Genomic DNA, 57,671 nt, shown 5'->3' with positions numbered 1-57,671 from the left:
TAGTAACGTCGGGAATACCCCATGGAGCTCATAGGCTTTCTTTAACAAGTCCCATACTGGCGAAGATACCTCAGCGCCGTGTGTATCAACGAGTAAATCTTCGGCTTCCACATAATGGCCTGCGATATGGCCATATGCAATACGCTCGCTTGGCATAGCCGCTAAGAATTGTTCAGCATCGTAGCCATGGTTAATAGCGTTGACATAGAGGTTATTGACATCGAGTAGCAAATCGCAATCGGCCTCAGCTAATACCCCAAGGGTAAATTCTAACTCCGACATCTGTTGTCCAGGAGCCGCATAGTAAGACACATTTTCTACAGCAATTCGACGTTCTAGATGTTCTTGGACTGCTCGGATCCGCTTAGATGTATGATGGATTGCTTCTTCCGTAAAAGGGATTGGCATCAGATCGTACATATGCCCCTCTCCCGAACAATAACTCAGATGCTCACTATACGTAGCGATATTATGCTGTCTAAAAAATGTTTTTAGTTGTGATAGAAATTCACGATCAAGCGGTGCAGGTGAACCTAGCGACAACGACAAACCATGACAAATAAAGGTATGCTGTTGCGTCAATGCTTGAAACTGCTTTGCAAGCTTGCCGCCAAATTTTAGCCAGTTTTCTGGTGCAACCTCATAAAAGTCTACTTGCTTTGGCGGCGCATTGAGCACGTCGTCGACCATTTCACGGCGTAAGCCAAGTCCTATGTTGCCTAATTGCACTGCCATATTTCTCTCACTTTAGACATTATTTTGAAGTAATTAGAAGCCCATATAAAAGAGGTTTTGCTGTATGCATAGCCTCGCTTTGGAATTACCCAATAGCGCTTTTTACCTTAACATAACTAGCTGCGCTATTGGGTCGAACATAATAGTGTTCTTAATTAGTGGTTACCACCGCATTTACCTTCGCCGCACTTGCCTTCTTTCTTGCCTTTAGCATCGCCACCACATTTACCTTCGCCGCACTTACCTTCTTTTTTGCCTTTGGCGTCGCCACCGCATTTGCCTTCGCCGCACTTACCTTCTTTTTTGCCTTTGGCGTCGCCACCGCATTTGCCTTCGCCGCACTTACCTTCTTTTTTACCTTTAGCGTCGCCACCACATTTGCCTTCGCCGCACTTACCTTCTTTCTTACCTTTGGCGTCGCCACCACATTTGCCTTCACCGCACTTACCCTCTTTTTTGCCTTTGGCGTCGCCACCGCATTTGCCTTCGCCGCACTTACCTTCTTTTTTACTTTTAGCATCGCCACCGCATTTGCCTTCGCCGCACTTACCTTCTTTTTTACTTTTAGCATCGCCACCGCATTTGCCTTCGCCGCACTTACCTTCACCAGCGTCTAGTTGATAACCAGCGGTCATTGTTTCAAAACTAAATGGATTCGCACTTGCGTCCGTCGCGGATAACCCCGCAGTACCTGCAACAACAGCGCTTAAAGTAAGGGCAATAGAGTTCTTTTTAACGGTATTCATAATGTTTGCTCTCTCAGAAATAGTAGATTCAATAAGTAGACCCAAACGTCTAAATATTTATTTCGCTAAACGTTTAAAAATTTTAGCTGTAATGCCAATTCGCTAAGTTTTGGTTTACATCCAGTTATAGTCCATCTGTTGTCTTTTTGCTATTTGCGGATAACTAGGGGCTGCTGATGACTTGCAGCAAACAATTAGCTAAAATGTCGCGCTTTTCGATGAGTCATCAGTGACTCATTTTATTTTTGTTGTATCTGAAGGTTAACACATGAAGCTTGTTCTGGCGCCGATGGAAGGTGTAGTTGATTTTAAAATGCGCGAATTACTCACAGATCTCGGCGGCTTTGATCTTTGTGTCACTGAATTTATTCGCGTCGTTGATCTCACCTTTCCACGTAGGGTATTTACTAGATACTGTCCTGAACTATTAAATGGTGGTTATACCAGAGCCGGAACACCGGTTAGAGTACAGCTTCTAGGTCAGGTTCCCCATGCGCTTGCTGCAAATGCACGAAAGGCCGTAAAGCTTGGCTCTCATGGTGTTGATTTGAACTTTGGTTGTCCTGCAAAAACCGTGAATAAAAGCCGTGGTGGTGCGGTTTTACTGAAAGAGCCTGAGCAAATTTATCAAATCATTAAAGCGGTTAGAGATGCGGTACCAGAAGAACATCAAGTAAGCGCCAAAATACGCCTTGGCTTTGACGATGATGCCAATAGCACTGAAATTGTCGATGCGGTCCAGCAAGGTGGTGCGTCAAGTTTGGCAATACATGCGCGTACCAAACGAGATGGCTACAAACCGCCAGCGTACTGGGAAAAGATCCCCCCTTTATTATCAAGGTTAACCATTCCTGTCGTTGCTAACGGTGAAATTTGGCAAGTTGAAGATGCACTACTCTGCCAAACACGTAGCCAATGCGAAGATTTGATGCTTGGTCGCGGTGCGCTAGCCACCCCCGATTTGGCAGCAAAAATCAAAGCGCATGTTAGCGGAACTCATTATACTCCGCTTACATGGGAAAACGTGGTCTACCATATCCTCCACTCTTCCATGCATCAAGATGAGAATATGAGTGAAAAGTACTTTTCGGCTAGAACAAAACAATGGCTCAGTTATCTGAAACGTCAGTATGACGGCGCACATGTTCTTTTTGATGAAATCAAAACGCTTAAAAGCAAAGATGACGTCATGAAGGTGTTGCAGAAATATGCAATGTCTCCAGACATTGATTCAAATCATAACAGTGAAGTTTGACTGAAATGATAATGGGGTGTCGGATAGGAGAGCGCCCATGAATGAAAACACACAACACTACGAACAAAGCTTACAAGCAGAACTTGCCACACTTAGAAGCGACTTCTTGGGAGAGTTAAAAGCTTCACCCAATGAGTTTACTCATAATCTTGCCAATACCTTAGAGCTTAACCCACCTAATAAGTGGCTTGATATTGTGATGGAGAAGATAAATCCTGAGCAATTTCCACTCTATGATAGATTGATGAAAGTCGAAGCGGCATTATGCCAAATGGAAATCGGTCAGTTCGGGTATTGCTGTGATTGCGAGCAGACAATAGAACTTGAGTTGCTAGAACACGATCCAGCAACCCAACGCTGTCGCAGTTGTAAGACTAAGGCTTTAAAAAGTGGGGATATGCAGCAAAAATAGTCGCTGGGAAATAGACAAGATTAGCAATCAATTGTTGTGCTTGTTGTTCATTCAGCGCTAGTTTTGAGTTCAGCGCAACAAATGCTTGCTTTTGTGACCACCCTTGATAATGAATTCCCAAATCCACCGCCATCAAAGTCACGATTAGCGCTTTATGTTGCTCTATTGCCTTTGTACATTTTGCTACGGTCGAAGGCACATTAATAAACCCATCTCGCCAGTTGAGCCCTGCAATTCTTTGGCAGTTAGCCGGCAATAATTCCAGAATATAAGGTTGTTGAGTATCAGGCATTACCTTGAGCACATTCGCTTTGCTATTTTGATCATCAAACTTTGATAACGTCACCAAAACTTTAGTAGGTGAATCTTGAATAGCCCCATAAAAATTGAGCTTTGATTGATACCATTCTTTTCCGTTGGGTAGTTGATGGAGTCCAAGCATAGCTCTTGGTTTATAATTACTCAGATAAGCTAACAAGGCCGAACGTGATGGTACGTCAATATCCGAACTTTCAAGTTGGAGCATTAAAGTATCTCGCTCTAACCGGTTCAAGCGAATATTACTTTCATCGGCCTCTTTTAGTTTTACTTCTACAAACGCAAGCCACTTTCCAAGTTCATTTCTACTTACTTTATTTTTAACATTTTCCAGCACTGATATGTAAGCAGGCCAAGGCAAGTAGCGTTCAGGATATCTTTCCTGAATTCTTAAATAATCTAACTCTTTATGAGCCATAACATCTGGTTCATTCAACTCACTAGATAATAAGGCATGCCTTAGTTGTAAGTAACCTTCTGTGAACGGTAATACACTAATTTCATCGTCCGAGGGCTTGCTTAAACCATTATTAAGAGAAAGTAGTGAAGTTCTGAGCTCTTGGTAACTTACAGTTTGCTTCTGTTCAGTACAGCCAAAAAGGAATATAAGCGTAGCCAAAGTAAAACAGATCAGTAAATGCTTTTTCATAGTTCCACATTAAAATTTAGAATCAAAAAAGCCCCTTTCGGGGCTTTTTTACTAGAGACTTACGCCTCTACGCTGTGCTTTATCTTTGATAAAACCAGACCAACTTTTAGCAAATTTGCTAGTGCGAGGATCTTCCTGCGCTTTCAAAATTGCAGAGTAAGCTTGCTTAAACTTATCCTGATAGAAATAAGCTTCAGCCAAGTCTGTATAGGTATTGCCTTTTTTCTCAGTACCGAGCTCTAACGCCTTGTTTAGTCTCACAATAGCTGCACTAAACTGCTGATCCTGAAGTAAAAGACTACCTGCTTTACCATAAAGTTCTGCGTCATTGTCAAACTTCGCAGCTTCTTCGTAATATTTAGCAGCATCGCTGATATGTTTAGCTTGGTGATAGTAACTTGCAAGCGCTGTTACGTTCTGCTTTGTTCGTTCAATTTTACCATCTTTGATCGCTTTTTCGAACGTTTGAGCTGCACGCCAAGGATCTTCTGTTAAAGAGTATAAGCTTCCAAGAATCTTATAATCATTCTCTTTTTCAAAATAACCTTTTTTATACGCCACCTTCATTACAGTCATACCTTTGCTGTAATCTTCGGTTTGCAAATAAAAACCACCCAGTTGTGTCCAAGCTTTCGGGTCTTCAGGGAAAACACGTACTAACTCTTCACCAACCTCTACAGCCTTTTTGAACTGTTTTAATTCAAAGTACGCCGCAACTTTCATCAGGTAGTATTGCTTATTAGGCTCTTCTACACCCGCAATCGCTTTATCAGCTGGAGCAATAACATTCGTATATTGCTTTAACTCATAATAAGCTTGAGCGATACGACCATATACTTTGGCGTCATTTTCACCAGTAAAGTCCATCCACGCTTCATAAGCCTTAATGCCTTCTGCGTACTTTTCAGTACCAAGCAAAAGGTCACCTAACAGCTTCATCAAATCGCCTTGCTCTTTGAAGTTAAGCGCGTCAGGCGCAATGGCTAGACGTGAGTATTTAATCGCTTCGGCGTAGTTTTCCTTTTGAGCATAAAGCTGGCCGAGGTAACGGTTGACTGTCGCTTTATCGAAATCATCTGAAGGATCAAGTTCGCGAAGCATTGCAATTGCTTCATCGACCTTTTCTTCATTATAGAGTTCGAACGCTTTAGCAACTTTTTTACCTACACGCTCACCCATGATCTTAGTTTTTGCCGCTTTGCGCTTCTCTATTTCTTCATAGTTAGGCGCTGCAGAAACTGAGCTTGAGTAAATACCACCAGTTAACGCTATCAAGAGAGCAAGAGCTGTAAATTTAGGTAAACTTTTCATGTCCTGCCTCCTTAATCTTGGTTTAACTTAAAGTCAAGCTGAACTGTGATGCCAGGTTGCTTTTGTGGCTTACCGTCAACAACCTTAGGACGGTATTTCCACTTGCGTAGCGCACGTTTTGCTTCACGGTCAAAGATGCGCTTCGGTTCAGCGTCGATAACTTCAATATCGTCAACTCCACCAAGCTCATTGATTGTGAATGATAAACGTACCCAACCTTCTTTGCCATCACGAGCAGCTTGAGGTGGATATTTTGGCTCGATTCGAACGATTGGTGTTGCATCACCGTCACGACCAAACTCACCAGGTCCAGATAAACCACCTGCGGTTCCACCTAGATCAATACTAGGCATATTAAAGCCGATATTTCCTGCGGTCGGATCAGCCGTGTCAGGCTGAGGCGGCTGCGGTTTAGGCGGCTGCTTTGGCGGTGGCGGCGGCGGAGGCGGGACGCGCTTCCGCTGCTGCACCTTTGATTCAGGCGGATTCGACATAATCTCGACTACGATTTGTTCCTTTTGTACGTCTGCCCTATCTGCTCCTCCGGAGATAAGATATGACATGAAAAAGAACAAGCCGAGAGTTACTGCCCCACCTGCTAGAAGTGAAAACAGAAGTCGAATCATTACTGATCTCCAGCTATTGAAATCTTCAAGTTGTCGCCAGTCGCTTTAATTTGGTCCATAACCTTAACAACTACGCCGTGTTTCGCACCTTTGTCGGCTTGAATAATAATCACGTCAGTAGGCTGTTCAGCCATTAGACTTTCAAGGTTTGCACTTACACGCTCAACATCAACCTGGCGCTTATCCATCCAAATCTCACCGTTTTCACGGATTGCGATAAAGATGTTCGCGTTTTTGGTTTTTTGTGCTTGTGCCGCTTTTGGCTTGTTAACCTCAATACCAGCTTCTTTAACAAAAGAAGTGGTTACGATGAAGAAGATAAGCATAATGAATACGATGTCTAGCATCGGCGTCATATCTACTGCTGCATCTTCCTCTTCACGAAAACGTTGTTTACGTGCCATAGTTCAATCTCTCTCTAGTGATGAGGCAAGCTATCAACTAGCTTCTCTTTAGCCATTTTCGCACGTGCTTCTAGACGCGTGCTAAAGAAAACACCTGATAGTGCCGCAACCATTCCAGCCATTGTTGGTACCGTAGCCATTGAAATGCCTGAAGCCATTAATCGCGCGTTACCCGTACCTTGAGTAGCCATTGTTTCAAATACGGTGATCATACCTGTCACTGTACCTAAAAGACCGATTAATGGACACATTGCAACCAATGTTTTGATAATCAACATGCGCTCATCTAATTTTTCAGACACTTCAGAAATCCAAGCATCGCGGATTCTGTGTGCGTACCAAGACGTAGTATCTTGCCGGGCGTCCCACTTAGCGACGATTTCCTTATGCATTTTAGGAAATTCGCCGAGTAGGAACCAATAGCGCTCAATCATTAAAACCCACATTAGAAAGAGTGCCATTGCGACCACGTACAATACATCGCCGCCTGTAGCAACAAAATCCCTGATAGATTCCCATATCTCCATCAGGACTAACATTAGGCTTTCTCCTTCTCCGCGTGAGTAGCAACAATACCTGCGCTTTGCTCATCTAGGATGTGTAGAACCGCTTTACTACGACCATGTACAACAGCATGAAGTAGAATCAGAGGTAGAGCTGCAATAAGACCTAGTGCCGTTGTTACTAGCGCTAGAGAGATGTTACCTGCCATGATCTTCGGATCACCAGTACCATGTAGTGTGATTGATTCGAATGTCATGATCATACCAACAACCGTACCTAATAGACCTAGTAGTGGCGCGATGGCCGCTAGGATCTTGATGATGTTTACGCCCATCTCGATACGCGGAGTTTCACGTAGGATAGCTTCATCAAGCTTAAGCTCTAGGTTTTCAACGTCTTGGTCTTTGTTGTCGTGATAAACTTTCAAGATACGACCAAGTGGGTTGTTAGTGTTAGGGTTATTTGCATTTTTGATTTGCGCTTTGATTTTACCACTAACAATGAATAGGTCTAGCATACGAACGATTGCAATCAATGCACCTAAGATAAGTAGTGCTGTAATGATGTAACCAACCGTGTCACCTTGGTGCCAGCGCTCTTCCATCGTTGCACGTTGAGTATTAAGTCGTAATAATGAACCACGAGTTGGGTCAACCGCAAACATAACAAACTTATCAGCAGATGCACCGATTAGACGCTCAACACCACCTAGTTCACCGCTTGGCTGCTTACCAAGAGGAACAATTTGCTTGTTCTCAGGATCGTAAATAACGTAGCCGTCTTTAGTGACTAGGTTGAAGTTACCAACACGTGTTACTTCTTTAACGTTTACGTCACCGTTTAGCTCAGCAACTTCAGCTTCAAACTTAGTTACTTTAGCTGATTCAGTCATTTCAGTTTGGAAAGCAATCCAAAGGTCTTCAAGTTCACGAGTAGTTGGCAGCTCTTTCGCTTCAGCTAGTGAACGAAGAACTTCAGCACGTCCTGGCTTTTCAGCACTTACAAGTGAAGCTTCGATTGAACCGATGGCATCAGCAGCTGAACGACGTACAACACCGAACATTTCACCGAGTGTACCTTTGGCATTTTCAAGCTCAACTTCTTTTTCAGCAAGTGTGATTTCATTTTGCTTGAATTGTTCATTTAAACGCTCACCACGTGCTTTCTCAGCAGCCAATTCACGCTTCGCTTTGTTCAACAATGCTTGTTTGTCAGCACGGTCGTTTAAAAACTCTTGCTCACGTTGTTTGTTGATTTTGCCTTCAGAGATACGGTTTTGTTTAACCTGTTCTAGGATTTTGTCTAAGGCTTCAGTGTTTGCGTGTGCATTTAGCGCGGCACCAGCAGAAACTGTTAACGCTGCAGCAACTGCAAAACCTTTAAATAGTTTCTTCATCATTAATTACTCCGCGCCAAAGATAGGTAGGTTTACAAGTTCAGGAGCCGCTTGCTTACGTGCAATACGGATCATGCTCTTAACTGGCTTAAGATATTCTTCGCCAAGTTGATCCCACTGCTTAGTGTTGTTGTTCCAAACCCAAGCATGTTTTTGGTCGAACGACTGAGCTACGTATGCGATACGGCCAAGGCGTGCGAAGTCAACATTGATGTTTTTGCCGTTTTGTTCAAGAGAACCTTGGCTCGCAATCATTGTTGCACTGTAGTCAGTTTCAATCGTGTAAGCTTCAAGCACTTGACGGAACTTCTCGGAAGTAGTTACAGATGAGTTAGTCATGATGCTGCGAAGTTTCTCAACGCGATCTAGACGTGTTTCTTGATTAAACGGAACGTCCGCTTTGATGAATTGCTCAAGCGTATCGATCATGCGATACATCAAAGGCACAACGTCCTGTTTTGTCTTGTCAATAGTACCAATTTGACGCTCAAGAGACTCAATACTTGCATTTTGATCCGCTACAAGACGTGCAACGTGATCGTTATACACTTTAAGCAGTTCTGCTTCTTCAACTAGACCACGGTATTCCGCGATCATTTCTTGAGACTGACCGTAAAGGTTATCAATCTTTTCTTGAGACTTTTTAGCAGCCGTTTGAGTTTGTTGACCTACTTTTTGTATGTCATTCAAAGGATCTGCAATCACATTGCTGCTTGCAAAAGCTGTCGCGCCTAAAAGCGCCGTAGCTACAAGGCTCTTTCTGATTTTAACAGACATAGTTCCCAACCAATTAAGTAATGTTACTTTTATAATTTTCGCGCTCTCACCAACGTAAGAGCAACCCTGATATCATTTGACAGATATCAACTGTCCAATAATGCTAAATGCAACACGATGTGTCAACTTCACTGTGAAAACATTTTTTGTCTATAAATAAGTAATAATTATATACAAAACAAAAAATTAACATCAAAAACACAGCAAAATATACACAACCCTCGCAAAACCAACCTTTTGCATACGCTGTTTACAATATTTTACATCGGATTTATTCCAATAAATTGAATAGATATTCCAAATAGAACTTATGAATAATCTATAAAAACAGTAGCATAGTCAAAATTACTCATTGCACAGAACGCAAATTATTTCATCTTCTGCGAACTAACGCAAAATTTGTTTATCTGTCCCAAATCGCTTGATCTATTTTTTCCTGTAGAATTTGAACGAATTCAGCGACGTGTAGACCATCCATTAAGGCGTGGTGGACTTCGATACAAAATGGCATCGTACCATCTGCTTTATTGTATTTTCCGAACACAAATTTTGGGATACCGAAGTCATCTCTACTGTGCCTTGCATGACCAAAACTGGAAAAAGATAGCCATGGAAGTATAGATACATGAACGCAATTTGGCACCTGACTTTCCGTTAAAAATTGCTCGCTGACAAGCGGCCCATTTAATTGCTCAGTTTTACTATGCAAATTGGCACTAATAAAGCGCTTGAAATCGGTTTCAGGGGCAAGCCTTACAAATCTGAAGGTTTCATCCTCCCGCAGAAAAACACTGCTAATTTCTACCACATCATATTCGACTACTGTCCCCGCTTCGATTCGGTAACGAATGGGCGCATAGCTTTGCAAAGCCAACTGCAGTGCATACAGGCAGCTAAGAGAAAACGGCACTGTATTACGCTTACTCATTTCATAAACTCTTTCCATTTGTAAGCTGACGGTGACTGTAAAATATGGCTGGGTAAAATCATTGAAGAAGGAAAAATGTTCTTGGCGAGGCCAAGTATCAAGAGATAGTTTCTTTTTCATACAAAAAAAGGGGCTCATGCCCCTCTCTGGTAATTAAACGGCGTTTTCATTATAGACCGTTTTCAATAATCTCTTGAGCTAATTTATCAGCAATAATATGCGTTGAAACTTTCTCATCTTCAGAACGCTTAAAGATTTCAGTTAGCGTGTCGTAGATGCCTTCTACGTGTTTAGTCGCTGCAGCCTCATCATAACCTTCAGGTTTTGTTTCATAGTAAACATTGATGATTCCACCAGCGTTGATCACGTAATCTGGCGCATAAAGAACACCTTTTTCACGAATGATCTCACCATGACGAGACTCTGCAAGCTGGTTGTTTGCACATCCTGCAATAATTGTGGCTTTGATACGAGGAATAGTATCGTCATTTACCGTAGCACCTAGTGCACACGGCGCATATACATCAACATCTAGATCATAGATTTCATCAATACCAACAGCAGTAGCATTGAAATCATTGACCACTCTTTGTACTGACTCTTCGTTGATATCAGTAACAAATAGCTCTGCACCCGCTTCATGGAGGTGCTTACATAAAGTGTAAGCAACTGCACCCAGGCCCTGCACGGCAACTTTGATACCAGCCAAGTCTTGGTGACCATACTTGTGTTGGTAAGCTGCTTTAATTCCAAGGAATGTGCCTAACGCAGTAAATGGAGAAGGGTTACCGCTTTTACCTTCGAGGCCCATTACGTAGTTAGTTTCTTTATGCATTACCATTACATCACCGGTTGTGATGTTTACATCTTCAGCTGAATAGTAACTGCCACCTAGACGGTCTAGGTGTTTACCAAATGCTCTGAATAGCGCTTCTGACTTGATAGTCTTAGCATCGCCAATAATGACAGATTTGCCACCACCAAATGGTAAACGTGCAACCGCATTCTTATATGTCATCCCTTTAGACAGACGCAGTACATCATATACAGCGTCTTCATCAGAGGCATAATTCCATAGACGACAGCCACCTACAGCTGGACCTAGCTTAGTGTTATGTACCGCGATAATAGCTTTAAGGCCTGATGCTTCGTCTGAACAGAATACGACTTGTTCATGGTTATCAAATTCAACTTGGTTAAATACAGCCACTTTCTTCTTCTCCAAAAATTATCTATCCCATACGGGTAAGCTCTTAGGTGTGACTTTGCGTTCAATACCACACTAAGGGCAAATAGCGCTGAAATTGGCAAGACTCTATCACTAACTCTAGCACCATTCCACAAATTGAGATGATATAAACCCAATTTAAAGCAAATACAAATATTTAATTCAAAAGAAAAGAAAAGAAAGGAAAAACAAACCAAAAGTAAAAGCCTTAAAGGAATTTTAATTTAACTTATTGAGCTTTTCTGAAGTTACTGTTTACGTAAACGGAAGGCCAATAAGCATTGTAAACATATCAGTACAAAAAAGGAGGCTGCTAGCCTCCTCAATAATGCTTCGGATCGTCACTTTAACACCGAAGACAAATATTTAAGTGGAAAGTAACTATATGCTCTCCACTAACGCAAAACTGATCAACTAAGTTTGCTATCTAACTCTTCAATTCGTGCTTTCCAAATTGCAGGGCCTTGGGTATGCGCATTCTCACCATTGCTATCGACGGCAACCGTCACCGGCATGTCTTCTACTTCAAATTCATAAATAGCTTCCATACCTAAGTCTTCAAACGCCACAACACGAGATTTCTTAATTGCCTTAGCCACTAAGTACGCTGCGCCACCTACAGCCATAAGGTATACGGCTTTATTCTGTTTGATTGACTCGACAGTTGCTGGACCGCGCTCGGCTTTACCGATCATGCCGATAAGACCCGTTTTCTCTAACATTAGATCAGTAAACTTATCCATACGTGTAGATGTGGTAGGACCTGCAGGTCCCACGACTTCATCGCCAACAGCATCCACAGGACCCACGTAATAGATGAACTTATTAGTGAAATCGACACCTTCTGGCAAGCCTTGACCAGAATTCATCATTTCTTGCAGACGTTTATGCGCTGCATCTCGACCAGTTAAGATCTTGCCAGAAAGCAGGACAGTTTCACCCATTTTCCATTCCTGAATATCTGCTTTGGTCAAAGTATCTAAATTGACACGACGCGTATCTTCACCTACTTCCCAAGTCACTTCTGGCCAATCTTCGAGCTTTGGTGCTTTTAGATCTGCAGGACCTGAACCATCTAGTGTGAAATGTACGTGGCGTGTAGCGGCACAGTTAGGGATCATTACCACTGGCTTAGACGCTGCGTGTGTTGGTGCTGTTTTGATTTTAACGTCAACAACGGTTGTTAAACCACCAAGGCCTTGTGCGCCAATGCCTAGCTTATTTGCACGTTCAAAAATTTCTAGACGCAGTTTTTCTTCTGCAGTTTCGGCACCGCGTTCCATCAGCTCATGGATATCAACCGGATCCATTAAGGATTCTTTTGCCAGTACAGCCGCTTTCTCTGCTGTACCACCGATACCTATACCTAGCATGCCCGGAGGACACCAACCAGCTCCCATTGTCGGTAATGTTTTTTCTACCCACTCTGCAACATCATCTGATGGATTTAGCATCACCATTTTAGTTTTGTTTTCAGAGCCGCCCCCCTTCGCTGCAATCATCACTTCAACTTCAGCACCAGGTACTAAGTCAATGTGTACTACCGAAGGCGTATTGTCTTTGGTGTTTTTACGGCTACCTGCTGGATCGGCAACGATTGATGCACGTAGCGGATTATCTGGGTTCATATAGGCACGACGAGTTCCCTCATCTACCATTTGTTGTACCGTCAAGTCAGTTTTATCCCACTTAACGTCCATACCGACTTTAACAAAACAGGTTACTATCCCAGTGTCTTGACACAGCGGACGCTTACCTTCTGCTGACATGCGTGAGTTAATTAAGATCTGTGCAATTGCATCTTTCGCGGCCTTACTTTCTTCTTTTTCGTAGGCTTTTTCTAATGCTTGGACAAAATCAAGTGGGTGGTAAAATGAGATATATTGAAGCGCATCTTCAATGCTATCAATAAAGTCTTGCTGACGGATTGTACTCATGACGGTTCCTCAATTTTCGACGGTATTTTTTGGTATTGAAACTTTCGCTGGCAATTGTTGTTATTCAGCGTCAGAAAGTCAATTTCAATACCTTAAACTATGGAATAGCAGGTAACTATGATAACCTCCCCGCCCGTTTGGGGCTAGCTTTGCAGGTCAAGTAAATGATAAACGAGCAAATAAACTGTATAAAATTAGACATTAGGCACAATGCACTAGAATTATTTGAACACTTTGCAAACGAATCTCAGGCTATCCTGTTAGATTCAAGCGATTCTGATCACATCAATAGCCGCTACGATATCATTGCGATTGCACCAATTAATTTACTTGAAGCTAAAGACGGAAATGTATTTTTAGACGGCGAACTGCAGAGTAATTCTATTTTCACTGTGATGAAAGGTAAGCTTGCCCAGTTTAGTAATTACAGTGCTCCTTATGATTTACCTTTTAACGGCGGTTGGCTTGGTTATTTTGGCTATGATCTCGGCCGTTATGTTGAACACATACCACATTGTGCGGAACATGATATTAAGCTACCCGACGCCTGTGTTGGTTTGTATCCAGACGCGCTAATTTATGACAAAGTACACAAAACTTGGTTTTATGTGTCGCAACCTGATACACAAAGGCTAGAAATGTATTTGCAGCGGCTCAAAGACGCCTCAGCGTTCGAGCCATTTAGACTGACGTCACAATGGCAGTCAAACATGACTAGAGCACAATACGAGCAAAACTTTGAGCGCATTCAATCTTATTTGTTAAGTGGCGACTGCTATCAAATAAACCTAGCACAGCGATTCACTGCTAACTTTGAAGGCACTCCGTGGCTCGCGTATAAAAAGCTTCGAAACCACAACCAAGCGCCTTTCTCAGCATTTTTTAACTTAGGCAATAGTGCTATTGTTTCTTTGTCACCAGAGCGCTTCATCCAAGTTAAAAACAATATTGTAGAAACTAAACCGATTAAAGGCACCCTGCCAAGGTTACCAAATACTGACGCCGATAAAGCGCAAGCTGAAAAACTGAGAAACAGCAGCAAAGACCGAGCCGAGAATGTCATGATAGTAGACCTACTACGTAACGACTTGGGTAAAGTGGCCAAGCCGGGTTCTGTCGCGGTTCCATCACTCTTCGCTATCGAGAGCTTCCCTGCTGTTCACCATCTAGTCAGTACGGTAACGTCCAAACTGGCAGAAGGAAAATGTGCTGTTGATCAACTCGAAGCCGCCTTCCCCGGTGGCTCCATAACAGGTGCACCTAAGATCCGCGCCATGGAGATCATCGAAGAGCTCGAGCCTCACAGACGCAGCGTTTATTGCGGCTCAATTGGTTACCTCAGCGCCTGTGGCAACATGGATACCTCTATCACTATCAGAACCCTAGTTTGTCATCAAAATAAGATACATTGCTGGGCAGGTGGTGGCATAGTCAAAGACTCTCAAGTACAGTTAGAGTTTGAAGAGACTTACCACAAAGTGAATAAAATTCTCCCGGTATTAAATGAAGATTGATCAGGTAATATCGCAATTTATGTTGGCGCCCATCATGACGCAAACACCAACCACATTGCATACTCTAAAGCAAAGTGCGGTGCTTATTCCTATTGTTGATGTAAACGCTCGAGCCCACCTGTTGTTTTGCAAACGCAGCAGCGAATTACCGAGCCACCCGAGTCAAATTTGCTTTCCTGGCGGCAAAGTCGAACAACAAGATAGTAATATCATCAACACAGCACTGCGCGAGACCGAAGAAGAGATAGGTCTGACAATCTCTGAGTCTCAAGTACTGGGCATATTACCGTTTATGCAAACGCTCACCGGCTACCAAATCACCCCCGTTGTTGCTTCTGTACAACAAGATGCGACTTGGGTGAATCAAAGCGACGAAGTGCAACACACCTTTACGGTGCCATTAAATCAATTAAGCGCTGCCGAGAATTGGCGAACCTTCCATTTTACCAATAAAGGCAAACCCGTTTCACTCGACGGATTTATGACACCACATGGCTTACTGTGGGGCGCAACGGCAAAAATCGTCAAACAGTTCACCGCCCTATTTTAGCCCTTAACTGGTAAGACCTTTTTTAAAATCCACCTCCACCTTGCAGATTAGAGACCTTTCTATCATGCTTACTGCAAAACTGGCATATACTTTTGCCGATTATGGGTTACTTCCCTAAGTAGACACGTTATGATGGCGTCCGTTTTAAAGGCAATGTGAGTAAAATTTATGATCAGTGCATTCGATATGTTTAGTATCGGTATTGGACCTTCTTCCTCTCATACAGTGGGACCAATGCGTGCTTCTAGGTTATTCGTACAAGACCTTCAGGCACAAGGCATCGTTGATGATATCACTTCGGTGAAAGTGGAACTGTTCGGTTCTTTAGGCCAAACAGGTATTGGCCACGGCTCTGGCAAAGCTGTTATTTTGGGACTTGCGGGTTACGATCCTGAGACCATAGACGCAGATCTAGTACCAGAGATCTTAGAAACCATAGAAAATGAACAGGTTATCTATCTCGACAAGCAACATAAAGTAAAATTTCCTAAGCAAGGCGCGATTGTTTTTCACCGTCGAAAAACGCTGCCTAAGCACTCCAATGCAATGGAAATCAAAGCGTATAAAGGCGAAGAGCTTGCTCATAGCCAAATTTACTATTCGATTGGTGGTGGCTTTATCGTTACCGATCAGAATTTTGAAGCTGAAAAGCAAGCTGCGCTAGATATCAGAACAGAAAACCCGGCACCTTACCCATTCAATTCAGCCGCCGAACTACTGGAAATGTGTAAAGAGTCTGGTCTCAGTGTGTCTTCGTTAATGATGGCCAACGAGAAAACGCTACGTAAAGAATCTGAAATCAAAGAAACGCTATTCCACATCTGGCAAGTAATGAAAGCTTGTATTGAACGTGGTATGAAAACCGAAGGTATTTTACCAGGCGGTTTAAAGGTTCGTCGTCGTGCACCTAGCCTGTATTTAAAACTCAGTGTAGAAACGCACCAAGATCCACTGCGCGCAATGGATTGGGTGGATTTGTTTGCACTTGCAGTTAATGAAGAAAATGCAGCGGGCGGCCGCGTAGTAACTGCACCAACCAATGGTGCAGCCGGTATTCTTCCAGCGGTGTTAATGTACTATCACACTTTTATCAAAGAAGTGGATATAGAGATTGCCACACGTTATCTACTTACCGCAGCGGCGATTGGGATCTTATATAAGAAGAATGCCTCTATATCTGGCGCTGAAGTTGGATGCCAAGGTGAAGTAGGTGTTGCGTGTTCAATGGCTGCTGGCGCTCTTACCGAAATAATGGGTGGTAACGTAGTACACGTTGAGAACGCCGCTGAGATTGGTATGGAGCATAATCTAGGCCTAACCTGCGATCCTGTCGGTGGGCTTGTGCAAGTTCCGTGTATTGAGCGCAATGCAATGGGTTCTATTAAAGCCATTAATGCTTCTCGTCTTGCTTTGCGCGGTACGGGCGATCAAAAAGTATCACTAGATAAAGTGATTAAAACGATGCTTGATACCGGTAACGATATGAAAACTAAATACAAGGAAACCGCGCGCGGTGGATTGGCGGTAAACATTATTGAGTGCTAGTTGACAATTGTCAGTTCACTTTACAGATGACTTAATGGCATCATGGTGGTAAATCATGATGCCATTTTTTATCGTCACTACAATGAATTCGTCATGATATTACTTATCAACAAAAAGGAGTAAATTGGCTATGTCAGGCACTACAATGGTTTTTTTGATTGTACTTATTAGTGTTGGTGGAGGAATAATTAGCGAAATCTATAAACGTCGCTTGGAATTTAAAAAAATAGACGCACAAAGAACAAAGGTGCATGATGAGCTACACTCAGAGATTGCTGCATTAAAAGCAAGAGTGGCAACACTGGAGCAAATTGTTACCGATGAAGGTTATCAAGTTAAAAAAGATATAAATAACTTATAAAAAAATACGGCTAATAGCGCTACTAGACAAAGGAAAGGAATCCTTTCTGGTTACTTTTTTCACCTCTTGTTACTGTTTACATTTGTTTTCAAAGAAGATAACCAATTGAATTAAATGATAAAAACACACAATTGATTACACTTAGTTTACAAAACTTAAAATTATATAATTGCTAACATTAATTTACTTGAGTACATTCGTTACTGCAAAGTGTACAAAGGTAAATAATATGAATAACAATAAATTCAAATACACCGCTTTATCCGCAGCGATAGTAGTAGCACTATCAGCTTGTGGTGGAAGCGATAACAACAATAATAGTTCAGCTCAAGAGCTAGATCATGCACCTCAGGCTGGTGTTACCCGGCTGGAAAATGTAAAACATTGGCAGACCATTTCAGGCTCGATTCAAGCCTCCGACGCAGATAGTGACAATCTATCAATTACAATATTTGACGGTGAGACAGAGATTTCGCCTGTAGATAATGTTTACACTTTTCCTCATGGTATTTTAACGCTGAAAAGCCTAACCGCTTTTGATTACTTGCCAATATCTGGCGAAGCGGCAACTATTAAGTACACTGTTACTGCAAAAGGAAAGTCAGCCAACGGTAGTATTGAGATCCCAGCATCACTAACTGACCCTCTTGCTTACCAACAATGGCACCTAAATAATACGGGTCAAAAGGCTTATGCACTGAGTGATGCAATGAAACAAGGCTTGGTCGACCTCTACGTCGGTCGTGGCATTATGACTGAAGAACAAGCGATTGAGTACTGGAATAGTGAATTTGCGGATGCAGAATCAAACATCTTAGTCGCTGGTGAAGATATGAATGTACCAGCAGCATTTGCCCAGGGTGTAACGGGCGAAGGTGTGACAGCCGTTGTCGTTGACTCAGGCCTAGAAATTAGACATGAAGATTTGGCTCCTAACGTTTTGCCAAATCGCTCTCTTAACCTACTTGACAATGCGCTTGATAAAACTGACCCTACGAGCACAGCGACTAATGGTGACCACGGGACTAGTGTTGCAGGTCTGATTGCATCTAAAGGCTGGAACGGCCTAGGCGGCCGTGGTGTTTCGCCTGATACTGGTCTTATCGGAATGAATTTACTAGCTAGCGGTGACAAGACACCAAAGCAAGATCTTTTAGTTCATGGCTTTCCTGGCTCTGGGATAACAGAAAGTGAGTCTATTTCTGTATTCAACCGCAGCTATGGCCTTACCTACCCTGTTCAATTTAGTTATTCGGAACTTGATGAAGCAATTGAATCTTATCCAAACAGGAAGCTTCGTTCAGGCAAAGGTGCTACTAACGTAAAATCAAGTGGTAATAGTTTTGTAAGTGAAGACTTAGAAGGCTCATTTTGTGATGACAATGGTGCAAATGACTTAGGATTAACCTGCTACAATAGCAACAGTGAAAGTAGCCAAGGGCACCCTTACTATTTCTCTATTGGTGCCGTTAACTCAAATGGTAAACATACTAGTTACTCAAGCGCTGGGGCAAACCTGTTAGCAGCAGCTCCTGCTGGGGAATATGGCCGTTGGGCTCCTGCAATGGTTACGACTGATCCAATGACATGTTTAAGTGGTAGTTCTGGTTATACTGGTCGCGCAATCGCCAGTTGGACAGGAGCTTATGGAGAGGAGTTCGCTGCAAGCCAATACCCATTCGATTACCCTGGACATCCAGAAAACCCTAACTGTAATTACCGTTCAACCATGAATGGAACCTCTTCTGCAGCACCAAACGCTTCAGGCGTGATCTCTCTGATCCTATCAGCGAACAGTGAGCTGACTTGGAGAGATGTACGTCATATCATTGTGTCAACAAGCACCAAAAATGACGCCGAAAATGCGCCAGTAACGGTGCCAGTAGGCGCTGGTGAATTTATCGCGCATGATGGCTGGGTAGAAAACGCAGCTGGCTATAGCCATAATAACCTTTATGGTTTTGGCCGTGTAGATGCCGGTGCAGCAGTTAAAATGGCCAAGTCTTACTCAACTAAACTTGGTGAAGAAGTTATTACAGATTGGATTGGCCAAGGCTCCGTAATGGGTCAAGATTCTCTAGAGATGGCAATCCCTGATAACAGTGAAGTTGGTGCCACTTACAAAGTGACTGTCTCAGAGGACATCAACGTTGAAGCTATCCAATTCAAACTGGATGTATTTAACGATGAGTTTGGTATGGGAATTCAAAATGATGAAGCTGTTATACAGTCTACAGCTGGTTCTGACTTGGCAATTGAAGTTATCTCTCCGAGCGGTACGAGAAGCGTTTTATTATCATCTAGACAAGCACTGATACGCCCTGCATATGATTTTAGCGGTGCTGGCTTCCAGGTTGGCTATATCCTAAAAAATGGCGTATTTTTATCAAACAGCTTCTATGGTGAGTCAGCTAAAGGAGAGTGGACAATTCGCTTGTTTGACGTGTCAGACAAGTCGTTTGCGACGACTAGCACAGGTGATATTGTCTACGATGGATACGTAAACAATTCAACGCCATCAAAACTGATGGGTGCAGCTGTACGTATCTTTGGCCATCAATCTGCTGAGTAATTGGAGTGTATACTATGAACAAGTTAAAAATCGCGGCATTAATTACAACTTCACTATTCTTAACTCAAGCAGAGGCTCGAGACAACTTGACTCCTAAACTGGAGAAAGTAAACAAAGTGGCAAATTTTGAAAAGCCTGATTTTGGTGCTTATAAGATTATGTCTGACTATGCATTAGTTCCGTTAGCCATTGCAGATCCTAGTGCTGTAATTAGCCAAAAAGGTGAAAAAGCGCTAGTCAAGTCGACGTCTATCAGCCAGTTATTTACTAAAGGCTCTTTAGTTAAAAATATATTCAATGGTGAGATTGCTCCAGTATCTGGTAACATCAACCTGCTTATGAAAGACAATGCGTCTGCACGCGAATTAGCAAGTGAGTACGGCGTTGCTGTTGAAAATACGTATGACGGTGGCCGAATTGCTGTTGTTAGTGTAAACAGCAACCAAGATTTACTAGGTAAACTTGCTGAACTGAAGCAATCAGGAAAGGTAGTTGAAGCTAGAATTGAAGTGTTAGGTACTTTATACACATCTAGATAATTTTCCTGTCAAACACTAATTTTTCTCAAGCCTCATTTAGAATGGGGCTTTTTTACGCTTCAAAAGCCTAATACACTGATGACTATATTTTCTGCTACCCCCTAAAACCTCAGATATGGCTAGATCAAAAGTGACCTCCGTATTTTGAAATCCATTATTTTATAACTAACCTAAACTCGTATACTTACTATTCTTTATAAAATTGCCTATTAAAAATACAAGCATTGGCTGAAACTTAAGTTATACCAATTTAGGCCCCGTGTCTTAGGCTATAGCTTTAGCGATGATTGCTCGAGGAGGGAATTTAATAGCTTATTTTTAGTACCAATCGGTTATGGGGAGAAATAGAATAATGAATATCTGTATGAAGTTAGTCAACTGACCCACAATATTTAGGCGGGTAAATATTGTGGGTTATCAGTATACTCTGTTACTGAGTGTCCTGTTTTAGCCAACTAACCACTTGGCCATGAAGACGATGACAGGCAGAGTAACAAGTGTTCGCAAGATAAAGATTAGGAATAGCTCCCATAAGTTCACCGGGATTTTGCTGCCAAGCAGCAACGCGCCAACTTCTGACATATAAATAAGCTGAGTTACGCTCATGGCAGCAACGATAAATCGGGTGGTATCGCTTTCAATGGAACCTGCGGCAAGAATTGACGGAATAAACATATCCGCAAAGCCGACAACTATTGTCTGCGCGGCCTTTTCTGCCTCTGCCACATTGAGTAGCTCGAGGTAAGGAACGAAAGGTGTGCCTAAATATTGAAATACTGGCGTATGCTCAGCAATAATCAACGCAAAAGTACCTACAGCCATCACTACAGGTAACACAGCAAACACCATATCTAATGCGTTGTGCAGGCCTTCTTCTAGTGTTCCTTTCACCCCTGGAGCCGTTTTAGCCTTGGTAAGCGCTATATCTAGGGAGTGGCTAAACAAGCCCTTCCCTTTAGGCACAGCTTCAGAATCTTCATTATGATCACTACCATCAACATAAATATCTTTTTTAAATCTGAGCGGTGGTAAACGCGGCACAATAATCGCGGCAACAAAGCCGGCTGCGCATACGGTAAGATAAAATGGAGCAAACAGGTGTTCAAGTTTGACTTGGCCAATAACGACTAAGCAAAAAGTGATTGAAACCGCAGAGAATGTAGTACCAATGATTGCTGCTTCTCGTTGTGTGTAATGCTTATCTTCATATTGGCGAGCGGTCATCAAAATACCGACACTGCCATCACCAAGCCAAGATGCAACACAGTTTACTGCACTACGTCCTGGCACCCCGAATAAAGGGCGCATCACTTTGGTCAGAAGCGTACCAACCATCTCAAGCAAGCCAAAGTTAAGTAGGAGTGGCAGCAATAGTCCGGCTAAAATGAATACACAAAATAGCACGGGCAAAAGATCATTGAGCACTAACGCCCCTGTATTTTCCGAATGGATCGCTTCTGGACCAACACCATTGAAGGTAAGCACAATAAACACCATACCAACTAGTCGGGTTATTAACCAAATCCAGCTTACATCGAATAGGTGTCTTATTATGGTTATTTTTAATAGCGCTTGGGGTCTTAGGAGTTTAACCACCAGACTCATGATCCCAGTAATACATACTATTGCAACGATCATGTCTTTCATAAAAGGGGCTAGTTGCGCTTGCAACCATTTTGCCATCACTGCAATCGGGATAGTCATTGCCTCCCCGACCGCTACTGGCGTCATAAACAAAAAAATACCAATCAATGACGGTACGATAAACGCAAACCACGTTTGTAAAGTGGAGCGTGGTGTCATAGTGCTCTCTGTCATTTTTTACTTCCACAAAAACAAAGAAAAGAGCCGAAGCTCTTTTCGTTTTTAAATTATTATATTTATTAAATCGTTAGACCTTTTTGCCTTAGCAAAGTGATCAAGGCTTGATGCAGGTTATTCATGGTGTTTGCATCAAGTACATTCCCCTCGCTATCCTTCCAGGTAATGGAAGTACGCGTGTCCTGCGCTTGAGCGATCTTTATCGTGTAATCACCATTATCAATCGGTAATACAACCGCTTCTTCACCCCAAATAGAATCCCAAACACTGCTTTCAGGCGCTTCGTAACGAACCAAAACTTCCTGCTTTTCCCTATCGACACGAACAACCGTAAAGTTACTTCTTTCTAGGAAGTTAGAGAAGCGATCAAGTACCGCTTCTTGACCTTTTTCAGTCAGTAGCGCCGAATCACCATTCTTGTCAAATCCAAGTTCAAGTGCCAGTACACCTTGGCGCTTACGCATTTCAACTTGTAGTAAACGATATTGATAGTCAAATTCGGTCACAACTTCATTAAGCGCTCGTACCTCTAAGTGGTTCTTTTGAAGCGCAGTTAACTCGTCATCGCCTTGATAATCAACCAACTCTGCACGAATTGATGCGGTACGCTGGTGCTCTTTCTGTTCCAGGGTAAATTTAAATTTTTGCTTAGACGGCTCTACACTTTCTTCCCAAAACCAGCCGTCTTTTGGTTGGATCAGTGAATACCAAGTTGTCGTCACTGTCCCTTGTGCCTTGTTATCACTTTCAAACCCAGCGTTATGCATTGCGACGACGCCGTCCACGGCGCGCCAAATAAATGCTGGTAAATCTTCTATCCCATCATTTTTATCAAAATAAATCCTTGCGGCGTCTTCACCCTGCTCGACCCAACTACCTTGCGCAACCGTCAATACTTGCTGCGGTGCACGATAACTTACCGGCTCGGCCGTGTTCTCATATTGACCAACTGGCATGGCAAACTCAGGATCTCGGTAAGGTTGAGACAAGCCTTCAGGGGCTTTCACCGGAGCATTTGCACGATAATTTCTTTCGTGATGTGCATCATTTGTGAAAATACTACAACCGCTTAGACTCACGGTAATTCCAAGAACCAGTGATTTTGGGATCCAATACTGCACTCATTTACTCCTTAGCAAACCCTATTATTATTCGAATCAAAGTTATGATTTAGGATTGCCGAATTGGTTCACACAAAGTTGCCAAAAATTGACAATCTCTGAATTGTTAGTGCTATGACATCGAATGTCCCATCAAATATTTTGGGAACACGTATTTCATAGCCAAAATTTTGCCCTATGTTACTTGTCATACATTAGAAAAACAAGCAACCATGTCCAGCAAGCACAATTCTATTTTTTATTACAACGCGCTAGCGCTAAAACTCAGATATGGTAGTATTTCGCGTTAATTATTAACCTTGAGCGCATTACGTGAAATCAGAGGTTCCAAAATGACCATGCATGCAAACCATCAACTTGTCTTAACCGCCATTGGAGAAGACAGATCTGGTATTGTTGGCGAATTGACACAGCTTGTGAGTGACTGCAACTGTAATATTATTGACAGTCGAATTGCAATATTGGGCAATGAGTTTACCTTTATCATGCTACTTGCCGGTGACATGGCGTCTATCAGTCGTGTCGAGCACACTTTACCTGCCAAAGGGATGGAGCTTGGCCTTTTAACGATGATGAAACGCACCGCAAGCCATCAACAAGGCGAATACAGTGCAGGTTATACTTTGGAATATGAAGGGTTAGATACTCCTGGTACGTTAAGTAAAGTAACACGCTATTTCGCAGCGCAAGGGGTGAATATTTGTTCACTGAAGTCAGATACCTTTGAGCAAGAAGACGAGCTACATATGCGCTGCGAGCTCGAGTTTAATATTCCTGTAGATGTGGATATCGATAACTTTAAAGTTCAGTTCGAAGATCTTTCACACTCCTTAAACGTAGACTATATATTCAGACGCATTCGCTAAGGATTTACTATGAATACTTTGAAAATCGGTGATAAAGCACCATTATTCTCACTGCAAAACCAAAACGACGAGACCGTTGAGCTTGCTACTTTATTAAAGTCACATCAAGTTTTAGTCTATTTTTATCCTAAAGCATTGACCCCGGGCTGTACCGTTCAAGCTGAAAATCTGCGTGACCACAAAGCTGAACTGGCTGAATTAAACACCGTAGCCGTTGGCATTAGTCCAGATGCTGTGAAAAAGTTAAAGAACTTTGAAAACAAAAAAGAGCTTAACTTTGACTTACTTTCGGATGAAGATCACGCGGTAGCCGATGAGTTTGGTGTGTGGGGCTTAAAGAAATTTATGGGTAAAGAGTATGACGGTATTCATCGCCTATCTTTCTTAGTCGGTCAAGATGGTACCATCAAGCACGTGTTCAATAAGTTTAAAACCAAAGACCACCATGAAGTCGTGATTAACCACTTGAAAGAACACGCTTAAAGTGACTCGTTAAGCCGTATATACGTATATTTGAGAAATAAAAAACGGAGCTGAATGCTCCGTTTTTTTATCCGCTTCAACCGACTTTAATCAAGCGCGTTTTCTACTTTATTAAATAAGGTAGTGATCTCTTTACTTGGTTCCTTGGTCAGTAGGCTAACAGCAAAGATAGCGACTGTCGCAACAATAAATCCTGGGACAATTTCATATAATGTCGCACTAAGCGGCTCGCCATTATAAGTAAACGGACCGTAGATCCATACCAACACAGTCACCGCACCAGATACCATGCCGGCGAGTGCTCCAGCAAAGTTCATACGAGACCAGAATAAGCTTATCAATACTAGCGGGCCAAATGCCGCACCAAAACCTGCCCAAGCATTACTCACAAGATCTAGAATCGAGCTATCTCTGTCGTACGCAAGATAAATGGCAGCAAGCGCTACAACTAGTACACTGATACGACCAACAAGCACAAGTTCTTTATCCGAAGCATTTTTGTTCAAGAATATCTTATAAAAGTCTTCCGTTAACGAGCTCGAACTCACTAACAACTGCGAAGAAATGGTACTCATAATTGCCGCAAGAATAGCTGCAAGTAAGAATCCCGCAATCAATGGGTGAAACAATAACTGGGATAAAATCAAGAAAATGGTCTCAGCATCGTCTACAACAATCCCATGCTCATGTGCATAAGCAGCACCAAACAAACCAGTGCCCACGGCACCGAGAGCTGCGACTATCATCCAGCTCATACCTATACGGCGCGCTGTTGGCATATCTTTAACACTTCGAACAGACATAAAGCGCACGATAATATGGGGTTGACCAAAATATCCAAGACCCCAAGACATTGCAGAAATAATGCCTATTGCGCCAGCTGATCCCACCCAAGTTAACATCGACGGATTTAACTCGTTCAGTGTTTGAGAAAGTGGATTATCGAGTAATGAGAAGGTAACTAAAGGCACTAAAATCAAAGCGATAAACATGATACAGCCTTGGACAAAGTCAGTCAGACTTACCGCTAAAAAGCCACCGAATAAAGTATAAAGCACAACAACACTAGTTGTGATATATAAGCCGCTCTCATAACTCATGCCAAATGAACTTTCGAACAGCTTGCCACCGGCAACCACGCCAGAAGAGGTATATAGCGTGAAGAAAACAATGATCACTAACGCAGAGACTATTCTTAACGCATTTCCTTTATCTTCGAAACGATTGGCAAAATAGTCAGGAATGGTGATCGCATCATTTGCATACTCTGTGTAAACACGCAGGCGCGGTGCGACCAATAAATAGTTGAGCCAAGCACCAATCACAAGGCCAATTGCAATCCATGTACTGCTAAAACCATAGAGGAACATTGCGCCAGGTAGACCCATCAAGATCCAACCACTCATGTCGGATGCACCAGCTGAAAGAGCTGCTACACTTGGTGGCAGACTACGGCCACCCAACATGTAGCCAGACACATCACTGGTCGACTTTTTATATGCATATAACCCAATTCCCAGCATCGCAATAAAATACAGTGCGAGAGAGATTATCGTACCAATCTCCAAATTAGCCTCCTAAATTGTTAGTTGGGCTCTTCTCCAAATGTGAGCTTTTTCTATCACTTAATTATTCGATTTCTAACTCACTTTGAATAAAAGCCAAAAACATAAAGACCTCACTATAACACGCACAAACCATACACCCAACCACCTGAGACTATTGACCAAAATAGTATTTTATTTGTACCTAATTAAACTGGTTAATTATCATTCACCCTATGCTCTGTATTTACCCATATTCTGTAAACTCAATTTCCCAGCGTGACCTGACTGCGCTTTTACCTTATATTAAAGCCAATAGCATTTTGTTTGGACGGTAGTATCTATGTACTTTTACGCGGCTCGTCAGCCAATTTTTGATGTCCAAAGGGAATTGATTGGCTACGAACTTTTATTTCGTGATGGATTAAGTAACGTATTTCCCGAAATTGACGGCGATGAAGCGACAAGCCGGTTAGTTGAGGGCAGCCAGTTTACCTTTGGCCTAGATGATTTAACCAATCAACAGCCAGCCTACATTAACTTCACCCTAGAAACACTTGCTAAAGGTTATGTACAAATGCTCGCCCCCGAGCAAGTTGTTGTAGAAATATTAGAAACAGTACAACCGGGCAAACGGCTCTTAGCCTGTGTCAAAGAGCTAAAAGAGCAAGGTTATACACTAGCGCTTGACGATTACCATCACCAAAATGTGTGGCGCCATTTTTTTCCTTATATCGACCAAATAAAAGTCGACTTTTTGGCGACTAACCTTGACCAAATTCATGCCATTAAAGGTGCGATACAGGATTTTCCTAACATTGATTTAGTGGCAGAAAAAGTAGAAACCTACGAGCAGTTTGAACTCGCCAAGTCGCTTGGATTCAAATATTTTCAAGGCTTCTTTTTTGCCAAACCCGAGATGGTCAAAACCAAAGCACTAGCCCCCTCGGAATTAGCCATGGCTGAATTGCTTTATGAGACTTCAAGCGTTGAGCCCGACCTTGCTAGGATCACTCAGGTCTTCGAGCGTGATGTAAACCTAAGCTACAAACTTCTTCGTTATGCAAATAGTGCCGTATTTAAACGCCGAGCAGAGATATCGACGATTAAACAAGCCTTGGTTGTACTCGGTAGTGATGAGCTTAAGCGTCTGATCTCATTATTGTTTGCTTCACAGCTTAATACTGAAAAGCCCAAAGAGCTGCTTTCACTCTCATTATTGCGTGCACACTTTATGGAAGCAATAGCAACTAAGGCCAACAAAGTCTCCGATACTGGGAGTACATTTTTGGTTGGTATGATGTCACTGATGGACGCCATTCTTGATGACGATATGGCCAGTTTATTGACGAAGTTACCCTTATCTCAAGAAATTAAATCAACTTTACTGAAGAAACCGAGTGCTTTTGGTATCTATCTAGACCTTGCAGAATCTCTGGAAAAAGGTGATTGGGATAGTGTTGAAACCATATCAAAATCTCTTGGCGTAACCAGCCAAAATATCGCAGAGCTATATCAAAAGTCACAAGTTTGGAGTGACACTCAAATAAAAGCGATAGAGTAACCTATCAAAGGATGCGACAATCTGTCGCATCCCGCTAAGCACCTGATAGCGATAAAATAAGTTCACCAAAACAACTTCAAAGTGAACTTATGAAACGCACTCTACTCTCTCTTGCTATTGTTTCCTTATCCCCCATAACTCATGCCGATGAAATTGAAAAAATCGTTGTTATTGCACCGATGCAAACACCAATTACGCTAACAACGGATACAAAAGCAGTACGCCAACCACTACCAGCACAAGACGGCGCGGACTTACTCTCTTCAATTGCGGGGTTCTCACTAATTAAAAAAGGCGGCGCAAGCGCTGACCCTGTGTTTCGTGGCATGGCAGGCTCTAGAGTTGCCATTATCGCCAATAATGGGCAAACGCTGGGTGGTTGCGGTAGCCGCATGGACCCGCCAACGGCATATATTACGCCACAATCCTACGACACATTAAAAGTCATCAAAGGCCCACAAACTGTGTTGTATGGTCCAGGCAACAGTGCTGCCACTGTGGTGTTTGAGCGTGAAAATGAACGCCTAGCTAAGTCAGAAGTGATTGGCTTTACCAATGCGGTGCTGTCGAGCCAAGGCCGCCACAGTGTTAACAGTGATATCAAGGCTGGTAATGAACGCGGATACGCTCGGATCGCTGCAAATTACAGCGATGCTGATGATTATGAAGATGGCAATGGTACCAAAGTTCACTCGGCTTACGAGCGCTGGAATATAGACACAGAGTTTGCCTATACCCCAAACGATGACGCCTTTTACTCTATCACTTACGGGGTGAGCGATGGTGAAGTTGCCTATGCCGACCGCATGATGGATGGTAGCCTCTTCGACCGAGAAAATATTGGCCTGAATATCAAATTATCCTCCCTTTCATCTCTGATTGAAGAGTTAACATTCAACGCATACTATAACTACGTCGACCACATCATGGACAATCATAGCTTACGTCCTTTTGTTGCTAACATGATGATGAAAACCCCAACCTCTTCCAATCCTGACCGTAAAACTTATGGCGCAAAGCTTACGTTGACTTCAGAAGTCAATGCCCAACATACTTTTGTCTACGGTGTCGATTATCAAGCAAATGAGCACCGCAATCGAGTCAGCCGAGATCAATTCAACAATCCGGTAGAAACGATGCCGCGCCAAATAGATGCTGAATTTAGACAGCTCGGTGTATTTGCCGAGTTCGAATATCAATTGGGTCGCTCCAGCCAATGGGTTAGCGGATTACGCATTGATGATTGGCAGAGTGAAGATCATCGCACCATGATAAACGCAATGATGTCAATGAAACCAAACCCAACCGCCCTACAAACAAGAGACGATACGTTATTCAGCGGATTTAGCCGTTATCAAGCACAGTCTGAAAACAGCAGCTATTTTGCCGGTTTCGGCGTTACAGAGCGTTTTCCCGATTACTGGGAAGTTGTCGGTGGTAGTCGAGGAAGTGAAACGTCTATTTCTGCCTTTAATGTCGATACTGAAAAGACCTTGCAATTAGATGCTGGATTGGTAAAACAGTTCAAGGCCATTAACGTCAATTTCTCGGTGTTCTATAACCAAATTGACGACTATTTATTAGTCGACAATATGTTTGAAAAGATGAATATGACGTCAAAAGTGACCAGAAATATTGACGCGGAAACCTTCGGTTTTGAGGGTGAAGTAATGTGGCAAGCGAGCAAAGCGCTACAACTCACCGGAAGTATCAACTATGTTAAGGGTAATAACCTTACTGACAATCTCGCATTAGCTCAGCAACCACCTTTGCAACTGCGTATTGCAAGCAATTACCAATTAAGCGATAAGTGGCAACTAGGCGGATTGGTAAGATTAGTACAACACCAGCATAGAGTGGCGATTGGACAAGGGAATATTGCAGGTCAGGATATCGCTGCAACGACTGGATTTGGTACACTTGCACTCAACACCAATTATCAATATAGCGATGCATTACAACTCAGTGCAGGAGTAGATAATGTGCTCGATAAAACCTATGCCGAGCACTTAAGTCGTTCAGGCGCCGCAGTAAGTGGCTTTGACCAAATTGATCGAGTCAATGAGCCGGGAAGGACTATTTGGGCAAATCTCAACTGGCGCTTTTAAGTTTTCGCAAAGATAACGAAAAGGTCGGCGATTGCCGACCTTTATTTTTACAGGTTCTCTAAAAAGTTCTCGTCAAAATCATCCGGCTCTTCTTCCATTGGCGGGTTGCCATCGAATAGCTCATACAATTGACGTTGATAGTATACATCCTTTAAGAAAGTGTATGGATCAAGCGACTCATTTAGCAGCTTTTCTTGTGACATCAAAGCCGCTCTTGCCTCAACCGCACGCAGCGCAAACACTAATACTGTTTGTGGCGTGGTGAGTGCAATTTCTGGCAAGACAAAGTTATCGACTACATCACCCGTTAAGTTTCTCGCGGTCGTCGGTCCCATAGCAGGGATCATAATATACGCACCATCACCAACGCCCCACACCCCAAGGGTTTGGCCAAAATCTTCGTCTTTAAGCTCAAGGCCAAGTGTTTTCGCAACATCAAACAAGCCAAAAATACCGACCGTAGAATTAACTAAAAAGCGAGCAACATTGATTGCCATATGATCAGGCTTGCCCTGCAATGCCGCGTTTACTGCATCGGTCGGCGCGGCGATGTTGGTGGTGAAATTAACCACACTACTGCGCACAGGAGCGGGAGTCACCGCAACATATCCTTTAGCAACAGGCCGTAAGATATAGGCGTCCAACACATCCATATTGAAGTCATAAAGTGGACGGTTAAGTGATTGAAATGGATCTCGTGGATCCTTTTTCTCTTCGGGTACTTGCGCACAACCGACAACGGTCAGCGCAAGTAAACCTGTGAGCACAGCTTTAAGCATTTATTTCCCTGTATTTGTTAAGACACGACTAATCTCGACAGTGAGCTGATTTTCGCCTTGTTGAAGTTCAATTACGCTTGAAGCACCCTCTAGTTCTCCATCTGAAGGCATTACTGAACCATCATTAGAAATACGTGCGGTGACCGTAACTTGAGAAAATTTCGACAAGGTTAATTCAGGCATCATTGCCATACTATCATCTAGGTTTACCGTCATTGGCAAGTTAAAGTTTGTAATTTTGGCGACCGCCAATGGCATGGCTGGGCCTTCAGCCGCTTTTGCAAAAACGAACAAAGTGCTGTCCGTTGGAATCTTGTTCTGTAACTCAGCTGAAATGGTTACAGTAGCGACAATACCAGCTTTTACAGCTACTTGTTCATCTGTTTGTTGACCCACCTTTTGCTCGATTTCAGCAATCCGCCCTGCGATCATCTCATAACGCGGATCATCTTTGGTTAATTGTGACAACAAGACTTCAAAAGCGGCTTTTGACTCTTTCCAATCTTGACGTTCATAGGCAATTAACGCCAGCAAGCTAATCGCATCAATATTCGTTGGATCATTCTTGAGCACTTTTGACAACATTCTGGCCGCGCGATTCATACTTGGCTCTGAGCCCTCTATCAATAATGCTTGGCTATAATTCACCAAAACATTATTGTTATTAGGTTGCATCACGAGTGCTTTATCAAATGCCTGTATCGCCATCTCAAAGTCACTAAGTGACATTGCAACACGACCAAGCAACATCCATGCAACTGCATCGTCGCCAGCGGTTGCTAGTTTAGTTCTTAGTCCCAGCGCAAATGCTTGTAGCTCGTTGGCATTTAGCGGCTCTCCAGATTGCATTACTGCACGCTCACCATACTCAGGTAACTTTTCAACGGCTTCATGCCAGCTAGCTATTTGCCTGTGGCTACCCGTATAGTAATAAAAGACACCTGTCACCAGCACCATAAAAGCAATACCTGTCAGCGCTAATACACGGTTGTCACCACGACTCGTCAATGATTGTTCAGGCGATAACTCGTTCAATAAGCGACGCTTGAGTTCAACCACAGATTCATTATAACTGTCTTTTTCGATACGCTGATTAGCAAGCTCTTCTTTTAACTCTTCCAAACGCTGATGAAAAATATCGATACGCTCGGCGTTCGCATCGTGATCAACCGTGACGCGCTTTTCCTTTTTAATAAACGGAAAAACCACAAACAGACCGGCAAATATGCCTAGCAGAAGAAACAAAAACCACATTTGAGTTAAATCTGTCGAGAATTCGCTCACTGCTCACGCTCCTGACGTTGATATTGATTAATGAGCTCAGCTAGCTTTTGTTCGTCTGCGGCATTCCAATCTTGTTTTTTCGCAGCGCGTTTTTGACGAAATATAATAAAGCCGAAACCTAAAATAATGATTGCCACTGGCAGTACCCAAAGTACGATTGTTGCAGGCGTAACAGGTGGTTGATAATGAACGAAATAGCCATAGCGGTCGATCATATAATCAATGACCTCTTGCTTAGACTGACCTTCATTAACCAATGCGATGACTTTGTCACGCAGGTCTTTGGCTACGACGGCATCTGAATCTGCAATGTTTTGGTTCTGGCATTTAGGGCAACGTAGCTCATGTGTCAGCTCTCGGAAAGTCTGCTCACGTTCCGCTGTAGCAAAATTATATTTGTCTTCTGTTGCTTGCGCCGCTGCAGTAATCATCATTAAAATCAAAACAATTACATATTTCATTGCGCCAACTCCTGATAGATTGCCGCAAACTTAGTGCGCCACACGCGTTCATTGATGTCGCCAGTATGATGCAACAAAATCTTACCTTGCTTATCTACCAAAAAAGTCTCTGGCGCGCCTGAAACACCTAGATCCAGTGCTAATGTACGCTCCAAATCAAGAATGTTAAATTGGTATGGGTTACCAGCAAGACTCAGCATGTTATTGACATCTTGTCTTAGTGCATTGATATCAAACTGGTCGCCAAAATCAGGGTCATAAGCCTGCTCGTAATACAGGCCTATTATTTTCACGCCACGCTCTCTAAGCTCAGTTAAATAACCTAGCTCAGCGATGCACGTTGGGCACCAAGTGCCCCATACGTTCATCAAGTAGACTTCACCCTTAAGCGAGTCGGCGGTCCAAGTTTTATCACTATCCATTAGATCGGGTAAAGAAAACTCAGGCATAGTGTGTCCTAAACGGCCTGTCTGAAGTTCTCTTGGATTACCAAATAGTCCTTGGTACAAAAACACACAAAGGAAAATAAATATCAAAAAAGGCACTAAACCTAATAACTTGCGGTTCATGTTAAGCCTCCACTTGGGATGATTTTTTAACGCGGTTGCGGTAGCGTTTATCCGCAAGCACAATGAAGCCGGCAAAAGAGATAAGTAGCCCACCTAGCCACATCCAGCGTACGTATGGTTTGTGATAGATCCTAAGCGACCACGCGCCTGCAGAAAGCGGCTCGCCGAGTGCTAAATATAAATCACGGAAGAAACCATCATCAATAGCGGCTTCGGTCATAAACTGCATCCCTACATCATAACGGCGTTTTTCTGCATGCAGCTCGGTGACTTTTTTACCATTTTTGAATACCGTCACTACGCCAGCATGACCACCGTAGTTCGGGCCTCGAATTTCTTTTACGCCATCAAAGCGATATTCGTACTCGTTTAGCATCGCCGTTTCACCGGGTTTCATGCTCACGGAGCGCTCAACTGAGTATGCTGAAGTTAGCGTCACCGACGCGATAACAAAGGCAATACCAATGTGCCCGAGTACCATTGCCCAATAGCTCAATCCTAGCTTTTTAAAGCCGATCGCAACACTTGGGTGAACAGTCACTTTATTAAATAAGTCAGCAGCAGTAGCCACACTTATCCACACAGCCAGCGCTGTCGCAACGAACGTTAGTGGTGCCACCACTTCGTAGCTCGAGTACAACCACGTCGCGGTGAGCACTAAACTCACCGCAATCAATACAGCCCATTTTTTCACTAGTGGCGGCATTTTATTTTGTTTCCAGCGCAGCATAGGGGCTAAACCCAGCAAAATCGCGAACGGCACGATTAATATCGCAAACATTTGGTTAAAGAAAGGTACGCCAATAGAAATAGAGCCTAAGCCCAACTCTTTGTGGATCATAGGCAATAGCGTGCCCAATAATACAATCAAGGTCGCAACCACTAAGAAGATATTGTTGATCCATAGCGCTACTTCACGCGAAATGAATTGATAACGCCCTTCGCTATATACTTGAGCTACGCGCAGTGCGTAAAGCGCTAAGCTACCACCCACAACCACAGCTAAGAATGACAGGATATATAAACCACGGTCAGGATCGGTTGCAAACGCATGCACCGATACGATAATGCCTGAGCGAACGATAAAGGTACCCAGTAAACATAAACTAAACGCGGTGATAGCAAGTAGTACTGTCCAAGACTTAAACACACCACGTTTTTCCGTTACTGCGAGTGAATGCAATAAAGCGGTTGCAACAAGCCAAGGCATCAGTGAAGCGTTTTCCACCGGATCCCAGAACCACCAACCGCCCCAGCCAAGCTCTGAGTACGCCCACCAACTACCAATTGTAATGCCTAGAGTAAGAAAGCCCCATGCGGCCATTGTCCAAGGACGAGACCATTTAGCCCAAGTATTATCAAGTTTACCGGTTAAAAGCGCAGCAATTGCAAAAGAGAAAGACACAGATAAGCCAACATAACCCATATAAAGGAGCGGCGGGTGAATGATCATACCTGGGTCTTGCAATAATGGATTCAAATCACGCCCTTCGACAGGGAAGTAAGGAAGCAAACGCTCAAACGGGCTCGACATCCACAGGGTATAGAGCATAAAACCCACCCCTAAAAAGCCAAGGACACCTAACACACGCGCTCGCAATACCCACGGTAGCGACTTTGACATCACAGCAACCAGCATGGTCCACATGGATTGCATTACCAACCACAGTAAAATTGCGCCTTCGTGTCCACCCCATGTTGAGGTGATTTTATAATACCAAGGTAAAGTACTGCTCGAATGATGCGCCACATACGCAACCGTAAAGTCATCCATTAACGTGATATAGATCAGTACCATAAATGAGAAAACAACTAGAATACACTGACCAACGGCCAGTGAAGGAGCGGCTTTCATCAGCCTCAAATTACCCGTATAAGCACCCCACAATGGGAAAATACACAGTAATAAGCTCAATGCCATCGCCAGAACTAAGGCGAAGTAACCTATTTCTGGGACCATTTTAGTTCTCGCTGTTTAAATTATATTTTGGCTTTTCGTGTTTAATGCCTTTCACGGCTTCAGCCACTTCTGATGGCATATACTCTTCATCATGCTTGGCAAGTACTTCAAACGCTTCAACTACATTAGACTCAACTAACGTCCCTTGCGCTACAATACCTTGGCCTTCACGGAATAGGTCAGGAAGGATGCCTTTGTAACGAATAGTAACCATAGGGCCGGTGTCGATAAGTTTAAATGACACATCTAAAGACGTTTCATCACGCACCACTGAACCTGGCACAACCATACCGCCAATACGCAGCTTCTGGCCAATTTGCGGGATTTCTTTTAACTCACCTTTACCTTCAACAAGCTCGCTCGGCGTGTAAAACAAATTAATATTTTCTTGTAGTGCATAAAGCGTAAGCCCAACCGCTGCGCCAATACCAAAGATTACGGCAGCAACGGTGAATAATCTCTTTTTGCGTCTAGGATTCATGCTTGCGACTCCTCTTTTGCTTTTTTAATCCGTGCTTCTCTTGCCATTTGCGCTTTAACTGCTTGCTTTAGCTTCTTACCATCCAAGATAGAGCCGACTAACATACCAGCCAGTATTAATGCACATGAGCCGAATGAGAGCCAAACATAAAAGCCATAGCCACCCATGGCTAAAAATTCACTGAAGGATTCAAACTGCATGATTAACCCCTATTCACTAATTCGCGGACCCAAGGACGGTGTTGCTCGCTTCGTAAAATTTCATTTTTCAAACGAATTAGCGTAACCACGCCAAGCACACCAGCAAACGCCACTATGTTGATCAACAAAGGCCACAACATAGAAGGATCAATCGCTGACGTATCAAATTTGGTGATAGTTGATCCCTGATGCAGCGTATTCCACCACTCTACCGAGAAATGAATAATAGGCAGATTAACGACCCCGACAATGGCAAGAATACAGGCAGCTCGACCACCTGATTTTTTATCTTCAAAGGCATGATATAGAGACAAAACACCGAAGTACAAAAACAATAGGATAAGCTCTGAAGTCAATCTTGCATCCCAGACCCACCAAGCGCCCCACATAGGTTTACCCCAAGCAGCACCAGTGATTAACGCAATCGCAGTCATTGCCGCACCAATAGGTGCAATGGCTATAACCGCCAGTTCAGCATTACGAATTTGCCATACCAAGGCAACAATAGCCGCAATAGCCATAGACGAGTATGCGCCCATCGACCAGATAGCCGACGGTACATGAATAAAGATAATACGATAGCTGTCTTTTTGTTGGTAGTCGGCTGGCGCATAGGCTAACCCCCAAACCCATCCAACAATTAAGCCCACTACCGCAATCACGGCAAAGTAAGGAAGCAAGGTGTTACACAGTTGGTAAGCACGCTCCGCTTTGGCATAAGGATGTAACCACTTCCACATTTTAACTTACACTCACTCTTAAAGCTGACGATATGGCAATTGGTGCGGCAACAATTGCGACGGCAAGCATCGCACCAAGGATTGCAAGCTGACCACCATACGCTAAAGACATGCTACTGGTATCTATGGCGGACGTTGCAAAAATCAATACGGGGATATAAAGCGGAAGGACGAGTAAACTCATTAAAATGCCACCCTTTTGCAATGCAACGGTGAGTCCTGCGCCAATGGCCCCAATAAAACTTAATAACGGTGTACCTATCAGTAAGGTCAATACAGTCGCATTGAGAGATTGCGACTCGAGATTCATTAACAGCGCGAACAAGGGCGCAAGCACCACCATTGGCAAACCACTAACTGTCCAATGTGCTGCTACTTTTGCTAATACTGATAGCGATAATGGATAAGGTGAAGCAATCAATTGCTCTAATGAGCCGTCGTTGTAGTCGTCCCTAAATAATTTATCTAGACCTAACATAGTCGATAAAAGCGCCGCTACCCAAATAATACCCGGAGCCATTCTGGTAAGCAGCGCAGGTTCGGGCCCAATTGCTAACGGAAATAAGGTGATCACGATAAGGAAAAACAACAAAGGATTGACTATCTCAGCGCGCTGTCTAAAGGCCAAGGTCACATCTTTGGCATAAACCGATTTAAAAGCTAACCAATAAGAATGTTGAGTCTGCATTACAAACGGTACTCCAACGCCAAGGTTTGTAACTGTGCAAAATGTGCGGTGAGATCTTGGTGGGTCGTCAATAAAATGGCGCCCCCCTTGTCGAGATGAGACTGGAACTGGGTTTGCAACATGGCGACCCCTTTTTTATCCAGCGCAGTAAATGGTTCATCTAGCACCCAAAGCTTGGCTTGATTAAGCCACAAACGTACTAATGCAACACGGCGCTGTTGGCCTGCCGACAATGTCCGCACAGGTACATCTTCAAGTCCGATTAAGCCGAGCTTAGCAAGCAGTGTATAGACTTCTTCTTCATCTGCCTGAGCGCCGTGAACCATAAGCCAATGTTGAACATTTTCGTAGGCACTAAGTTGTTGATTGACACCTGTCTTATGACCAATAAATAATAAATCGGCAGCGAATGAATCATAATCATCGCGGATATCAGTGCTGTTGTAGCGGATCTGCCCTTCATCCGCTCTGGCGAACCCAGCAATGATCCTCAACAAAGAGGTTTTTCCGGCACCATTTGGGCCTTCAATTTGCATGATCTGCCCCGCATGGAGAGTGAAACTTAATGAGTCAAACAAGCATCTATCTTGTTTGGTACAAGTGACGGCGTCTATCTCTAGCAAACTTGGGCTTCTCTTTACCTAAAATTGGGCGTTAGTCTAACATAATGGTATGGTAATACGAATAATCCGATGCGACCGATTAGCGAAAATTTGATTTAAAATAATGAATAAGCTGCCAATTACAACAAATACGACGACAGCATCTGTGATAAGCACAGATAATAGCGAAGTATCGAGATTAGACTTAGCCAAAAACCAACCGTTTGCAGCGAAGAATATCCAAATTAGTAACGATAAACTAAAAATGGATGTGGCAATTGATGGCCGCTGGCAAACTATCCAACTAGCGCTTAAGCCTCCAACCCAGCCCAATCTGCTTCCAGAAGCACAGGTTAGTATTGATGAAACTGGCAAGGTGGTCACCTTTCAAACGCCCAAATTACAAGCGCAAGTAACGCTGACAAAACAGCTTTTTGATATTTTAACGACGCTAAAGACGCACACGCCAAGCCCAGTAGTACAGTCTTCAGCAACCACGTTGCCAGACGCCACATTGCACATCAAGGTGCTTGATTTAAAAATACCGCTTCCGCAAGCCGTGGCACAATTGCTCGCAAGTGAAAACAAACTTATTGCGCATCTTAGTGCCCAACAAAGTAATGTTTCCTTGCAGGTCGTCAATCAATTTAAAGACTTGCTGTTTAGTACGGCTTTACCTAAGTCAATGATTGCAAAACTTATCTCTAGTCAACTTAGCAGTGTTGAGGTGAAGCCTCAGCCAAGTGGAGTAACACTTAACATTCATGACCGTTCAATAACCTTATCGCCAATAAGCAGTAACTGGCCTGCAGCAACCACATGGCAAAAAGGCGAAGTAAAAACGGCTTTCAATGGAATTGATATCACAAAATCGACACAACAAGTAAAAGTAGAGACCATAAAGCCGCTTAGCGCTTTGCTGCAACAAGTCACTGCAGTGAATAAGGAAACCCCCTTACCGCTTGAGTCACGCTTAGCATCAGTACATACGCTGGCGTATGACAAACCGTTACTTGAAGTCAATCTGCAACAAATTAAGTCAACAGTAGTAAAAGCGTTGCAAGTACTGATCGGAAGACCTTTTGGGAAGCCACTCACAAATCAGGTTGATCAGCCCGCGAACTCCCCAGTCAAGAACGGCCAAAGTCATGTTTTGAGTCGTTCGACCTCAGTGCTGTATATGCAAAGTGAGAAAGTAAGTGCTCACAATGAGAATAAACCAAGCACACCACTACAACAGCTCACAAACCAAATAAAACTGAATCTTACAGAGCTGATGGCAAAGCAACCATTACCGTTGCAAAAAAGTCACTTCCCCTTGCAAAGCGAAAAGTTAGCCAGCTCCATTGCTCGTTACTTACAACACCAGCTCGCAGAAACACCAAAATATCAAGCGCCACCGGTTGATTTTGAGGTGAAACAAAAAGCCCTGTCCTTATTATTGGACACTCTCACGGGTAAACTGTCGCTTAGCAATAAGCAAGTTGAACAGCTGACACAAGTCTTAGCGCGGCCGCTTTATCGTAAAGCGAGTTCTGCGCCTGTAGATTCGGCTAAAACGTTCCAGTTGCAATCTACAACACATTCACAAGGCACAAAAGTAACCGCTACGCCTTCTCAAGTACCGCAGCCTACCAGCAATCAAACTAAAGGGGTAATTGAAGCTCTGCTTACTCTGCCCATGACTAAGGCCGAACAAAAAGAAAACACACCAAACATGTTACGCCAAGCTTCTGCAACCATCGAAAAGCTCGTCAAAGCAGATACATTCAAACAAACGCCTGAATTGCAGAAATTAGTCAATCAAGCATTTTCGCGCTTGCTTGATGACCGTTCAGTCAACGCGCTCACCGTTAAAAACCAGTTAGAAAGCCAACTGGGCATGGCAACCTTTGCTAACACGCCAACAAGTTTAGCTCAATCGAGCTTTACACAAATGTTGGACCGTTTAATTGTGTCGCTATTAGGTAGTCAGGTGGCAAACCAAACTCAGAGCAATGAGCAAGCAACGCAAAAAATACAAGCTTTACTGGATGCGCTGCTACCACAACTGAAGTTGACCTCACCCAAGCAAACAACTGAAGCGCTACAACAACCACAAGCAAAAGAGCTGTTAAACGAATTAGGACAATTGCATAACCAACTACAACCGCAACAATCACAAACTACAACCACCAACTCTGCGAAACAAGACAGCGAAGCACAGTTAATTATTAACCTACTCTTTCCCACCAAAGTAGGACAAGAGCAACAGCAAACACAATTACAAATAGGTGAATATAAAAAGTCGCCGAAACCTGGTATGCCGGAAAAGTCTGTGTGGTTTATTCGTCTTTGTTTTGATTTTGCAGAAAAAGGTCAGATCCATGCCCAAGCCGAGCTGATGGATAAAGCCCTGGAATGTGCATTAGTAGCCACCTCCAATCAGGTCAAGCAGCTCGCAGAGCCACATTTGGCAACGCTCAGACATAAGTTAGCATCTCATGGGCTACAAGTCGCAGAGATAGGCCTTAGGGAAGAAGCCAGCTTTCAAGATAAGTTCTTTAATGAACACGCAATTATCAACATTAAGGTGTAAAGAAATGACACAAAAATCTGCAATCGGGCTGTTATATGAAGCTGGTAGCGCACCTCAGGTCACCTTTAAAGGATATGGCGAACTAGCAGAGGAAATTATTGCGCTGGCAAAAGAGAAAAACATCATGATCCATGAGGATGAATCATTAGCACAAACACTCAGTGCACTTGAGTTACACCAAGAGATCCCAAAGGAACTCTACTATGTGATTGCTGAACTCATCGCTTTTTCTTACATTATGCGTGGTAAGTTTCCACCTGGTTGGGAAGGTTTTCGTGGCAAGTTAGATATTAAGGCATAGCCAAAATTTCCTACTTTCTAGGGCCTGTTGACCTTTGCTGTTTGATTTTTGTTCTCCTGAGTGTGTTTTGATCGCGACGCTCGACTTGCCGCCTAGTAATCTAGGCAAAAGTTGAGCAACAAAGAACAAAGCGCACTCAGGGGAACCCAAAGGGCAGCGCTTGATTGGAATTTCTTCTGTGTTATCGCCTAACTTACATAGAATAACTATGCTACGCAGGCTCTGCCTTGTATAAATACCAATCAAACTGCTGCAAAAACAAACTTGAAAGGTCAACAGGCCCTAGACAATCATTTTGATTTGTTATGTAAAGACATGAGCAGCTCTGCCTCAGCTCTTGGCAACTCACACTCGTGCATCACCTCTTCAATATCAGCACCAAGCTCCACCATTTTCACGGCGCGAGAATACATTTTAGCGTCAGGGTCATCATATTTCTGTGCTGCTTGCTGATTCGCAACGTCATTTAACTCTTGCTCGGTTGCGACCACCCGCTTACCAATACTCATGATACTGGCACGTAACTCCGCAACTTCGCTGCGTAATATTGCTATTTGTTGCTCAGACCCCTGCAGTGAGCTCGAAAGTTGCGCTGTTTGCCCCTGCGCATTCTGTAGTTTTTTACTCAGCACAAAAACAAACCTCAAGCATACTAACGCAAGTATGCTTGAGGTTATTGATATAACGAGTAAAACGGTTTGTGCGTTTACTACTTCAGACATCTAGATATGACTCAGCTCATCCCATTCATCATCGTTTAATAGCTTATTAAGATCGACTAAGATCAACAGCTCGCCTTCTCGATTTGATACGCCTTGGATAAACTTAGCGCTCTCTTCGGTACCTATGTTTGGCGCGCTGTCAATTTCCGAGCTACGTAAGTAAACCACCTCAGCAACGCTATCTACTAAGATACCAATAACTTGCTTTTCGGCTTCGATAATCACAATTCTTGAATTATCCGTTACTTCAGCACTTTGTAGACCAAACCTAGCTCGCGTGTCTATAACCGTTACAACGTTACCACGCAGATTAATGATCCCGAGTACGTAGCTTGGTGCACCTGGGACTGGTGCAATTTCGGTGTAACGCAGCACTTCTTGTACTTGCATTACATTGATACCGTAAGTTTCCTCTTCAAGCTTGTAAGTAACCCATTGCAATACTTCATCATTACTATCAGCATTTTTGTCTGCAGAAAGTAGTCTATCTTGGCTCATGGTTTCACTCCATCAATATACTAGTTACTGCTCTCGACTATCGAGGCCTTGTTCTAGCAAACGGTTTAAATTCTCTACATCAATCAGCGCGCACATTTTCTCTTTAATCACTCCAGCCAACCAAGGCCGTTTACCATCTGCTGTGCGCCACTTTATGTCTTCAGGCTTGAGGGTTAAGTTGTTGACTAGTTTTTCTGCTAACAGTCCCCAGTTACTATCCCCAAGTGTAATCAAATACTGGTAATCCAGCGTATCTTCTAATTCTGGCGTTAACTTTTCAGGCATCACCCATCGTGCAGTATCAACAACATTGAGTTTTTCTTCACGATTTAGCATCACACCCTTAAACCATTTAGGTTTACCAAAGAGTTGATTAACTTCGCCCAGTTGGTGTATTCCCCCAAGTGATTTCAGCGGAACCGCCAGTGTTAAGCCTGCCACTTCAAAAAACAATGCCTGAAATTCACCTTCTTGATAGGCTTCCCTTGCAGAAACAGACTCTATCGTTGCCTGTTCTTTGATAATAGATGTATTTTCAGTGACTTCAAGATCATGAGCCAATTTACTCGGCTGTTCTTGAATAACTTCACTCACTGACTCCAGAGGTTCTGTTGCAACTACGACTGAGGATTCTATTTCCTCAAGTTCTGATTCTGGTTCTTTTACTTGTTCAAGTAGCTTTGCAACTGGTGACAATTCGCATTGTTCAATCTCTGGCTCCTCTTGCAACAGGGCACCAAGATACTGCTTCATCACCTTCTCATTTGCAAATAAATGCTTACTCATTATGCTCTCTAGCTTAACTGCTTCAAATAGTCCAATAGTGCACGATAAGCGAACACGCCTCGTGATTTAGGACAAAATTGTACAGGGACTTGTTGTGCAAGGCTTGCATCCCTAAACTTGGTATCTACAGGAACCACGCCTGGCCAAACGGCATCTTTGTATGTTTCCAGCAACGTTTTATACGCCTCCAACGACGCTTTAGTCCGTTTATCATACATAGTTGGAATAATAGTATATTGGTACTGTTTCTGCTGTGAAGACTGCATTAGCTCCATCGTGCGCATCATTCTATCTAGTCCCTTCAACGCCAAAAATTCAGTTTGAACCGGTACCAAAATTCGCTCACTCGCTGCTAATGCATTTACCATCAATACCCCGAGCACTGGTGGACAGTCTAAAATAGCATAGTCATATTGATCCGCTATCTTTTCGAGCGATTTCTTTAAGATAAGTCCCATGCCCGTTTTATTACCCATGCTACGATCAAGCGTAGCAATGGCCATAGTAGCAGGCAGAATATCCAAATTTTCAATAGTCGAAGGGCAAAGAGACTGTAAAATTTCTTCACTCGTCATGCTGCTGCCGCGTGCAAAAATATCATACACACTGACTTCCAACTCTTCAGAATCAATACCAAAGTAATATGTAAGTGAAGCATGTGGATCGGTATCAATAAGCAAAACCCGATGACCTTGTTCAGCAAGAATGCCTCCTAAGCTCACCGTTGTCGTGGTTTTACCCACGCCACCTTTTTGATTTGCTACTGTCCAAATTTTCACTCTATATTCCTTTGCTTATCACTATTGATTGCGTTCAATAGATACTATACCAACTCAATGTTATTCATTCTTTTTAGACGTTTGATATTTACAAGCTTCAAGCAAAATAACCAAATCGTGGCTTAGCCTATTAGTTACCAGCTTCTTTATTAATTCTTGCAGCAAAGTCTTGTAGCGCGATACTATCAGACGAAAGTCCAGCGCCAGCGACTGCTTGAGGCATCCCATAAACGACACAAGTCGCTTCATCTTGCGCCCAAATGGTGGCACCAACCTGTTTTAGCATACGAGCGCCATCTCGACCATCAGCGCCCATCCCCGTTAATACAATCGCTAACGTGTCGCCACCATAGGCTTTTGCAACACTTGCAAATGTCACATCAACGCTGGGTTTATAGGTGATCCTTGGACTATCATCTTCAAACACTTTTAGTGTCTTACTACCACCGCGATTTTCAACCAGCATTTGCTTGCCGCCAGGCGCTAGATAGGCCATGCCTGGCATTAATCTATCACCCTGTTCTGCTTCTTTAACCTTAATCTGGCATAAACTATTTAATCTTGCTGCAAACGCAGGTGTAAATGCGGCTGGCATATGCTGGATAAGTAAAATTGGATGAGGAAAGTTTGCTGGCAACTGCGTCAATATTGTCTGCAGTGCAACGGGTCCACCTGTTGATGTACCAATTGCAACCAGTCCATATTTCTTACCTGATGCTCTAGCACCCGCAGCACTGGATGTGCCACCAGATACCGGTCTCTGAAAACTTCTATCCGGTTGAGGGATCGTTGCTCTTCCAGTGTCAGCGCGAGTTGCTCTAGACTCGACGCGCTTTGGCGGAGTCGCGATACTAGGGCGAGTAAAGCGGCTAACTCGGCGGCGGCCAATTTCCTTTACCTTGTTTTGTAACGATTTAATTGCGTCTTCGCTATTGCGGGCAATGTCTTCAAACTTTTTCGGTAAAAAATCTACAGCGCCCGCATCCAGTGCATCTAACGTAGCACTAGCGCCTTCACGAGTTAACGAAGAAAACATTAAGATTGGGGTCGGAGTAGCCTGCATGATCTGCTTCACCGCACTGATCCCATCAAGCACAGGCATCTCTACGTCCATAGTAATGACATCTGGACGCAATGAAGCGGCCTTTTCAACCGCCTCCTTTCCATTAACTGCAAAATCTATAACTTTGATTTCACTGTCTTTTTCTAAAATTTCACTGACTCGACGACGAAAAAAACTGGAGTCGTCTACGACTAACACTTTAACTGCCATTGGCAACGCTCTTTAATTTGCTCTACAGCAGAGCAGCACATGCTGCTCTAGAATTCGAACTACGCCTAATAAAATTAGGCGTAGTGTTTTAATAAGTTGGGGACATCAAGGATTAGCGCAATACCACCATCAGATGTGATGGTCGCACCGGCCATACCTGGTGTACCTTGTAACAAAGCATCTAATGGTTTGATTACGACTTCCTCTTGGCCTATCAGAGAATCAACCACAAAACCGACTTGCTTGGTACCGATTTGAGCAATAACAACATGGCCTTCAGCCTTTCTCATGCCCCTATTAGCACCTTTTACCAACCAATGCTCAAGATAAAATAACGGGATCGCCTTTTCTCTCACTATAATAGTCAATTGACCATCAACTACATTCGTTTTAGTCAAATCTAAATGGAAGATCTCGTTCACACCGGCAAGTGGTAACGCAAACGTTTGTTCTCCGACTACCACCATCAAGGTAGGCAAAATAGCCAGTGTAAGCGGCACTTTTATCTCTAATACGGTACCAACACCCAATTCTGATTGGATGTTTACCGAGCCATTCAATTGAGTGATTTTCGTTTTAACAACGTCCATCCCTACACCGCGACCAGAAATATCTGAAATTTGTTCTTTTGTTGAAAATCCAGGTGCAAAGATCAAGTTATAGGCTTCAGTATCAGACAATCGGCTTGCTTGATCGGAGTCAATAACGCCTTTATTTATAGCAATTTTCTTGAGCTTTTCAGGATCCATACCGGCGCCATCATCTCGGATGGTGAGAAGAATATGATCCCCCTCTTGAGATGCTGACAACGTGACAGTCCCCATTCTTGGCTTACCCGATGCTTCGCGCACATCAGGCATTTCAATACCGTGATCCACTGAGTTTCTCACTAAGTGAACCAATGGATCTGCGAGCGCCTCAACAAGGTTTTTATCTAAATCTGTCTCTTCACCTTGTAAAACCAGGTTGATTTCTTTTTTCAAGCTACGCGCAAGGTCCCTCACCACTCGAGGGAAACGACCAAATACCTTTTTGATCGGCTGCATCCGCGTTTTCATCACAGCGCCCTGCAAGTCTGCGGTCACTACATCAAGGTTCGAAATAGCTTTACCCATGCTTTCGCTGTTGGTGTTATTCGCTAAACTAACCAAGCGGTTACGCACCAATACTAATTCGCCAACCATATTCATGATTTCATCAAGACGTTTGGTATCAACTCGCACTGTAGTCTCAGCTTGCGCAGCAGGTTTCTTTGCAGCTGCTGGCGCAGAAGCTTTTGCAGGCTCTGGCTCTTTTTGCGGGGCTGGAGTCGCAGGTTTAGCTTCAACTTTAGGCGCAGGCTTTGGAGCAGGTTTCGGAGGTGGCGCAGCTTTAGCAGGCTCAGGTTGAGCTGGCTCAGCTTCTGAGATATCTGTCGGCAATTCATCTACCGCTTTAGGAGCACTGCCTTTACCATGAAGTTCGTCAAGCAAAGCCTCAAACTCATCATCGGTAATTTCTTCATCTCCAGAGGGCACACTCGCAGCGCCTGATGACGTTGCTTTAGCCGCAGGCTCACTGGCTTGAGGAGTAGCCGCATCTTCTGCATTTGGTGCTCCACCAAATTTCCCAACCCCATGGAGTTCATCTAAGAGATTATCGAACTCGTCATCGGTGATATCGCCGTCATCTGCAGTTGACACCGTTTCAGGTTTAGCCGCTGGTGCGACAGCAGGCGCATTACCAGAGCCGTGTAACTCATCTAATAGATTTTCAAATTCTTCTTCTGTTATCTCATCAATGCTAGAGCCGCTATCATCGCCTGAATCTGCGTCCGCATCGAATAGAATATCATCCGCACTTAAATCTGGTACAACAGATTCAGGCTCTGAAACAGGTTCCTCAATCACTTCTCTGACTTCGTCTTCAGATGCTGGTTGGCTGAGTTTATGGAGGGTTTCAAGCAACACAGGATCGGCAGCTTCGGGTTCCTCTCGGTTTTGAATACAAGCGAACATTTCGTTGATCGTATCCAAAGATTGCAAAATAACATCCATTAATTCTGACGTTACTTTTCGCTGCCCTTGTCTTAGTACATCAAACACGTTCTCTGCACCGTGACAGGCATCAACCAGTTCGGTCATACCGAGGAAGCCTGCTCCACCTTTAACAGTATGGAAGCCACGGAAAATCGCATTGAGAAGTTCTTTATCTTCGGGATTATTTTCTAGTTCAACAAGCTGTTCAGATAACAGTTCTAATATTTCGCCTGCTTCAACAAGAAAGTCCTGCAAGATATCTTCATCGACTTCAAAGCTCATACACACTCTCCAACTAGAAGCCTAAACTAGATAGCAAGTCATCGACTTCGTCTTGACCAGAAACCACGTCATCTCGCGATTCAGCGTCAATAATTGGACCTTCAGGTCCAGACAATTCATCACTGATAGTCTCAGTTGTTTTTATTTCGTTTTCATTCGCATTTTCTGCAACAGCAGGCGCTTCATCCGAAGTACCAAACACAGTTAGAAGGTGAATGAGACTATCTTCTACTTCTCTCACAAGCTCAATGACTCGACGGATGACCTGCCCAGTCAAATCCTGATAGTCTTGCGCCATCAGCACATTAGTCATTAAGCCTTGTAATTCGTCTGTACGTGTCTTTGAAGTCTGCATAAAGCTGTCGAGATCATGACACAGAGATTTAAACTCACCGAGTTGAATATCTCTGCTCATCAACCGATCCCAAGTGGGCTTTATTTGTGCTAACTCATCCGCAAGATTCTGCGCAAGAGGTAAGCTTTCTTCGACCGCGTCCATCGTTTTATTAGCAGCGCTTTCTGTCATTTCCATAACATAATTAAGACGCTGCTTGGCGTCAGGTATAGCCTCTGTCGTGAGATCTGAGAGTCGAGTATCCAGCTCAAAGTTCTTCAAGGACTCGTGTAATTGGCGAGTTAGCTTTCCAACTTCTGCAAATAACTCCGATTGCTCTTTGTTAGCAGCTTCTAAAATCAGCTGGTCAGCTTTTTCTTGTTCACCTTGCTCTAGTAGCTCAACAAGTTGCTTGGCTTGTTCAAGTGTAATTTGCGGCGCAGCATTTACAGACATAGGCCATATCCCCTTGCTGTTTAGCCTAGTCGCTCAAATACTTTTTCAAGCTTAGTCTTGAGCGTACCTGCAGTAAACGGTTTAACAATATATCCGTTCACCCCAGCTTGCGCTGCTGCAACAATTTGTTCTTTTTTCGCTTCTGCGGTAACCATCAACACTGGAATGTGCTTAAGCTTTTCATCTGCGCGTATTGCACGAAGCAGATCAATACCTTGCATGCCCGGCATGTTCCAATCAGTTACTACAAAGTCAAACTCCTGATTTTGTAGCATCGGAAGTGCTGTACTACCATCATCAGCTTCTTGAACATTGGTAAAGCCTAAATCTCTTAATAGGTTTTTGATTATTCTTCTCATAGTAGAGAAATCATCAACCACGAGAATCTTCATGTTCTTATCCAAAACTTCCTCCAGTGAGGTTCGAACCCAACTATTTTATGTACTCTAATTTATCCAGTCATTGATTTTAGCTTTGAGCTTTATCATTGCCTGACCGTGAATTTGGCTTACTCGAGATTCACTGACATCAAGGATGGCACCAATCTCTTTTAAATTCATTTCGTCGTTATAGTAAAGTGACAACACCAGAGCATCCCTTTCGGGTAGTGCTTTGATAGCATTTACTAAAGACTCGTTAAAACGTTCATTTTTAACGTTATTAAACGGTTTGTCTAGCGCAAAATCGCTGTTTGCTGGGGTTATCACATCTTCATCAACCCCTAGATCCTCAATGCCGATGACTTTACTTGCATTTACATCATGTAAAATATGATGGTACTCATCTAAAGATATATCAAGTTTTTCAGCGATTTCAGTGTCTTTTGGTTCGCGGCCAAGGAGAGATTCGAGCTCAGATATCGCTTCGGCTACCATTCTGCTGTTTTTATGTACGGACCGAGGGGCCCAATCTCCGCGACGGATTTCATCTAGCATTGCACCTCGGATGCGTATCCCCGCAAAGGTCTCGAAACTAGCACCTTTAGTAGCATCGAAATTTTTAGATGCTTCAATCAATCCAATCATACCTGATTGAATTAGATCGTCGAGCTGCACACTTGCCGGAAGCCGAGCGATCAGGTGACATGCCACTTTTTTGACAAGTGGAGCATGCCTCTCGACCACTTTATGGATATGGTCAGAAGTTTGATATCCCGCAGCTCTGTTGACCGGAGAAGCCATAATCACCCGTTTACAAGTTGTTCAATGAAAAATTCTAGATGACCGGAAGGTTGATGAGGAATTGGCCATTTAACTGCCTTGGCAGCAAGTCCTTTAATTGCAACTGCTGCTGGAGAGCTCGGAAATAAATCCACGATTGCTCTTTGTCTACGAGAGGACTTACGCATGTTTTCGTCAAATGGTACTGTGGCCACTAATTCCAATGCTACATCAAGAAAACGGTCTGTAACTTTTGAAAGTTTAGCAAATAATTCTTGCCCTTCACGCATACTGCGGACCATATTGGCAACTATTTTAAAACGATAAACGCCATGCTCTCTGCTTAAAACTTTGATCAACGCATAAGCATCCGTAATAGAAGTCGGTTCATCACACACAACAACCATCACATCTTGTGCAGCTCGAGAGAAGCTCAGAACCATATCTGAGATACCAGCTGCGGTATCAACAATTAAAACATCAAATTGAGTGTTAAGCTCGCTAAATGCGCGAATAAGTCCAGCATGCTCTGCGGGAGTCAACTCCACCATGCTTTGAGAACCCGAAGTAGCTGGCACAATTTTGATACCAGCGGGACCTTCTACGAGAATCTCATCTAGTTCACATTCACCCGACAACACATGTGAAAGGTTCTTTTCTACTCGGAGCCCTAACATCACATCACAGTTTGCCAAGCCCAAGTCCGCATCTAAAACGAGAACTCGCTGTCCTTGTTGGCCCATAGCGATGGCAGTATTGAGCGAGACATTGGTTTTACCCACCCCACCTTTACCACCGGTCACGGCTATTACTTTTACACCCTGGTTGCTATTTTGACTCATTCTACGCAGGCCACTTGCTTGATCTAAAACTGTGTTAATCATACATTCCTACTGACTCTGACGCTACAGGTACACGTCGAGAGTGCTGTGCTTTTATTCTTTTTAAATACAATTGCTCAGCCTTTTTTACTAGCTTTTGAGCATTTGCTACGCGAATGTCTTCTGGCACTCGCTGACCGTTGGTAAGATACCCTATTGGCAAGCGATTTTGAATCGCTATGCTAATTATCTCACCCAAACTTAGACTTTCATCAAGTTTTGTGAAAATACAGCCACTTAAATTTACTTTTTTGAAGTGTCTTACTGTTTCTTGTAACACATTCATCTGTGCTGTCGCACTCAACACTAAATAGCTACGAATATCTACACTCGCGCTACGCATAAGTGTATTTAACTGTTCAGTTAAGCGCAAATCTCTTTGACTCATTCCCGCCGTATCTATTAATACTAGACGCTTATTGCGTAAATGATAAAGCACTTCTGCAAGTTCATTTGCATCTTTAACTTGTTTAACCGGACAACCGATGATTCTACCATAGGTAGCTAGTTGCTCGTAAGCGCCAATTCTATAGGTATCGGTGGTTATTAGCGCCACTTTATCTGCACCGTATTTTTGTGCGCCTAATGCCGCTAATTTTGCAACCGTTGTGGTTTTGCCAACACCTGTTGGACCAACCATTGCAAATACGCCACCTTGACGAAGAATATCATTGTTGGTGGTGTGCATTTGGTTAATTACCATATTCAACAGCGCGTCCCAAGCTTCTTTACGAGACACATCATCAGGGATAAAACATGCCATTTGCTCTGCAACGTCTTTGTCTATGCCCATTCCTTCCAGACGATCTACAAGGCACGCACGGGTTGGATCGCGACGAGCCATTTCTTGTTTCATTAGACCAGATACTTGATGTTCAAGTAATTGACGAATAGCGTTCATTTCTTCGCGCATTGCACTCATTTCGTCAGGCTTGGCATTTAACTCAGGTAAATCATCACCAAAACCGTTGTCTAATTCATCAGACTCGCTCCACTGCTGTGGTTGCTCAAATCCATCATCATCAAAGTCAAAAGATTGGCGACGAGCTTGCTGTGGCTTCGCTTGGTACGCCGGCGCAGCAGTTTGTGTTTTACGTTGGCTGCTTAACATTTGCTCTGTATCAATCCCCGACTGGGAGAACATAGAAGCAAGTTCTGGTGAGCGAGGACGCGGCGCTTGACGCTCTAGCAATGCCGCTAAGCTATCGGCAACTTGCGCTTGTTTTGCTGGCTGTGCTTGGCGAGGCTCTGGACGGACAAAGCGGGTCGGAGCCTCGTTTGAGGCAGTCGCACGGGCAGCTGGAGCTTGCTTAACAGGTGCAGCAGCACGGTCATTATCAACTGCTGCGACGATTTCAACACCATCTGCTAACTTTTTGTTAGACATGATGACAGCATCAGCACCAAGCTCTTCTTTTACTTCATTTAAAGCCGTACGCATATCTTTTGCGAAGAAACGTTTAATTTTCATGTTACAGCCCCTTTATCCTCTATTGTCCAACCGAGCTCACTATCTTAATTTGTCTTTCTTCCGGCACTTCTTGATATGACATCACTCGAAGACCTGGAATTGTATGTTTAACAAATCGAGACAGTACACTTCTTAACATACCTGAGGTTAATAAGATGGACGGCTCCCCTAGCATTTCTTGGTTGTGATGTGCTTCTCTTAATGATTCTTGAAGCCTCTCAGCCAAGCCAGGTTCAATACCTGCCCCCTCATCACCTGCGTTCTGAAGTGACTGATGCAACATCTGTTCCAACTCAGGTGCCAATGTTATGACAGGAATTTCTTCTTCGCTTCCAACGGCATCTTGAACAATCAATCTGCGTAATGAAATTCTTACCGCAGCCGTTAATACATCAGGGTCTTGGCTACGTGGTCCGTACTCAACTAAGGTTTGTACAATCGAGCGCATATCTCGAATTGCAACGCCTTCATTAAGCAGATTTTGTAGTACTTTTACTACGGTAGTGAGTGGTAAAATATCAGGCACTAAGCCTTCAACTAATCTAGGGTGACTTTTCGCAAGCATGTCTAATAGATTTTGAACTTCTTCATGACCAAGCAATAGTGACGCATTATTCGTCAATAATTGACTAATGTGTGTTGCCACCACAGTTGCAGCATCTACTACTGTATAGCCAAGTGAATGCGCTTCATCTTTTTGATCTGGTTTAATCCATACTGCATCTAAGCCAAATGCAGGGTCTTTAGTCTCTATGCCTTTAATCGGCCCAAACACCTGCCCTGGGTTAATTGCGAGCTCATCGCCATGCTTCAACTCACCGGTTCCTGAGCCAACTCCCATTAAAGTAATATTGTATGCATTTGGATCTAATTCTAGGTTATCGCGAATATGTACCGGCGGTACTAAAAAGCCCAGTTCCTGAGATAGCTTTTTACGCACCCCTTTAATACGACTGAGAAGCTCCCCGCCTTGGGCTTGGTCAACTAGAGGGATTAGGCGATAACCTACCTCTAAACCAATCACATCAACAGGTTGTACATCATCCCAACCAAGCTCTTTTTGATCTTGTTGATGGCCTCCTTTCGCAGCAGGTCCTTTGGCAGCTTGTTCCGCCTTTTCGATTTCCGCCTTTTTCTTTTGCTGACTTGTGTAATAGGCTATATAGCCAAGTAATACACCTAACCCTAAGAAGGCAACATGTGGCATGCCAGGAACGAGTCCCATGGTGATCAAAATACCTGAAGCAATAGCCAGCGATTTTTCATTACCCAGTTGGTTTTTAAACTGATCGCCCATGTTGTGCGATTCATTTTGACGCGTTACGACAATTGCAGTACCAATTGAGAGTAAAAGAGAAGGAATTTGCGCGACCAGACCGTCACCAATCGTCAGCATGGTATAAACTTCCATCGCGTGACCAAAGCTTAAATCATGCTGGATCATCCCAACGAAAAGGCCACCTATTATATTAATAGCAAGGATCACGATACCTGCGATAGCATCACCTTTAACAAATTTACTTGCACCGTCCATTGAACCGTAAAAATCGGCTTCTCGAGTCACTTCTTCACGACGGGATCTAGCGTCATCTGCAGAGATAAAACCGGCATTTAAATCCGCATCAATGGCCATTTGCTTACCCGGCATAGCATCGAGGGTGAAACGCGCAGACACCTCAGAAATACGACCTGCACCTTTGGTAATTACAACAAAGTTAATAATAATAAGGATAAGGAATACAACTAAACCGACAGCGTAGTTACCACCAATAACAACGCTACCAAAGGCTTCGATCACCTTACCTGCCGCATCACCACCATTATGACCTTCAAGTAATACGACTCGAGTACTCGCTACGTTTAATGCCAATCGCATGATAGTCGCGATCAGTAGTACCGCCGGAAACATACCAAATTCGAGTGGCTTCAAGGTATAAACAGTCACCAATAGCACCACAAGTGCCAATGCAATGTTGAAGGAAAATAGAATATCAAGCAAAAAAGGAGGTAGCGGCAGAATAACCATGCCAAGTGCTGCAAGCACCAACAATGGAGTACCCACACCTTTAGCATATTCTTTTTTATCTCGATTGAGTTGTTGTAAAACCGCTTTAAATTCCATAACTTAACACAAGCAAAAAATTGACACATAGCAACAAATGCAATATGCGTTCCAATTAATAGCTTATTTTTATAAGAGCAATTTTAGTGCTTTAAATCGTCTGGGATTGGTAAATCTCGAGTAAGTGCAACAGGTCTTTTCCCTTTACCCTTTTGGAAACGATTCAGCTGAAATACATAAGCAAGTACCTGTGCAACCGCGGTAAACAATTGTTCAGGGATTTGATCACCTACTTCGGTTGTATGATAAAGTGAACGAGTCAATACCGGAGACTCTACTATTGGTACTTCATTTCCTTTGGCTATTTTTCTAATTTGCATCGCAAGCTCATCAACCCCTTTTGCAATAACAATAGGCGCCCCCGCTCGTTCAGTATCGTATTTAAGCGCAACCGAATAGTGAGTAGGGTTAGTCACAACAACATCGGCATCGGGTACATCTTGCATCATACGTCGTTGCGACATTTCTCTTTGCGTGCGGCGGATCCGCGCTTTTATTTGCGGATCACCTTCTGAGTTTTTATATTCATCCTTGACTTCTTGTAGCGTCATTTTAAGCTGTTTATGGTGATTGTAGCTTTGATAAGGGGCATCAATCGCTGAAATAATGATCATGGTGCAACTAAGTGCTAAGAACATCCACGCAATGATTTCTAACGCATGCTCTATACTCGATGGGATTTGTTCAATACTCAAGTGCAATATTTCATTAAAATACATATTGATAAGCAAGATTGCAAAACCTGCTACCAATACAAACTTAAGAACTGACTTCAATAACTCAATGGCCGCTTGTGGGCCCAACATTCGCTTCAGTCCCTTCATAGGTGACATTTTACTTGCTTTAGGTGCGGCCGCTTGCCAAGAAAAGTTAAAGCCACCGAGTAACGTATTCCCCACTATTCCAGCAATTGCGATAATAAAAACGAACATAGCCATTGGGAATAACAGCTCAGCGCCAATATCCCCCACACAGCAAACATTTTGGTTGTATCGTAGGTTTCATTGCGATTAAGCGACAACATTCGCCCCATCACGTTGTAAAGCGCCTTCCCTATACCAGGACCATACATCAGTAAAGCGATAGCAGAAAACAACAAGACAAACGTAGTCCCCAACTCCTTTGAACGGGCTACCTGACCTTTACTCCTCGCATCACTTATCTTCTTGGAGGTGGGTTCTTCGGTGCGTTCTTGACCTGAATCTTCTGCCATTTCAAACTCCTAAACCGTACAACCAATTAGATCGCACATCAGCTCCGTCATTTTGAGCCATTGAAACTCAAATTGTGCTAAGAAGTTACCCAGTGTCGCCCAAATAATGGTAAGACCTGCAACCAGCGTAAAAGCAAACCCTACAGAGAAAATATTCATCTGAGGTGCAGCTCTGGTCATGATCCCAAACGAGATATTGATAACCAACATTGCCGTTAATGGAGCTAATGCAAGAGCCAGTGCCGTAGAAAACATCCAGCCCCCCCAATTAACGATTCTCCAAAAATTATCTACCACCCACCAATTACCTGCAATGGGAAAGCTTTCGAAGCTATACACTACCATTTGGATCATCATCAGATGGCCGTTATAAACAAAAAACAGTAATGTCGCTAATATTAAATAGAACTGACCAACTGCTGGGACACTTAATCCATTGGCCGGATCTACAACAGATGCGAAACCAAGACCTGTTTGCATAGCAAGGATTTGACCCGCAATGATAAAAGTATTTAAAAGCAATAGAGAGCCAAAACCAATTGCGACTCCGGTCATCATTTCTTGAATAACAACCAAAATCATCGAAAAGGAGAACAAATCGGTAAATTCTGATTTGGGCAAAACGGGCACCACGGCGAAAGTAACAACCACAGCGAGCGCAAACTTAATTCGAGCCGGCACACTTTGTGCCCCAAGCCCCGCCATTACCATTATCATTGAGCTTATCCGCACCAGTGGAAGTAAAAAATCACTTAGCCACTGCATGATTACCGCAAAGGTGAACTCCATGGCTAACCTGCGATTTCAGGAATTCGCATAACCACGAGGTTAAAATAGTCCATCAGTTCTTGAGTTAACCAATGGCCACCAAAAATAAGGGCCAGAATCGTGATAATTAAACGCGGTAAAAAGCTTAATGTTTGCTCGTTAATTGATGTTGCAGCTTGAAACACAGCAACAACTAAACCAACTAGAAGCCCAGGTACTACAATCGCCGCCACCAGCTTGATGACTAAAAACAATGCATCACTTAAGATATCGACAAAGACTTCTGGTTCCACATTACACCCCCAATCCGAAGCTTCTGGCCAGTGTCCCCATGACCAAACTCCAACCGTCGACGAGCACAAAAAGCATAATCTTAAACGGCAAGGAAACTATCATTGGCGATAACATCATCATACCCATGGCCATCAAGACACTGGCTACAACTAAGTCGACTATCAAAAATGGAATAAAGAACATAAAGCCGATAATAAAAGCCGTTTGCAGCTCAGATGTAACGAAGGCCGGAATAATAACGATAAACGGCGTATCCTCAGGGCTATCAAGCTTGTCATAGCCCGCTATTTTAGCAAAGGTTTCCAGGTCTTTAATTCGAGTTTGTGACAACATGAAAGCTTTCATGGGTTCTTTGGCACGTTCAAGCGCTTGGATTGACGTGATTTCTTCTTTTATATACGGCTGCACAGCCTCATCATTTATCTGCGAAAATATAGGTGCCATTATAAATAGCGTCAAAAACAACGATAAACCGAGTAAAATTTGATTCGATGGCGATTGCTGTAGACCAATCGCTTGTCTCAAAATCGCAAGTACAACAATTATTCGAGTAAACGAAGTCATCATGATAACAGCGGCTGGAATAAAACTCAGCGCCGTCATAATGGCGAGCACTTGAAGTGTCACTGAGTACTCTTGAGAGCCATCAGGGTTTGTTGTAACGTTTATTGCTTCTATCCCTTCTGCAGAAGCTACCCCAGAAAACAGTAATAAACAGAGTATCAGCAATCTAGTCATGGCTTTTCTTATTTTGGTTATTGGCTACTTGCCCTTTTCCCGTTAAAAACTTTTGTAGCTCGTTTGCAAATGGCGTTCGGCTAACATCATCCAGTGGTGTTTCTAGCTGATATAAATAATTGATATTATTTGGTGTTACTCCGAGTAAATGCTGTTTATCATCCAACTCTACAACCAGCAAGCGTTCTTTCGTACCGAGCGATATACTGCGGATCACCTTAAAGTCCTTTTGGTTTACGATGTTGGGATTTAAACGCTTCAGCACAAATGCTAACCCCAGAATAAGTAAGATCACCAACACCAAGGACAATCCCATGGAGAGTAGTTCCGAGCTTAACCCCGCAGTACCTGCCCCTACAGAAGACTTAGGTACTACTCCTGAAGTCGTTGCAACGGCAGCACTCGCGTATGAAGCGAAGCCACACAAAGCTACACACCAACCCCAGCGCATTAACGTAGCTTTTTAATACGCTCAACCTGACTAATAACGTCCGTTAAGCGAATACCAAACTTGTCGTTTACTACAACTACTTCACCGTGTGCAATCAATGTACCGTTAACAAGTACATCTAGCGGTTCACCAGCTACTCGATCCAACTCAACAACAGAGCCCTGATTTAGCTGTAATAAGTTACGAATATTAATTTTAGAGCGGCCAACTTCCATCGAAATGGTAACTGGAATGTCTAAAATGGTATCGAGTTTACGTTTTTCATCTGACGATAATGCAGGCGCTGAATCTTTGAGTTCATCTAACTCTGCAACTTCTGGCTCACTGCCACCTTCGGCACTTTCGGCTTCAGCTAGTGCTGCCGCCCATTCGTCCATAGTATCTTGATCATCGCTCATTGGATTACTACCTGATTAAGTTAATTTGTTGTCCATAATTAGTCTCATGATATTGCTTGTGCAACCTCACGACTACCAATCTAAATCCACACCTTCGGAAAGATGCAGATCTTCTTCTAATTCTGCCAGCTCAGCATCTGAATCGAGTTTTTTACCACCTTTGGTAAACACATGAAGCTCAGACTTCACTGATTCTGGTCGTTTAATTTTTTCACTGATCTGTAAAGCAACATTATCACGAGAGCGGCCCATTTTAGCTCTAAAGGTTGGCAGCTCTTCTACAAATACGGTGACATGCTCTGGCATTTCCACAGGAATAACATCGCCAGCTTGAAGTTTCATTATTTGTTCAAGCGATAGGTCCACTTCCAGCAACTGAGAGGAAATCTCAACTTCAACATCCATAATCTCATCACGAAGCGCTTTACTCCAACGCAGATCGGTGTCTTCCGTATCTGATTGCACACCAGCATCGAGTAACTCTCGAATTGGTTCCAACATCGAATAAGGTAATGAAATATGGAAATCGCCCCCTCCACCATCTAATTCAATATGAAAAGAGCTAATCAC

General features: G+C 43.3%; 57 protein-coding genes and 1 pseudogene (2 of these 58 cut by a window edge). 14 read left to right on the top strand and 44 right to left on the bottom strand.

All coding sequences use genetic code 11. The annotated features are described in order from the left end of the window. Together GSF13_RS12125 and GSF13_RS12120 are read right to left on the bottom strand one after the other, a co-directional pair. Positions 1-735: the 5' portion of a DUF692 domain-containing protein gene (locus tag GSF13_RS12125; protein WP_211868518.1), read on the bottom strand. The gene continues 102 nt to the left of window position 1, outside the view; the window shows 735 of its 837 coding nt (coding positions 1-735); it begins with the start codon at positions 733-735; the stop codon falls past the left edge of the window. 155 nt (positions 736-890) lie between these two features. Then, entirely contained in the window at positions 891-1,481 is a 591-nt protein-coding gene (locus tag GSF13_RS12120; RefSeq protein WP_211868510.1) for a hypothetical protein, read from the bottom strand. Between the two features lie 268 nt (positions 1,482-1,749). Between GSF13_RS12120 and GSF13_RS12115 the strand changes: the two genes are divergently transcribed. Together GSF13_RS12115 and GSF13_RS12110 are read left to right on the top strand one after the other, a co-directional pair. After that, positions 1,750-2,736, top strand: coding sequence for a tRNA-dihydrouridine synthase (locus GSF13_RS12115; protein ID WP_010606409.1), 987 nt, complete (start codon positions 1,750-1,752; stop codon positions 2,734-2,736). Between the two features lie 37 nt (positions 2,737-2,773). Next, entirely contained in the window at positions 2,774-3,148 is a 375-nt protein-coding gene (locus GSF13_RS12110; protein WP_010606408.1) for a TraR/DksA C4-type zinc finger protein, read from the top strand. Here the strand turns inward: GSF13_RS12110 and GSF13_RS12105 are convergent. From GSF13_RS12105 to GSF13_RS12060, 10 genes are all read right to left on the bottom strand, one after another. Next, positions 3,111-4,115 (bottom strand): hypothetical protein, encoded by a 1,005-nt coding sequence (locus tag GSF13_RS12105; protein ID WP_211868508.1) that lies wholly within the window; start codon positions 4,113-4,115, stop codon positions 3,111-3,113. The two genes, GSF13_RS12110 and GSF13_RS12105, sit on opposite strands and share 38 nt — an antisense overlap. 51 nt (positions 4,116-4,166) lie before the next feature. Then, positions 4,167-5,426: a tetratricopeptide repeat protein gene (locus tag GSF13_RS12100; protein WP_174168572.1), complete on the bottom strand. Its 1,260-nt coding sequence runs from the start codon at positions 5,424-5,426 to the stop codon at positions 4,167-4,169. An 11-nt stretch (positions 5,427-5,437) separates the two neighbouring features. Continuing rightward, positions 5,438-6,052, bottom strand: coding sequence for a TonB family protein (locus GSF13_RS12095; RefSeq protein WP_010606405.1), 615 nt, complete (start codon positions 6,050-6,052; stop codon positions 5,438-5,440). Next, positions 6,052-6,456, bottom strand: coding sequence for a biopolymer transporter ExbD (locus GSF13_RS12090; protein ID WP_010606404.1), 405 nt, complete (start codon positions 6,454-6,456; stop codon positions 6,052-6,054). Before GSF13_RS12090 ends, GSF13_RS12095 begins: the two co-directional genes overlap by 1 nt. A gap of 14 nt (positions 6,457-6,470) precedes the next feature. Continuing rightward, positions 6,471-6,995 (bottom strand): MotA/TolQ/ExbB proton channel family protein, encoded by a 525-nt coding sequence (locus tag GSF13_RS12085; RefSeq protein WP_010606403.1) that lies wholly within the window; start codon positions 6,993-6,995, stop codon positions 6,471-6,473. After that, the gene (locus GSF13_RS12080) at positions 6,995-8,356 is read right to left on the bottom strand and encodes a MotA/TolQ/ExbB proton channel family protein (protein WP_029215858.1); all 1,362 of its coding nucleotides are present in this window, start codon (positions 8,354-8,356) and stop codon (positions 6,995-6,997) included. The genes GSF13_RS12085 and GSF13_RS12080 overlap by 1 nt, the downstream gene beginning before the upstream one ends. A 6-nt stretch (positions 8,357-8,362) precedes the next feature. Continuing rightward, entirely contained in the window at positions 8,363-9,133 is a 771-nt protein-coding gene (locus GSF13_RS12075) for a DUF3450 domain-containing protein (protein ID WP_010606401.1), read from the bottom strand. A 403-nt stretch (positions 9,134-9,536) separates the two neighbouring features. Continuing rightward, the gene (locus tag GSF13_RS12070; protein ID WP_174168571.1) at positions 9,537-10,181 is read right to left on the bottom strand and encodes a CatA-like O-acetyltransferase; all 645 of its coding nucleotides are present in this window, start codon (positions 10,179-10,181) and stop codon (positions 9,537-9,539) included. Positions 10,182-10,230: 49 nt separating this feature from the next. Further along, positions 10,231-11,271, bottom strand: coding sequence for a Glu/Leu/Phe/Val dehydrogenase (locus GSF13_RS12065; protein ID WP_010606399.1), 1,041 nt, complete (start codon positions 11,269-11,271; stop codon positions 10,231-10,233). A gap of 428 nt (positions 11,272-11,699) precedes the next feature. Next, positions 11,700-13,226, bottom strand: coding sequence for a fumarate hydratase (locus GSF13_RS12060; protein WP_010606398.1), 1,527 nt, complete (start codon positions 13,224-13,226; stop codon positions 11,700-11,702). 164 nt (positions 13,227-13,390) lie between these two features. Here GSF13_RS12060 and pabB point away from each other — a divergent pair, with 164 nt between their 5' ends. The 6 genes from pabB to GSF13_RS12030 all read left to right on the top strand — a co-directional run bounded on the left by pabB (position 13,391) and on the right by GSF13_RS12030 (position 20,307). Further along, positions 13,391-14,740, top strand: a complete 1,350-nt coding sequence (pabB, locus tag GSF13_RS12055; protein WP_211868506.1) for an aminodeoxychorismate synthase component I — start codon at positions 13,391-13,393, stop codon at positions 14,738-14,740. Continuing rightward, entirely contained in the window at positions 14,730-15,290 is a 561-nt protein-coding gene (locus GSF13_RS12050; protein ID WP_174168569.1) for a CoA pyrophosphatase, read from the top strand. Before pabB ends, GSF13_RS12050 begins: the two co-directional genes overlap by 11 nt. Before the next feature lie 168 nt (positions 15,291-15,458). Further along, complete coding sequence (locus tag GSF13_RS12045) at positions 15,459-16,835, top strand: L-serine ammonia-lyase (protein ID WP_010606395.1); 1,377 nt, start codon at positions 15,459-15,461, stop codon at positions 16,833-16,835. A 130-nt stretch (positions 16,836-16,965) separates the two neighbouring features. Next, a complete protein-coding gene (locus tag GSF13_RS12040; protein ID WP_174168568.1) occupies positions 16,966-17,196 on the top strand; it encodes a hypothetical protein in 231 nt (76 codons plus the stop codon). A gap of 229 nt (positions 17,197-17,425) precedes the next feature. Then, positions 17,426-19,768 carry a S8 family serine peptidase gene (locus GSF13_RS12035; protein WP_174168567.1) on the top strand — a complete coding sequence of 781 codons (2,343 nt, stop codon included), beginning with the start codon at positions 17,426-17,428 and terminating at the stop codon, positions 19,766-19,768. A gap of 14 nt (positions 19,769-19,782) precedes the next feature. Further along, the gene (locus tag GSF13_RS12030; protein ID WP_174168566.1) at positions 19,783-20,307 is read left to right on the top strand and encodes a hypothetical protein; all 525 of its coding nucleotides are present in this window, start codon (positions 19,783-19,785) and stop codon (positions 20,305-20,307) included. 447 nt (positions 20,308-20,754) lie between these two features. Here GSF13_RS12030 and GSF13_RS12025 read toward each other — a convergent pair whose 3' ends face one another. Together GSF13_RS12025 and bamC are read right to left on the bottom strand one after the other, a co-directional pair. After that, positions 20,755-22,125, bottom strand: coding sequence for a YjiH family protein (locus tag GSF13_RS12025; RefSeq protein ID WP_010606391.1), 1,371 nt, complete (start codon positions 22,123-22,125; stop codon positions 20,755-20,757). Between the two features lie 65 nt (positions 22,126-22,190). Next, positions 22,191-23,249, bottom strand: a complete 1,059-nt coding sequence (gene bamC, locus GSF13_RS12020; protein WP_211868499.1) for an outer membrane protein assembly factor BamC — start codon at positions 23,247-23,249, stop codon at positions 22,191-22,193. Between the two features lie 332 nt (positions 23,250-23,581). Here bamC and GSF13_RS12015 point away from each other — a divergent pair, with 332 nt between their 5' ends. Both GSF13_RS12015 and bcp read left to right on the top strand, forming a co-directional pair. Continuing rightward, positions 23,582-24,115, top strand: a complete 534-nt coding sequence (locus tag GSF13_RS12015) for an ACT domain-containing protein (RefSeq protein ID WP_010606389.1) — start codon at positions 23,582-23,584, stop codon at positions 24,113-24,115. Between the two features lie 9 nt (positions 24,116-24,124). After that, positions 24,125-24,598 (top strand): thioredoxin-dependent thiol peroxidase, encoded by a 474-nt coding sequence (gene bcp, locus GSF13_RS12010; protein ID WP_174168565.1) that lies wholly within the window; start codon positions 24,125-24,127, stop codon positions 24,596-24,598. A gap of 86 nt (positions 24,599-24,684) precedes the next feature. Here bcp and putP read toward each other — a convergent pair whose 3' ends face one another. Then, positions 24,685-26,166: a sodium/proline symporter PutP gene (gene putP / locus GSF13_RS12005; RefSeq protein WP_010606387.1), complete on the bottom strand. Its 1,482-nt coding sequence runs from the start codon at positions 26,164-26,166 to the stop codon at positions 24,685-24,687. A 319-nt stretch (positions 26,167-26,485) separates the two neighbouring features. On the opposite strand from putP, the gene GSF13_RS12000 reads away from it, so the two are divergent. Beyond that, positions 26,486-27,706, top strand: a complete 1,221-nt coding sequence (locus GSF13_RS12000) for an HDOD domain-containing protein (RefSeq protein WP_010606386.1) — start codon at positions 26,486-26,488, stop codon at positions 27,704-27,706. An 89-nt stretch (positions 27,707-27,795) separates the two neighbouring features. Next, positions 27,796-29,814, top strand: a complete 2,019-nt coding sequence (locus tag GSF13_RS11995) for a TonB-dependent copper receptor (RefSeq protein WP_211868497.1) — start codon at positions 27,796-27,798, stop codon at positions 29,812-29,814. Between the two features lie 47 nt (positions 29,815-29,861). Here the strand turns inward: GSF13_RS11995 and GSF13_RS11990 are convergent, their stop codons facing one another. The 10 genes from GSF13_RS11990 to ccmA are packed head-to-tail and all read right to left on the bottom strand — an operon-like array spanning position 29,862 to position 37,599. Then, entirely contained in the window at positions 29,862-30,593 is a 732-nt protein-coding gene (locus tag GSF13_RS11990; protein ID WP_130126584.1) for a VacJ family lipoprotein, read from the bottom strand. Then, on the bottom strand, positions 30,594-31,877 hold the full coding sequence (ccmI, locus tag GSF13_RS11985; RefSeq protein WP_211868488.1) for a c-type cytochrome biogenesis protein CcmI: 1,284 nt from the start codon (positions 31,875-31,877) through the stop codon (positions 30,594-30,596). Beyond that, positions 31,874-32,338, bottom strand: coding sequence for a cytochrome c-type biogenesis protein (locus GSF13_RS11980; RefSeq protein ID WP_174168563.1), 465 nt, complete (start codon positions 32,336-32,338; stop codon positions 31,874-31,876). Before GSF13_RS11980 ends, ccmI begins: the two co-directional genes overlap by 4 nt. After that, the gene (locus tag GSF13_RS11975; protein ID WP_211868486.1) at positions 32,335-32,907 is read right to left on the bottom strand and encodes a redoxin family protein; all 573 of its coding nucleotides are present in this window, start codon (positions 32,905-32,907) and stop codon (positions 32,335-32,337) included. Before GSF13_RS11975 ends, GSF13_RS11980 begins: the two co-directional genes overlap by 4 nt. Position 32,908: 1 nt before the next feature. Continuing rightward, positions 32,909-34,867, bottom strand: a complete 1,959-nt coding sequence (locus GSF13_RS11970; protein ID WP_010606380.1) for a heme lyase CcmF/NrfE family subunit — start codon at positions 34,865-34,867, stop codon at positions 32,909-32,911. Position 34,868: 1 nt separating this feature from the next. Then, positions 34,869-35,348, bottom strand: coding sequence for a cytochrome c maturation protein CcmE (gene ccmE / locus GSF13_RS11965; RefSeq protein ID WP_010606379.1), 480 nt, complete (start codon positions 35,346-35,348; stop codon positions 34,869-34,871). Continuing rightward, complete coding sequence (gene ccmD, locus GSF13_RS11960) at positions 35,345-35,548, bottom strand: heme exporter protein CcmD (RefSeq protein ID WP_010606378.1); 204 nt, start codon at positions 35,546-35,548, stop codon at positions 35,345-35,347. Before ccmD ends, ccmE begins: the two co-directional genes overlap by 4 nt. A 2-nt stretch (positions 35,549-35,550) precedes the next feature. Further along, positions 35,551-36,288 (bottom strand): heme ABC transporter permease, encoded by a 738-nt coding sequence (locus GSF13_RS11955; protein ID WP_010369087.1) that lies wholly within the window; start codon positions 36,286-36,288, stop codon positions 35,551-35,553. A 1-nt stretch (position 36,289) separates the two neighbouring features. Beyond that, complete coding sequence (gene ccmB / locus GSF13_RS11950; RefSeq protein ID WP_010606377.1) at positions 36,290-36,976, bottom strand: heme exporter protein CcmB; 687 nt, start codon at positions 36,974-36,976, stop codon at positions 36,290-36,292. After that, entirely contained in the window at positions 36,976-37,599 is a 624-nt protein-coding gene (gene ccmA / locus GSF13_RS11945) for a cytochrome c biogenesis heme-transporting ATPase CcmA (RefSeq protein ID WP_081489968.1), read from the bottom strand. The genes ccmB and ccmA overlap by 1 nt, the downstream gene beginning before the upstream one ends. 103 nt (positions 37,600-37,702) lie before the next feature. On the opposite strand from ccmA, the gene GSF13_RS11940 reads away from it, so the two are divergent. Both GSF13_RS11940 and GSF13_RS11935 read left to right on the top strand, forming a co-directional pair. Continuing rightward, a complete protein-coding gene (locus tag GSF13_RS11940; RefSeq protein ID WP_211868484.1) occupies positions 37,703-40,156 on the top strand; it encodes a flagellar hook-length control protein FliK in 2,454 nt (817 codons plus the stop codon). A gap of 4 nt (positions 40,157-40,160) precedes the next feature. Next, entirely contained in the window at positions 40,161-40,457 is a 297-nt protein-coding gene (locus GSF13_RS11935; protein ID WP_174168559.1) for an EscU/YscU/HrcU family type III secretion system export apparatus switch protein, read from the top strand. 290 nt (positions 40,458-40,747) lie between these two features. Here GSF13_RS11935 and GSF13_RS11930 read toward each other — a convergent pair whose 3' ends face one another. From GSF13_RS11930 to fliM, 19 genes and pseudogenes are all read right to left on the bottom strand, one after another. Next, on the bottom strand, positions 40,748-41,179 hold the full coding sequence (locus GSF13_RS11930; RefSeq protein WP_102056493.1) for a DUF2802 domain-containing protein: 432 nt from the start codon (positions 41,177-41,179) through the stop codon (positions 40,748-40,750). After that, positions 41,180-41,677 carry a chemotaxis protein CheW gene (locus tag GSF13_RS11925; RefSeq protein WP_102056492.1) on the bottom strand — a complete coding sequence of 166 codons (498 nt, stop codon included), beginning with the start codon at positions 41,675-41,677 and terminating at the stop codon, positions 41,180-41,182. It lies immediately after the preceding gene. A 24-nt stretch (positions 41,678-41,701) separates the two neighbouring features. Beyond that, on the bottom strand, positions 41,702-42,463 hold the full coding sequence (locus tag GSF13_RS11920; protein WP_211868483.1) for a chemotaxis protein CheW: 762 nt from the start codon (positions 42,461-42,463) through the stop codon (positions 41,702-41,704). Positions 42,464-42,471: 8 nt separating this feature from the next. Then, positions 42,472-43,242, bottom strand: a complete 771-nt coding sequence (locus GSF13_RS11915; protein ID WP_010606373.1) for a ParA family protein — start codon at positions 43,240-43,242, stop codon at positions 42,472-42,474. A gap of 130 nt (positions 43,243-43,372) precedes the next feature. After that, a complete protein-coding gene (locus tag GSF13_RS11910) occupies positions 43,373-44,515 on the bottom strand; it encodes a chemotaxis response regulator protein-glutamate methylesterase (protein WP_010606372.1) in 1,143 nt (380 codons plus the stop codon). Between the two features lie 74 nt (positions 44,516-44,589). Further along, positions 44,590-46,815, bottom strand: a complete 2,226-nt coding sequence (locus GSF13_RS11905; RefSeq protein WP_211868481.1) for a chemotaxis protein CheA — start codon at positions 46,813-46,815, stop codon at positions 44,590-44,592. A gap of 13 nt (positions 46,816-46,828) precedes the next feature. Then, positions 46,829-47,605 carry a protein phosphatase CheZ gene (locus GSF13_RS11900; RefSeq protein ID WP_010606370.1) on the bottom strand — a complete coding sequence of 259 codons (777 nt, stop codon included), beginning with the start codon at positions 47,603-47,605 and terminating at the stop codon, positions 46,829-46,831. A gap of 20 nt (positions 47,606-47,625) precedes the next feature. Beyond that, positions 47,626-48,009, bottom strand: a complete 384-nt coding sequence (gene cheY, locus GSF13_RS11895; RefSeq protein ID WP_010369104.1) for a chemotaxis response regulator CheY — start codon at positions 48,007-48,009, stop codon at positions 47,626-47,628. A 42-nt stretch (positions 48,010-48,051) separates the two neighbouring features. After that, complete coding sequence (locus GSF13_RS11890; RefSeq protein ID WP_010369105.1) at positions 48,052-48,786, bottom strand: RNA polymerase sigma factor FliA; 735 nt, start codon at positions 48,784-48,786, stop codon at positions 48,052-48,054. Between the two features lie 2 nt (positions 48,787-48,788). Continuing rightward, positions 48,789-49,649, bottom strand: coding sequence for a MinD/ParA family protein (locus tag GSF13_RS11885; RefSeq protein WP_010606369.1), 861 nt, complete (start codon positions 49,647-49,649; stop codon positions 48,789-48,791). Then, positions 49,642-51,117, bottom strand: coding sequence for a flagellar biosynthesis protein FlhF (gene flhF / locus GSF13_RS11880; RefSeq protein ID WP_211868479.1), 1,476 nt, complete (start codon positions 51,115-51,117; stop codon positions 49,642-49,644). Before flhF ends, GSF13_RS11885 begins: the two co-directional genes overlap by 8 nt. 19 nt (positions 51,118-51,136) lie before the next feature. After that, a complete protein-coding gene (flhA, locus tag GSF13_RS11875) occupies positions 51,137-53,239 on the bottom strand; it encodes a flagellar biosynthesis protein FlhA (RefSeq protein WP_211868477.1) in 2,103 nt (700 codons plus the stop codon). Between the two features lie 83 nt (positions 53,240-53,322). Next, positions 53,323-54,452, bottom strand: a pseudogene (flhB, locus tag GSF13_RS11870) (flagellar biosynthesis protein FlhB). Between the two features lie 9 nt (positions 54,453-54,461). Continuing rightward, positions 54,462-55,241 carry a flagellar biosynthetic protein FliR gene (gene fliR / locus GSF13_RS11865; RefSeq protein ID WP_010606365.1) on the bottom strand — a complete coding sequence of 260 codons (780 nt, stop codon included), beginning with the start codon at positions 55,239-55,241 and terminating at the stop codon, positions 54,462-54,464. A gap of 2 nt (positions 55,242-55,243) precedes the next feature. Continuing rightward, a complete protein-coding gene (gene fliQ / locus GSF13_RS11860) occupies positions 55,244-55,513 on the bottom strand; it encodes a flagellar biosynthesis protein FliQ (RefSeq protein ID WP_010369116.1) in 270 nt (89 codons plus the stop codon). A 1-nt stretch (position 55,514) separates the two neighbouring features. Further along, complete coding sequence (fliP, locus tag GSF13_RS11855) at positions 55,515-56,252, bottom strand: flagellar type III secretion system pore protein FliP (protein ID WP_010606364.1); 738 nt, start codon at positions 56,250-56,252, stop codon at positions 55,515-55,517. Then, positions 56,245-56,703 carry a flagellar biosynthetic protein FliO gene (gene fliO, locus GSF13_RS11850; RefSeq protein ID WP_029215856.1) on the bottom strand — a complete coding sequence of 153 codons (459 nt, stop codon included), beginning with the start codon at positions 56,701-56,703 and terminating at the stop codon, positions 56,245-56,247. Before fliO ends, fliP begins: the two co-directional genes overlap by 8 nt. Further along, positions 56,703-57,101 (bottom strand): flagellar motor switch protein FliN, encoded by a 399-nt coding sequence (gene fliN / locus GSF13_RS11845; RefSeq protein WP_010606362.1) that lies wholly within the window; start codon positions 57,099-57,101, stop codon positions 56,703-56,705. Before fliN ends, fliO begins: the two co-directional genes overlap by 1 nt. A 72-nt stretch (positions 57,102-57,173) precedes the next feature. Beyond that, positions 57,174-57,671, bottom strand: the 3' portion of a protein-coding gene (gene fliM / locus GSF13_RS11840) for a flagellar motor switch protein FliM (protein WP_010606361.1). The gene runs 597 nt beyond the window's last position; only the last 498 of its 1,095 coding nucleotides appear in the window; its start codon lies beyond the right edge, outside the window — the gene reads right to left on this strand; its stop codon occupies positions 57,174-57,176.

Origin of the sequence: Pseudoalteromonas sp. M8, assembly GCF_018141365.1 — a bacterium.
Classification (GTDB): Bacteria; Pseudomonadota; Gammaproteobacteria; order Enterobacterales; family Alteromonadaceae; genus Pseudoalteromonas.
This window is presented reverse-complemented; position numbering and strand designations above follow the sequence as displayed.

Coding starts and splice junctions, on each gene's coding strand:
- flhA (WP_211868477.1), bottom strand. CDS start 53,239: ATGGAATTTAAAGCGGTTTTACAACAACTCAATCGAGATAAAAAAGAA.
- GSF13_RS11885 (WP_010606369.1), bottom strand. CDS start 49,649: ATGATTAACACAGTTTTAGATCAAGCAAGTGGCCTGCGTAGAATGAGT.
- pabB (WP_211868506.1), top strand. CDS start 13,391: ATGATAAACGAGCAAATAAACTGTATAAAATTAGACATTAGGCACAAT.
- GSF13_RS11955 (WP_010369087.1), bottom strand. CDS start 36,288: ATGTGGAAGTGGTTACATCCTTATGCCAAAGCGGAGCGTGCTTACCAA.
- GSF13_RS12025 (WP_010606391.1), bottom strand. CDS start 22,125: ATGACAGAGAGCACTATGACACCACGCTCCACTTTACAAACGTGGTTT.
- GSF13_RS11920 (WP_211868483.1), bottom strand. CDS start 42,463: ATGAGTAAGCATTTATTTGCAAATGAGAAGGTGATGAAGCAGTATCTT.
- fliO (WP_029215856.1), bottom strand. CDS start 56,703: ATGCGCTGGGGTTGGTGTGTAGCTTTGTGTGGCTTCGCTTCATACGCG.
- GSF13_RS11905 (WP_211868481.1), bottom strand. CDS start 46,815: ATGAGCTTTGAAGTCGATGAAGATATCTTGCAGGACTTTCTTGTTGAA.
- GSF13_RS12045 (WP_010606395.1), top strand. CDS start 15,459: ATGATCAGTGCATTCGATATGTTTAGTATCGGTATTGGACCTTCTTCC.
- ccmB (WP_010606377.1), bottom strand. CDS start 36,976: ATGCAGACTCAACATTCTTATTGGTTAGCTTTTAAATCGGTTTATGCC.
- GSF13_RS12000 (WP_010606386.1), top strand. CDS start 26,486: ATGTACTTTTACGCGGCTCGTCAGCCAATTTTTGATGTCCAAAGGGAA.
- ccmD (WP_010606378.1), bottom strand. CDS start 35,548: ATGCAGTTTGAATCCTTCAGTGAATTTTTAGCCATGGGTGGCTATGGC.
- bcp (WP_174168565.1), top strand. CDS start 24,125: ATGAATACTTTGAAAATCGGTGATAAAGCACCATTATTCTCACTGCAA.
- GSF13_RS12030 (WP_174168566.1), top strand. CDS start 19,783: ATGAACAAGTTAAAAATCGCGGCATTAATTACAACTTCACTATTCTTA.
- GSF13_RS11890 (WP_010369105.1), bottom strand. CDS start 48,786: ATGGCTTCTCCGGTCAACAGAGCTGCGGGATATCAAACTTCTGACCAT.
- GSF13_RS11995 (WP_211868497.1), top strand. CDS start 27,796: ATGAAACGCACTCTACTCTCTCTTGCTATTGTTTCCTTATCCCCCATA.
- GSF13_RS12090 (WP_010606404.1), bottom strand. CDS start 6,456: ATGGCACGTAAACAACGTTTTCGTGAAGAGGAAGATGCAGCAGTAGAT.
- GSF13_RS11940 (WP_211868484.1), top strand. CDS start 37,703: ATGAATAAGCTGCCAATTACAACAAATACGACGACAGCATCTGTGATA.
- GSF13_RS12060 (WP_010606398.1), bottom strand. CDS start 13,226: ATGAGTACAATCCGTCAGCAAGACTTTATTGATAGCATTGAAGATGCG.
- ccmE (WP_010606379.1), bottom strand. CDS start 35,348: ATGAATCCTAGACGCAAAAAGAGATTATTCACCGTTGCTGCCGTAATC.
- GSF13_RS11935 (WP_174168559.1), top strand. CDS start 40,161: ATGACACAAAAATCTGCAATCGGGCTGTTATATGAAGCTGGTAGCGCA.
- GSF13_RS12120 (WP_211868510.1), bottom strand. CDS start 1,481: ATGAATACCGTTAAAAAGAACTCTATTGCCCTTACTTTAAGCGCTGTT.
- flhF (WP_211868479.1), bottom strand. CDS start 51,117: ATGAAAATTAAACGTTTCTTCGCAAAAGATATGCGTACGGCTTTAAAT.
- GSF13_RS12040 (WP_174168568.1), top strand. CDS start 16,966: ATGTCAGGCACTACAATGGTTTTTTTGATTGTACTTATTAGTGTTGGT.
- GSF13_RS12075 (WP_010606401.1), bottom strand. CDS start 9,133: ATGTCTGTTAAAATCAGAAAGAGCCTTGTAGCTACGGCGCTTTTAGGC.
- GSF13_RS12015 (WP_010606389.1), top strand. CDS start 23,582: ATGACCATGCATGCAAACCATCAACTTGTCTTAACCGCCATTGGAGAA.
- GSF13_RS12100 (WP_174168572.1), bottom strand. CDS start 5,426: ATGAAAAGTTTACCTAAATTTACAGCTCTTGCTCTCTTGATAGCGTTA.
- fliP (WP_010606364.1), bottom strand. CDS start 56,252: ATGACTAGATTGCTGATACTCTGTTTATTACTGTTTTCTGGGGTAGCT.
- GSF13_RS12115 (WP_010606409.1), top strand. CDS start 1,750: ATGAAGCTTGTTCTGGCGCCGATGGAAGGTGTAGTTGATTTTAAAATG.
- GSF13_RS11910 (WP_010606372.1), bottom strand. CDS start 44,515: ATGGCAGTTAAAGTGTTAGTCGTAGACGACTCCAGTTTTTTTCGTCGT.
- GSF13_RS11970 (WP_010606380.1), bottom strand. CDS start 34,867: ATGGTCCCAGAAATAGGTTACTTCGCCTTAGTTCTGGCGATGGCATTG.
- GSF13_RS12050 (WP_174168569.1), top strand. CDS start 14,730: ATGAAGATTGATCAGGTAATATCGCAATTTATGTTGGCGCCCATCATG.
- GSF13_RS12095 (WP_010606405.1), bottom strand. CDS start 6,052: ATGATTCGACTTCTGTTTTCACTTCTAGCAGGTGGGGCAGTAACTCTC.
- GSF13_RS11990 (WP_130126584.1), bottom strand. CDS start 30,593: ATGCTTAAAGCTGTGCTCACAGGTTTACTTGCGCTGACCGTTGTCGGT.
- fliN (WP_010606362.1), bottom strand. CDS start 57,101: ATGAGCGATGATCAAGATACTATGGACGAATGGGCGGCAGCACTAGCT.
- GSF13_RS12070 (WP_174168571.1), bottom strand. CDS start 10,181: ATGAAAAAGAAACTATCTCTTGATACTTGGCCTCGCCAAGAACATTTT.
- GSF13_RS12105 (WP_211868508.1), bottom strand. CDS start 4,115: ATGAAAAAGCATTTACTGATCTGTTTTACTTTGGCTACGCTTATATTC.
- GSF13_RS11900 (WP_010606370.1), bottom strand. CDS start 47,605: ATGTCTGTAAATGCTGCGCCGCAAATTACACTTGAACAAGCCAAGCAA.
- GSF13_RS11930 (WP_102056493.1), bottom strand. CDS start 41,179: ATGTCTGAAGTAGTAAACGCACAAACCGTTTTACTCGTTATATCAATA.
- GSF13_RS12110 (WP_010606408.1), top strand. CDS start 2,774: ATGAATGAAAACACACAACACTACGAACAAAGCTTACAAGCAGAACTT.
- fliR (WP_010606365.1), bottom strand. CDS start 55,241: ATGGAGTTCACCTTTGCGGTAATCATGCAGTGGCTAAGTGATTTTTTA.
- GSF13_RS11975 (WP_211868486.1), bottom strand. CDS start 32,907: ATGAACCGCAAGTTATTAGGTTTAGTGCCTTTTTTGATATTTATTTTC.
- GSF13_RS12080 (WP_029215858.1), bottom strand. CDS start 8,356: ATGAAGAAACTATTTAAAGGTTTTGCAGTTGCTGCAGCGTTAACAGTT.
- GSF13_RS11980 (WP_174168563.1), bottom strand. CDS start 32,338: ATGAAATATGTAATTGTTTTGATTTTAATGATGATTACTGCAGCGGCG.
- GSF13_RS12035 (WP_174168567.1), top strand. CDS start 17,426: ATGAATAACAATAAATTCAAATACACCGCTTTATCCGCAGCGATAGTA.
- GSF13_RS12085 (WP_010606403.1), bottom strand. CDS start 6,995: ATGTTAGTCCTGATGGAGATATGGGAATCTATCAGGGATTTTGTTGCT.
- GSF13_RS11925 (WP_102056492.1), bottom strand. CDS start 41,677: ATGAGCCAAGATAGACTACTTTCTGCAGACAAAAATGCTGATAGTAAT.